Raw genomic sequence first — 57,475 nt, forward strand, 5'->3', positions numbered from 1 at the left:
GCCGGCCCTGTTCCGCTTTGCCGACGTGGCCGTGTCCAAGGCGGGGCAGACCATCGAATCGACCTTCCTGTTCTACCGCGAAGACATGAATCGCCGGGCCAAGGAACATTTGCGCCTGGAAAGCGAAATGCGTTTGGCGCTGGGCGACAAGGAACTGGAATTGCATTACCAGCCGAAAGTGAGCCTGGCCAGCGGGCGCATCGTGGGCGCGGAAGCCTTGCTGCGCTGGAAGCATCCGATGCGCGGCATGGTCTCGCCCGGCGTCTTCATCCCCGTTGCCGAGGAGACCAGCCTGATTCTGGAACTGGGCACCTGGGTGCTGGACGAGGCCTGCCGCCAGATCCGCAGCTGGGAAGACCGGGGCCTGCACATGCCGGCTATCGCCGTCAACCTGTCGGCGCGCCAGTTCGATGAGCAGTTGCCGGCGCGCATAGCGGCCGTGCTCGAGCGCTACGGCGTGCGGCCCGACCAGATCATGCTGGAGATCACGGAAAGCCTGTTGATGCGCGGCGCCGACAAGGTCATCGGCATCATGAACCAGCTGGTGGCCATGGGCCTGGCGCTGGCGCTGGACGACTTCGGCACAGGCTATTCCAGCCTCGCCTACCTGAAGAAATTCCCCATCAGTACCTTGAAGATCGACCGCTCGTTTGTCATCGGCTTGCCCTTCGAGGAAAACGATTGCGCCATCGCCCGCGCCATCGTCACCATGGCGCAGCAGTTGCGCCAGGAAATCGTCGCCGAAGGGGTGGAAACGGCCGAGCAGATGCGCTTCCTGCGGGAACTCGGCTGCGACCAGCTGCAAGGCTATCTGTTCAGCCCGGCCGTGCCGGCGGCCGAATTCGAGCTGATGCTCGATGAAGGCCGGCAGCTGCGCCTGGAAGAGGCAGTCTGACGCAACAGCCGTCAGACGCGCAGCAAGCCACGGAAACCCCGGCTCGCATAATACGATTCGGCGCTATTGTGATAGACGAAGACCTGCTCATAGCGGCGGTCGCAAAACAGTGCGCCGCCCAGCGCACGGATGCTGTCCGGCGTCGCGATCCAGCTCGAGGTTTTGCGATCGAACGGTTCCAGCTCCTGCAACTGGCGATATTGCGTTTCCGTCAACAAGGCGATACCCATCGTTTGCGCCATGGCCATGGCGCTGCCGGCCGGCTTGTTGGCCTTGCGCGCGGCCAGCGCCGCGGCATCGAAACACAGGCTGCGCCGGCCGAGCGGGCTTTCTGCTGAGCAATCGCAAAACGTGACGGCGCCCGTGTCGTCAGCGTGCCCGATGACGTCCGGTTCGCCGCCCGTCTGTTCCATTTTCTGCAATATCGCCAGGCTGGCGGGAGCGGCGTTCAACCGCGCCAGCACCTTGTCCCACGTCCACCCCTGATGGCGGTGCCCGTGCTGGCTGAAGCGGGTTTGCAAGGTGTGGATCAATTCATCATGCATGGCGCGGCTCCGTGGAGTTTCAACGAGACAGCCGATTATAAGACGCCATGCGTGCTCACCCCAGTTTGACCTTTTCCAGCAGGTAATCGAGCATCACGCGTACCCTGGCCGGCACTTGCAGGCCCGGTCCCACGAAGACGGCGTGCACGAGTTCCCTGTCGCCGGGATTGTAATCCTGCAGCACGGGTATCAAATCACCTCGTTCGATATCGCGCAGCACGTGCTGGCGCGAAAAGCGTCCCAGTCCCATGCCAGCGAGCACCAGCTGGCGCATGCTTTCGCCATCGCTGACGCAGGTATTGCCCTGCGGCGCCACCTGCAACGTTCCGCCCGCGCCATCGAGGAAAGGCCAGGTTTCGTTCTGGCAGCGGAAATTGAAGGCCAGCAGATTATGTGAGGACAATTCCTGCGGCGTGCGCGGCAAGCCGTGCCGCGCCGCGTAGCCGGGCGACGCAACGACGACCATCGCGTCTTCGCCCAGTTTGCGCGCCACCAGGTTCGATTCCTTCAGCTTGCCCGTGCGGATGGCGATGTCGGTGCGGTCTTCCAGCAAGTCGATGATGGCGTCGCTGACGACGACGTCGAGCACGATGTCGGGATAGCGCTGCGCGAACTCGGGCAGGATGGGCAGCAGATGGCGCACGCCGAACGGCACGAAACAGTTGATGCGCAAGCGCCCGCGCGGCGCCGCCCCCTGCGCCGCTTCGCGCTCGGCGCCATCGATATCGTCGAGGATGCGCTTGCACTGCACGAAGAAGGCGTCGCCCTCCGGCGTCGTGTGCAACTGGCGCGTGCTGCGCTGAAGCAAACGTGCGCCCAGTCGCGTTTCCAGGCGGTTGACGAGCTTGCTGACGGCCGATGGCGTCAGAGCCAGGCGGCGCGCGGCGGCCGAAAAGGCGCCCGTTTCCACCACGGCCACAAACACGGCCATCTCGAACGCGCGGTTGATGTCTTGCCTGGCCATTATTGAATCCATTTCACAGGTGTTTCCATTATTAGAGTCTATATCAAAAGCATCTGTATCGATACACTGGCCAGCTTGAACTCAGACGGAGAATGTCATGCACACCGCAAGCCCTGTTTCCCCTCAATCCAGCAAGATGCCGCCCGGCGTGCCGGCGTTGGCCGTCGGCGCCTTTGCCATCGGCGTGACCGAATTCATCGTCGTCGGCATCCTGCCCACCATTGCGAAAGATTTGCGGATATCCATTGAATCGGCCGGCTCGCTGGTCAGCCTGTATGCGCTGGCGCTGGCCATCGGCACGCCGCTGCTGGTGCTGCTGATGTCGCGCCTGCCGCGCAAGGCGGCCCTGCTGGGGCTGATGAGCGTGTTCCTGGCAGGTAACCTGCTGGCCGCCTTTTCCCGTACGTTTGAATTGTTGCTGCTGGGGCGGGTCATCACGGCCGTGGCGCACGGCACCTTCTTTGCCATCGGCGCCACCGTGGCGGCCAGCCTGGTGGACAAGGCGCAGGCGGGCAGGGCGATTTCCGTCATGTTTGCGGGCTTGACCCTGGCCATGGTGATCGGCGTGCCGTTCGGCAGCTTCCTCGGCAACCTGATGGGCTGGCGCTTGCCCTTCTTTGCCGTCGTCGTGCTGGCCGCGCTGGGCCTGGCGGCGATGGCGCGCTGGCTGCCGGCCGGTTTAGCGCAAGGCAAGGGCGGCAAGGCCATGACGCAACTGGCGGCCTTGGGCAGCGGTCCCATTATCACCATGATGGCCGTGACCACATTCGGTTTCGGCAGCAGCTTTGCCGCGTTCACGTTTATTACGCCCATCCTGACGGACGTGACGGGTTTTTCCGCCACCATGGCCAGCGCCTTGCTGATCGTGTTCGGCGTCGCCACCTTTGCCGGCAACCTGGCGGGCGGCTACCTGACCAGCCACCTGGGCTGGCAAAAGGCGTTGCGTGTGATGCTGCTGTTGCTGGCTGTCACGCAAGCGGGCGTGGCGCTCAGCATCAGCTCGCAGTGGATGATGACGGTGATGCTGTTCGTCTGGGGCGTATTCGCCTTCGGCCTGTCGCCCGCCCTGCAGGCCGGCATGCTGGCCACGGCCGAGCGCTATACGCCGCAAGCCGTCGATTTCGCTTCGGGCCTGAACATTTCCGCGTTTAACCTGGGCATTTCATTCGGTTCCATGCTCGGTGCGCTGATGGTCTCGCGCCACATGATGGCCTTGTCGCCATGGGCCGGCGTGGCGGCTGCATTGCTCGCCTTGCTGCCGCTGGCCTGGCTGGCGCGCAAGAGCGTGGCGAAATCAGGCGCGGTAGCGCAGCGCCTCCACGAAGGCTGAAAACGCGGGCGTGGCCTGGCGTCGGTTGGGGTAGTACAGGTGGTAGCCCTGGAAGGTGGGGCACCAGTCGGCGAGGATTTCGACCAGGCGGCCATCGGCCAGATAGGGCGCCAGCAGCGGCTCGGGCACGTAGGCCAGGCCGATGCCGTCGAGCGCCGCATTGAGCACGTGCATGATGCTGTTGAATACCAGCTGGCCTTCGGCCTTGACGGCAAAGGCTTGCCCATCCTTTTCGAATTCCCAGGCATAGATGGCGCCAGCGGGCCGGTGGCGGATATTCACGCAGGCGAATTCTGTCAGCGCATGCGGCGTCGCGGGCGCCCCATGGCGCGCGAAATACGCGGGCGAGCCCACCACTGCCAGGCGCCAGTCGGGGCCGATGCGCACGGCGATCATGTCCTTGCTGATCGCTTCACCCAGGCGGATGCCCGCGTCGAAGCGCTGCTCGACCACATTCGTAAAGCCGTAGTCGACCACCAGTTCCAGGGTGATGTCGGGATAGTCGCGCAGGAAGCCGGCCAGCATGGGACGCAGCAGCAATTCGATATGGTCGTCCGTGCAGGTGACGCGGATGGTGCCCCTGGGCTTGTCGCGCAGCGCGCCCAGCGCCTCGACCTCGGCGGCGATCTGCTCGAACAGGGGCGCGATGGCCAGCATGAGCTTTTCGCCCGCGTCGGTGGGCGCCACGTTGCGCGTGGTGCGCGCCAGCAGGCGCACGCCCAGCCGTTCTTCCAGGGTGCGGATGGTATGGCTGAGCGCGGACGCGGTGATGCCCAGCCTGGCGGCCGCTTTGGTAAAGCTGCGTTCCCGCGCCACGGCGAGGAAGGCTTGCAGATCGTTGATTTTGGTCTGGCTCATTACTGAATTTTTCTCATAACTACATCAAGATTGTACCCGCTAATCAAAAGAGCTTGCCTGCGTCAAGATGGTGCCCTGACTTTGAAAGGAGCACCAATATGACGCTAGAAACAGGCATGCCGATACAGGTGCAGGTGCGGCAGGCTGGCGCACAGCCCGCGTTATGGGGCGGCATTTTTGCCATGACCCTGTGCGTGTTCACCCTGATCGCTTCCGAATTCATGCCCGTCAGCCTGCTCACGCCCATGGCGGCGGACTTGCGCGTCAGCGAAGGCCTGGCCGGCTATGGCATCGCCATCTCGGGCGCCTTTGCCGTGCTGGCCAGCCTGTCCATCGCTACCCTGGCGGCGGCGATGAACCGCAAGACCTTGCTGCTGCTGTTGACGGGCCTGATGTGCGTGTCCGCGCTGGTGGTGGGACTGGCTACCAGCTATGCGATGTACATGGCGGGACGCGCGCTGATCGGTGTGGTGGTGGTGGGATTCTGGTCGATGTCGGTTGCCGTGGCGATGCGCCTCGTACCCAGCCACAGCGTGCCCAGGGCGCTGGCCATCTTCAACGGCGGCAACGCGCTGGCGACCGTGGTGGCCGCGCCGCTGGGCAGCTATCTGGGCGCCAGTATCGGCTGGCGCGGCGCCTTCCTGTGCCTGGCGCCCGTCGCGCTGCTGGCGCTGGCCTGGCAGTGGCGCAGCCTGCCATCGATGCCGGCGGCGCCGCGTTCGGCCCGCTTCGGCCAGCTCCTGCGCCTGCTCAAACGCCGCCAGGTGGCGCTGGGCATGCTGGCCGTCGGCGCGTTCTTCATGGGGCAGTTCGTGCTGTTTACCTATGTGCGGCCGTTCCTGGAAAACGTCACGCGCGTCGGCGTGCCCACCTTGTCGATGCTGTTGCTGGCGATCGGTGTGGCAGGTTTCATCGGCACGGCGCTGATCGGCGTCGTGCTGCGGCGTGGCCTGTACCGTACGCTCGTCGCCATTCCCTTGCTGATGGCCGTCATCGCGCTGGCCCTGCTGGCGTTCGGCGCCGAGCTGACGCCCGTCTTCGTGCTGCTGGGCTTGTGGGGATTGCTGTCGACGGCCGCGCCCACGGGCTGGTGGTCGTGGCTGGCGCAGACCTTGCCAGGTGACGCCGAAGCCGGTGGCGGCCTGATGGTGGCCGTCGTCCAGCTGTGCATAGGCTTTGGTTCCACCGTGGGCGGCATCCTGCTCGATGGCCACGGCTTTCGCGCCACCTTCACGGCCAGCGCCGCGCTGCTCGTGCTGGCCGCGCTGCTGGCCTGGCGCACCGCGCGGCTGAGGTGAGCTTATTCCAGCAGCGCGGCAATGGCCAGCGGCGTGGCGCTGGTGAGGACTTGCCCCGCGTCCGGATGCGCGCCGAAACGGTAGGCGAAGACGCGGAAACCGGCCACGGCGTCACCGGGAAACGCGGGGCCTTCCTGCGCCGCCAGCGGGACCGGCGCGCCATCGCCGCCCTGGTAGCGCACTTGCGCCGCCTCCGTCCTCGCATACGAAAACTGCACGCCGGCGCAGCGCTTGCCGTTCGCCCCCCCCGTCGAGCGCAGGTAGGCGAGCAGCTGTTCGCAGGCGGCGCGCAAGTCGGCCGCCGCATACACGCCATCGGGCCGCGTGACGATGGAGACCCAGGCGATTGACGTGATCTGGCCCGGCTTGCGGTTCCAGGCCAGCTCCGCGTTGTCGTCATATGCGGCCCTGGAAAACGGGAAGACGGCGCGGCCCAGCGCATCGAGCGGCAGCGCCAGCTGCGCGCCCTTGCCATGCAAGGTCAGGCGCAAGCCATCGGTGGACACGCCGGCGTCGCGCGGCCGCAGGCGCAGATGGTTTTGCAGGAATTGCTTGGGCTTGCCGTATTTTTCGAACCAGATCATGTGGCGGTAGGCGTCGCGGTAGGCGATCCAGTCGCCCGCTTCCTGCGCGCAGGCGAACGCGGGCAGCAGTGCCAGGGCGAGAAGCAGGGATCTGAGCATGGCGCTTAAAACCGGTAACCGAGGCCGCTGGACCAGGTGATGACGTTACGGCGTTCGATGAAGGGACTGTGGGCCGGCCCGTTGCCCAGCCGCGTGCCCGTCACGGCGCTATTGAGCAGCCACTTGCTGCTCAGGGCCCAGTTCCAGTTGACGCCCATATCGACGGACGCGACACCGCCGGCCGGACGGTAGTCGCGCGCGCCGCCGGCCGCCGCGCTGACGGCGTACAGCTCTTCCATCACGGCGCCGCTGGCCAGGGACACGCCGGCCGACAAGGTCACCGTGTGATGGGCCGCCAGCGAGGGCAGGGTCTTTTGCAGGCCGAGCTGGCCGCGCCAGCCGTGCGCGCTCGTGTCGTACATCAGGTTAGCCGTGACGCGTGCCTGGTCGCTCAGGTAATAGCCGTAGAAGCCGCCCACGTCGGGCGAGCCCTTGATCCGCCGCGTGCCGCGCAGGCGCCGGCTGTCTTCCGGAGCGCGCGCATTGCTGGCGGCCAGCAGCGGGCCGTATTCCACGCCCGGCGTGGCCGACAGGTGCATGCCCGCCACGCCGCTGGCCGAAACGAACAGGCCGTTGCTCCACTGGACTTGCAGCAGCGGGCGCAGCACGGCGCCGCGCGGCGCGCCATCGTCCGTCGCCGAGCTGCCGGTGACAGCCGCCCCCACGTACATATCCCTGCTCCCGTCGGGCATCATCAGCGCGCTGGCGCTGGTGCTGGCTTCCTCGGCCAGCGCCGGGGAGCAGGCAGCCAGCAGCAACAGCAGGGAAGAAAAACAGGGGAAAAAACGGGGAGCGAACTTGTTCATGCCATCCTTTTAAAAGCCGAAGCGCACGCCGAGCGCCAGGCGGTTCATCGTGCTATTGAGTCCTTCGTATCTGACTTTCGGGGCGTGCTCCCATTCGAGTTGCAGCGCCACGTCCTTGCCGATCTGGTAGGCGGCTCCCACGCTCAGGTACAAGCCGGTCTTGTTGGCCGACTCGCCCGGCGGCGCGTTCTTGCCGGCGATGGAGAATTCGGCATGGCTGCGCGCCACGCCAGCCTTGCCGAACAGCGACCAGTCGTCGTTCAGCCGCCACGTGCCGCGCGCCGCCACATAGGCGGCACTATTGCGTACCTTGAGCTGGTAGCCGGGATCGAGGTCGAAGCTGGTCGCGCCGCCGCTGGCGCGATAGCCGCCTTCGATCGCCCAGGCCGGCGTCAGTTCGTAGCCGGCAAAGACGCCGAAGGGCACCGCCTTGCTGCTGGGGCCGCGCCGCGCCGTCGCGCCACCCTCGGCACGCTCGATCTTGCCATCGCTGGACGGGCTGATGCTGGCGCCCACGTACAGGCCTTCAGCATGGACCATCGACGTGGCGGCGATGGCAAACAGGGTGCTGCAGACAATTTTTTTCATGTTCGGATTCCGGTTGAGGTAAGAGCTATCCATGTTAGGCAAACCTCGTGCCGGAATCCGCCCAGGTTTGTCCTTGAATTGTCCTTAATTTGTAGGCCCCGTTTGTATAGAAAGTGTACAAATGTGTACCTGATTGTCGAATATGCCACTTGCGCGCCGCGCTCCACTACAATACGCGACAAAATGGCGGCGCGGAGGGGCGATGCAACGTGTAATGCTGGTGGAGGACGATGCGCGGCTTGCCGCGCTGGTCAAGGAATACCTCGATGAATACGACTATGCGGTCGACGTGGTCACGCGTGGCGACCAGGCCGTGGCGCGCTTTCGCGACCTCCAGCCCGACCTGGTCATACTTGACTTGACCTTGCCCGGCGTCGATGGCCTGGTGGTGTGTCGCCAGCTGCGCCAGCTTAGTGCCGTGCCCATCCTGATACTCACCGCGCGCGAAGACACCTTCGACGAAGTATCGGGCCTGGAGCAGGGCGCCGACGATTACGTGAACAAGCCGGTCCAGCCCCGCGTGCTGCTGGCCCGCCTGCGCGCGCTGCAGCGGCGCGGCAGCGCGGCGGGCGGCAGCGACATCGTCATCGGCCAGTTGCGCGTGTCGCGCGAAAACCGCGCCGTGCACTGGCGCGGGCAGGAGATCGCCATGAACAGCGCCGAATTCAAGCTGTTCGCCATCCTGGCCGACGCCGCTGGCAAGGTCATGTCGCGCAACGACATCCTCGTGCGCATGCGCGGCATCGAATTCGATGGCCTCGACCGCAGCATCGACAACTGCATCTCGCGCTTGCGCCGCAAGTTCGACGACGGCGGCGCGGAACGCATCAAGACGGTGTGGGGCGAAGGCTATCTGCTCACGCCCTCCGCCTGGGAATGAACCGTCTTTTCTGGCGTTTCGCGCTGCTGGTGGTGCTGGCCATCGCGCTGGCCAGCTGCGTCATCTACTTCACCTTCAGCCGCCTGTTTGGCGATCCGCTCGAGCACATCGCGCGCGACCAGGCCGCCGGCCAGATCTTCCTGCTGGAGCAGTACATCGACCAGGCGCCCGCCGATGAATGGCTGCCGCGCCTGAACAAGGTGCGCGAAGTGTCGGACGTCGCGCTGGAATTGCAGCCCCTGTCCACCGTGCTGCCGGCGCTGCCGACCGAGGCGCGCGCGCAGCTGCTGCGGGGCGCCGTCGTGATGGACGTGGGCGGCAAGGCTTTCTATCGCCGCGTGGACGCCACGGGCGCGCGCTATGCCGGCAGCGAGGACGATGTGCTCCACGCGCAAAACCTGCCCATCGACGTCGGCCAGGCCCTGCGCATGGAGGCGATCCGCTTTGCCGTCATCGCGCTATGCCTGCTGCTGCCGCTGGGCTGGTGGACGCGCGCGCACGGGCGCAGCCTGGCCGCGCTGTCGCGCATGGCCGACGATTTCGGACAGGGCGACCTGGCGGCGCGGGCGCAGGTCAAGCCCGCGTCGAGCATCGCGCCGCTGGCTGGCCGCATCAACGAGATGGCCGAGCGCATCGGCTCCCTGCTGGAAGCGCGCCGGCATTTGCTGCTGTCGGTGTCGCACGAATTGCGCACGCCGATCGCGCGGCTGGAATTCGGCCTGGCGCTGCTGGACGAACGGCATGCGGGACTTGACCCGGCCCTGCGACGACGCATCGACGCCATGGGCGCCGATGTCGAGGAATTGAAAACGCTGGTCAACGAATTGCTTGGCCTGATGCAGCTCGATCACGCGCAAGCCTTGCCGCGCCAGCCGTTTGCCGTGGCGCCCTTGCTGCGCGACTGCATGGCGGCCCTCCTGCCGCGGCAAGTGGACGCGGGCATCGCCGATGACCTGGGCGAATTGCGCGGCGATCCCCGCCTGCTGGCGCGCGCCATTGGCAACCTGCTCGGCAACGCGGCCAAATATGCCGTCGCGCGCATCGCGCTGTCGGCCGTGCGCGAAGGCGATGCGCTGCGCATCGTGATCGAGGATGATGGCCCCGGCATTCCCGCCGGCCAGCGCGAACAGGTATTCGCCCCGTTCTATCGGCTGGCCCGCGAGCAGGACCATGCGACCGCCGGCCACGGCCTGGGACTGGCGATTGCCGCCAGGGCCGTCGCGCTGCACGGCGGCGCCATCGCCATCGACGACTCGCCGCTGGGCGGCGCCCGCTTCACGATTTATATTCGGGCCTGAGCGCCGGCGCAGCGCGTCTTTGGCGCTGCGCCATGTACGAACTGCCCATCGACGCGGCCATGATCATGGCAATCGCCAGCCATTGTCCGGCGCCCAGGCGCTCGTCGAGCAGGATGTACGCGAGCATGGCGGCCACGGCCGGTTCCATGCTGCTCATGATGCCGAACGCTTGCGGCGTCAGCCGCTTCAGGGCCACCATTTCCAGCGAAATCGGGATGGCGCTGGAAATGAGGGCCACGCCCAGGCCCACGCCCAGCACGACGGGCGAGAGCAGGGCGGCGCCGCTGTGCATCACGCCGACGGGCACGACCACCAGCGCGGCCATGGCCAGGCCCAGCGACACGGAGTGGCCCGCATGCAGATGGCTGGCGCGCTTGCCGAAGACGATGTACGAAGCCCAGCACGCGGCGGCGCTCAGGGCGAACAGCACGCCCGTGGGATCGAGCTTGCTGACGTCGTGGCCGAGCGGCAGCAGCAGCGCCAGTCCCGCCACGGCCAGCGCCACCCAGACGAAGTCGAGCGCACGTCGCGAGGCCAGCAGCGCCACGGCCAGCGGGCCGGAAAACTCGATGGCCACGGCGATGCCGAAGGGAATCGTGCGCAGCGCCATATAGAAGCACAGGTTCGTCAAGCCCAGCGCCCCGCCGTACAGGACCACGGTGCGCAGGTCGGCACGGCTCAGCTGCCAGCGCCACGGGCGCCAGAACAGCAACAACAGCAAGGCGGAAAAACCCACGCGCACGGCCGTCGTGCCTTGTGCGCCCACCAGCGGAAACAGGCTGTGCTTGGCCCATGAAGTGCCCAGTCCCAGGCAGGTGACGGAGCCGAGGATGGCCAGCAGGGGAATCAGCGAGGAATAGCGGCGTAATGGCATGGAGATAAAAGGCTTGATATCGGAATAGCGAAAGTTTATTGTGTCTGCTCCGAGTTTTGCACTGCATTTTGACCCTCATGACGCAACTTTCGCTCACACCCTCCGTCACGCTCGACGCCTTCGACCTGGCCATCCTCGACATCTTGCAGCGCGATAACACCACCTCGCAACGCGAAATCGCCCAGGCCGTGCATTTGTCGGCGCCGGCCGTGCAGCGGCGCATCCGGCGCCTGCGCGAGAGCGGTGTGATCCGCCATGAAGTGGCCGTGCTCGACGCGAGCCGCCTGGGCCGTCCCTTGACGCTGACGGTGGAAGTGCATCTGCACGACGAACACCCGCAGCGCACGGCCGGCATGCGCGCGCGCATCATGGCCGAGCCTGCCATCCAGCAGTGCTACGGGATTACTGGCGAGGCCGATTACCTGCTGATCATTACCGCCAGCAGCATGGCCGAATACGAGGCGCTGACGGAGCGCCTGTTCGGCGGCGACGACAATATCCGCCGCTACCGCACGTCGGTGGCATTGACTTGCCTGAAGATGGGCTTGCACGTGCCGCTGGGGTAGGGCTTACTGCTCGTCGCGCTCGGCGTCGCGTTCGCGGCAGCTCAATGACGCGTAATGGCCTTTCGGCAGCCGGGCCTTGATGGCAACCTCGCTCAGCGCATGTTGCACATCGACGGGGTCGGTCAGGGTGCAGCGCTGGGCGCTGGCGAACGCTTGCAGCTTCTGCGTGCTGCCGCGCACCTTCACCGTCACGCCGGCCCCGGGGCTGACGCAGCAGCCTATGTATTGCGTGATGTATTCCTCTTCGATGAGCACCAGTCCATGTCCCATGAAGCTGGCCGGCTTCTTCAGCAGGTAGTAATCGGTGTAGTCAAAGCGCTGGTCGGGGCGTTTGCCGATATAGCCTTCGTGTACGTAAGCCTGGATCGCCTTGCCGGAAGTGCCGGCTCGTTCCGTCGTGCCCTTTTTCAGGTGCAGCGCGTGGATCAGGTCGCTTTCAAGTCCGGGATCGGCAGCGGCGCTGGCACAGCAGGTCGCCAGCAGAAGAGCGCCCAGCAGGCGGCGGGTGCGGCATTCAGGCATGGGGTGGATTGCTTGCATATATTTGACGCGAATTTGACGAGAAGGGGAGGTGGGGCGCAGTGTAGCCCACGCCGGCCTGTGTGCGTGGCACAATGCGTGATCCGCACGCCACGTGCCACTGACCCCAGGACTTTCATGACCCGCGCCATCCTTGACCAAGCCCAGATTCATCCCGCCGCCCGCCCCCTGATCGGCAGCAAGCACAAGGACATCGTGCGCGAGGTGCAGGCGGCCATCGCCGCGCACCAGGTGGTGGTGGTCGGCATGGCGCTCAATCCGTTTCCGCGCAAGGCGCGCAAGATCCTCGACGTGCTGGGCACGCCTTACCAGTACCTGCAATACGGCAGCTATTTGAGCCAGTGGCACCGCCGCAATGCCCTGAAAATGTGGACGGGCTGGCCGACGTTTCCCATGGTCTTTGTCAACGGCGTGCTCATTGGCGGCGCCAGCGAGCTGCAAAAGCTCGTGGAAAATGGCGAGCTCAGCGCCATGCTGGCAAAGAAAGTGCGTGAGTTCTGAGCATCGCAGGGCCAGTCTCTAGCGTGCCTTGATCTGGCCAAAACTGATGAGGGCGCCGATGCCGAGTGCGATACCGGCCAGTAGCAGCGCGACATGCATGCCGGCCAGCAGGTGTGCCGCGCCGCCAGCGACCAGCGAGCCGAATACTCCGACGCCGATCACCCCGCCCGTCTGGCGCGCGGCGTTCAGCGCGCCAGAGGCGATCCCCGTGCGTTGCTTGTCGGCAGTGGCGAGTACGGCCGTCGTCATGGCGGGAACCGTCAGCGCGACACCGACCCCGGCCGCCAGCAGCGGGCCGACGATGACGCCATACGGCGTGGACGCGCCAATGCCGGCCAGCGCCAGATAGCCGCAGGCGGCCAGCGCTTGCCCCATCACCATGGGCAGCCGGGGGCCGTAGCGCGCCGTCAGCCGGCCAGACAGCAGATTGGCGAGCGTGACCAGCGCCGTCATCGGCAGGAAAGCCAGCCCGGTCATCAATGGCGTATACCCCTTCGTCGTCTGGAAAAACAGGCTGAACACGAACATCAGGCCGTAGTAGGCGAAGTTGGTGAGCAGTCCGACGGCGCAGGAAGCGCTCATCACTGGCGAGCGGAACAAGGCAAGCGGCAGCATCGGGTCGGCGCCCCGCGCTTCGACCAGGATGAACAGGGCGCCCGCCACGACGAAGCAGGCAAAACCGGACAGCACCAGCGGGTGCGTCCAGCCCAGTGCGCCGCTTTCGATAAAACCGAGGGTGAGCCCGCCCAGCGCGAGAATCGCCAGCACTTGCCCGCCCAGGTCCAGGCCCCGTCCGGATGACTTTGAACCCGATGGCGCGTAGGCCAGGGTCAGGCAGATGCCCACGAGCCCCAGTGGCAGGTTGAGCAGGAAAATGCTGGGCCAGTCGAAACGGTCGACCATGATGCCGCCAACCACGGGCCCGGCCGCCAGCGCCAGGCCGCCCACGCCCGCCCAGATGCTCACGGCGCGCGCACGCGCGGCCGCTTCCGGAAAGCTGGCGCTCAGCAAGGCCAGCGAGGCCGGCACGCACAGCGCCGCCCCCACTCCCTGGGCGACCCGGCCGGCAATCAGGGCGCCGATGGTGTCTGCCATGCCGCAGGCCAGCGATGCCACGGTAAACAGGGCAAAGCCCATGACGAAGATGCGTCTGGCGCCGTAACGGTCGCCGATGGCGCCGGCCGTCAGCAGCAGGCTGGCAAAGACCAGGGTGTAGGCATTGATGATCCATTGCAAGCCGGTCACGTCGGTGCCCAGCGAAGCCTGGATGCGTTCCAGCGCCACGTTGACGACTGTGACATCGAGGATGACGAGCACGAAGCCCAGGCTGGTGGCGAACAGGGTCAGGCGTGGAGATACGGCGTGCCGCGGTGTCAGGGTAGGCATGAGAAGGAAGTCCCGAAGAGGGTGTTCTGATTGATGGGAGTCGTCGCGAAAAACGCCGACTGGTTCCGCTCTCATTGTATTGCCTTGAAAAATTAGATAAACTGGCTTTTTATTGTTTGACTACCTAGAAAATATTGGCAATGGATATCTTCAAGGCGATGACCATCTTCATCCGTGTCGTCGATACGGGCAGCTTGACGGCCGCGGCGGCGCAATGCGACCTGTCGCCCACGATGGTGGGCAATCATCTGCAGGCGCTGGAGGAGCATCTCGGCACGCGCCTCATCAACCGCACCACGCGGCGCCAGCACCTGACGGAATTCGGTAAGGCGTATTACGAACGCTGCATGGAGATCCTCGGCCTCGTCGGCGATGCCGAGGCGCTGGCGCTGGAAACGCAAAGCAGCCCGAAGGGGCGGCTGCGCGTGACCGCCTCCGCGACATTCGGCACGGAACGGCTGATCCCAGCGCTTGCCGACTATACGGCGCGCTATCCCAAGGTGGATATCGACGTGGTCGTCACGGACACCGTGGTGGACCTGGCCGAGGATGGCTTCGAGGCGGCGATCCGCCTCGGCAACCTTGGCGACCAGCACGGGGCCGACCTGGTGGCCCGCCCGCTGGCGCCGTATCATTTGATGCTGTGCGCCGCACCGGCGTATCTGGCGCAGCACGGTGAGCCGCGGCGGCCCGAGGATCTGGCGCAGCACAATTGCCTGGCCTATGTCTATTCCTCGCGCTCCGAGTGGCGTTCGGCACAGCCATCCTGGCGCATGACGGGGCCGGAGGGCGACATCAGCGTGCCGATTGCGGGCCGGATGCGGGTCGACAGCGCGCAAGGCTTGCGACGGGCGGCGCTGGCCGGCATGGGAATCGTCATGTTGCCCGAGATTATGCTGTCACAGGATATCGCTGACGGGCATCTGGTACGCCTGCTGCACGGCTACACGCCGCCCAGCCGGCCCTTGCATCTCATCTATCTGCGCGACCGGCGCATGTCGTCCAAGCTGCGCAGCTTCGTTGATTTCGTGGTGGAGCGGTTTGGCGCGGCCTTATGAACGCGGCCGGTTTTGATGCGTGCGCAGCGGGTCGAGCAGGCTGCGCAGATCGTTGTGATCGAGCTCGTACATCAGCGCGATTAAACTGCCCAGTTCGCCCGAGGGGAAGCCCTCGCGCGCGAACCAGCCCAGGTAGTGGCCCGGCAAGTCGGCCAGCAAGCGTCCCTGATATTTCCCGTATGGCATTTCGCGCGTGAGCAGCAGCGCCAGTTTTTCTGAATTCATGGTGGTGACCCCGTGTTGATGGGGCCAGTGTAGCAGACCATCAAATTGTTGAGTTGAGCGCAAGTATCTTCTGCCCGATGAAGTATTTTTCGGAATAAAGAAAACCCCGATACTGCATGCCAACATCATTGATCGGAGTTTGCCATGCCCATTGCCTTGCTCGCGCTGACCCTCAGCGCATTTGCCATCGGAACCACCGAGTTTGTCATCGTGGGGCTGTTGCCCACCATCGCCGCCGACCTGGGCGTCAACCTGCCGTCGGCCGGCTTGCTGGTCAGCCTGTACGCGCTGGGCGTCGCCGTCGGCGCACCCGTGCTGACGGCCCTGACGGGCAAGATCCCCCGCAAGACCCTGCTGTTGTCGCTGATGGTCCTGTTCACCCTGGGTAACTTGCTGGCGTGGAAGTCGCCGGGCTACGAAACCCTCGTCGTCGCCCGCATCCTGACGGGGCTGGCGCATGGCGTGTTCTTTTCCATCGGCTCGACCATCGCCACGTCCCTGGTGCCAAAAGACAAGGCGGCTAGCGCCATTGCCATCATGTTTACGGGCCTGACCGTGGCCCTGGTGACGGGCGTGCCGTTGGGTACCTTCATCGGTCAGCATTTCGGCTGGCGCGAAACCTTCCTCGCCGTCTCGGCCCTCGGCCTGGTGGCGTTCATCGGCAGCCTGCTGTACGTGCCATCGACCATCGCCCACAGCAAGCCCGCCTCGCTGTTGCAGCAAGTGCGGGTGCTGGGCCAGCCCCGCCTGCTGCTGGTGTATGCGATGACGGCCGTCGGCTACGGCGGCTCCTTCATCGCCTTTACCTATCTGGCGCCGATCCTGCAGCAAGTGTCGGGCTTCAGTGCCGGCGCCGTGGGCGTGGTGATGCTCGTATATGGTATCTCTGTGGCGTTCGGCAATATCTGGGGCGGCAAGCTGGCCGACAAGAAAGGTCCCGTCAGCGCCTTGAAACTGATCTTCCTGCTGCTGGCGTTTGTTTTGCTGCTGTTGACCTTTACGGCGCCGCATCCCGTGCTCGTCGTCATCACCGTGCTGCTGTGGGGCGCCGTGGCCTTCGGTAACGTGGCCGGTTTGCAAGTGTATGTCGTGCAGCAGGCGGAGCACTTCACGCCCCGCGCCGTCGACGTGGCGTCGGGCCTGAACATCGCCGCTTTTAATCTGGGCATCGCCGGCGGCGCCTGGGGTGGCGGCCTGATCGTGGAACACCTGGGTCTCGTGCATACGGGCTGGATCGGCGCGCTGGTCGTGCTGGGCGCATTCGGTTTGACGGCCTTGAGCGGCCGGATGGATCGCTTGAATCCCATCCCCGTGCGCACTGGCGGCGAAAAGTCGATCCATGCGGTGGGGCACTAAGCTAGCCTGATCTGCCAGTAAGTTTCTGGCAGAAAACACCAAAACGGGCGAGAATAGGGCTTACCTCTCTCTTCCATACTCCCATGTCCGATACAGCAATGTCACCGCTGCGCCTGCGCGCCGCCATCAATCCGAAGCCGCTGGGCGTCGCCCTGTTGCTCATCGTGCTCGGCGCCTGGTATTTGGCGCAAACCGTCGGCATCAACCAGGCTGCGCTGTACGTAGTGGGCGCCTTGCTCGGCATCACGCTGTATCACGCGGCCTTCGGTTTTACGTCCGCCTGGCGCGTCTTCATTGCAGATGGCCGCGGCGACGGCTTGCGCGCGCAAATGCTGATGCTGGCCGTGGGCGTGGCGCTGTTCTTCCCCGCGCTGTCGGCCGGCACCCTGTTCGGCACGCCCGTCGCGGGCCTCGTGTCTCCCGCCGGTACTTCTGTCATCTTCGGCGCCTTCATTTTCGGCATCGGCATGCAGCTGGGCGGAGGTTGCGCGTCCGGCACCCTGTACACGGTGGGCGGGGGCAGCACGCGCATGCTCATCACCCTGGCCGCTTTTATTATCGGTTCCGTGATCGGCACGGCGCACATGCCGTTCTGGACGGCGCTGCCGCAACTCCAGCCCATTTCCCTCGTGACGACCCTGGGCCTGGTGCCCGCACTGGCGCTGAACTGGATCGTTTTCGCGCTGATCGCCGGCATCACGGTATTCGTTGAAAAGCGCCGCCACGGCAAGCTCGTCGCCACGCCCCTGCGCCCGTCGCAGGCCTCGCCCTGGCTGCACGGCCCATGGCCGCTGGTGGCGGGCGCCATCGCGCTTGTCGTGCTCAATTTCATTACCCTGGCGCTGTCGGGCAAGCCATGGGGCGTGACCTCCGCGTTTGCGCTGTGGGGCGCGAAAGCGGCGTCCATGATCGGCATCGACACGGCCAGCTGGGCTTACTGGTCCACCAAGGCGAATGCGGCCGCGCTGGCCGCGCCGCTGACGCAAGACAAGACGTCCGTGATGGACATCGGCATCGTGCTGGGCGCCATGCTGGCGGCGGCGCTGGCCGGCCGCTACGCGCCCGTGTGGCGCATCCCGCGCCGCTCGGTGATCGCCGCCATCGTCGGCGGCTTGCTGCTCGGCTATGGCGCGCGCCTGGCCTACGGCTGCAATATCGGCGCCTACTTCAGCGGCATCGTCTCGGGCAGCCTGCACGGCTGGCTGTGGCTGGTCTGCGCTTTCCTGGGCAACGTCATTGGCACGCGCCTGCGCCCGTGGTTCGGCCTGGAAGTGGAGAAGGTCAAACCGACCGGCTGCTGATGCCGGCGTAAGCAGGGGCTTTGCTGTATATTCTTGCCCCTGTTCACCTTGCCGCCAGCGTATCGCCCATGTCCCCCATCATCCTGTTTGCCGTCGTCCTTGCGTATTTCCTGATCCTGCTGGGCGTGGCATGGCGCACCTCGCGCCATGCCACCAATGACAGTTTTTTCATCGGCAACAAGGACAGCAACTGGATGCTGGTGGCCTTCGGCATGGTCGGCACCACGCTCACGGGCGTGACCTTCATCAGCGTGCCCGGCGCCGTGGGCAGCAACGGTTTCGGTTATGTCCAGCTGATGATCGGCTATGTGCTGGGCTACCTGGCCATCACGTTTATTTTGCTGCCGCTGTACTACCGGCTGCAGCTCACCTCGATTTACCGCTACCTGGAACTGCGCCTGGGCCGGCGCTCCTACCAGAGCGGGGCGGCCTTTTTCATCGTGTCGCGCCTGCTGGGCGCCACGGCGCGGCTGTATCTGGTGGTCAATATCCTGCAAGCGACCATCCTCGACAGCCTGGGCGTGCCGTTCTGGCTGACGGCCTGCGCCGTTCTGCTGCTGATCCTGCTGTACACCTATGAAGGCGGCGTGAAGACCATCGTCTGGACCGATACCCTGCAAACGGCGTGCATGCTGGCCGGTCTCGTCATTTGCAGCGTGTTCTTGCTGCGCGAGATGGACCTGTCCGTCGTCGACAGCCTCGAGCGCATGCGCGCACACGGCCTCACGCGCATCTTCACCGTCGACCCGGACAGTCCCGCCTATGTGTGGAAGCATATTCTCGCCGGCATGTTCATCACCATCGCCATGACGGGCATGGACCAGGAAATGATGCAAAAGAATATTTCCGTGCGCACCTTGCGCGACTCGCAAAAGAACATGCTCAGCCTCACCGTGGTGCTGACGGGCGTGCTGCTGCTGTTCCTGTTCCTCGGCGGCCTGCTGCACCTGTATGCGCCGCTGGTGGGCGTGACGGCCACGGGCGACAAGCTGTTCCCGGCCGTCGTGCTCGGGCATTTCCCTGCCGTCGTGCAGCTGATCTTTTTCATTGCCCTCATTTCCGCCCTGTTTCCCAGCGTGGACGGGGCGCTGACGGCGCTCACATCCACCTTCTGCATCGATATCCTGGGCCTGCAGCGCAGGCAGGACTTGAGTGCAAGTGCGCAGGTGCGCTGGCGCCGCCGTGTCCACCTGGGGTTTGCCGCCCTGTTCCTGATCCTGATCATGGCCTTCAAGTGGCTGGACGATCCCAGCATGATCGGCGTGATCCTGAAGCTGGCCAGCTATACCTATGGTCCGCTGCTGGGCCTGTTCGCCTTCGGCTTGCTGAGCCGGCGCGGCGTGCGCGACCGCTGGGTACCGCTGGTCGCCATCGCGGGGCCGCTGCTGTGCGCGCTGGTGGAACAGGAGCAGGCGCTGCTGTTTGAGCATTACCGCATCGGTCTGGAATTGCTGATCCTGAATGGCGCCTTGGTGCTCGGTGGCCTGTTTCTCATTTCCACGCCGGCAGGGCCGGGCGGCCAGGGCACGCAATACTTGTCAAAATAAGACGAATCCCAGGGCGATGGCGGCCATTTTCAGCTATATTGATTTCCTTTAGGTACACAACCTCACGGAGCATCAATGTCACTCAACCCCTTCCCGCCGCTGCGCCGCGGTTTCGGCGCATTCTGGCGCGCGCTGGACGCCACCCGCCGCGCGGTCATCAATCTGATTTTCCTGCTGATCGTCATCGCCATCCTGATCGCCATTTTCGGCGGCGGCGCCAAGCCCCTGGCGGAAAAGACCACCCTGGTGCTGGACTTGCAAGGCCCGCTGGTCGAGGAAACCCCGGGTGGCGTGCGCGAAGCCGTGCTGGCCAATGTCAGCGGCGAAGTCAAGAAGACGGTGCAGCTGCGCGATGTGCTGGCGGTGCTCGACACGGCGTCCAAGGACAAGGACATCGGCTCCATGGTGATACTGCTCGACGAATTGCAGGGCGGCGGCCTCGCTTCGCTGCGCGAAGTGGCGGCTGGCGTGGAACGATTCCGCGCCACGGGCAAGAAAGTGACGGCCTGGGGTTCGAGCTACAACCAGCGCCAGTACCTGGTGGCCGCAAAGGCCGACGAGGTATTCCTGCACCCGATGGGCGGCGTCATGCTGGAAGGCTTTGGCCGCTACCGCAATTACTACCGCGACGCGCTCGACAAAGTGGGCGTGACGGTCAACCTGCTGAAAGTGGGCACGTATAAAAGCGCGGCCGAGCCTTTCATCGCCAACGGCCCGTCCGAAGCGGCGGCCGAAGCGGACCGCTACCTGAATAACGGCCTGTGGACCACCTACACGACGGACGTGGAAAAATCGCGCAAGCTGCCGGCCGGCGCCATCATGCAGGCTATCGATGCGCTGCCCGCGCTGATGACGGCGGCCGGCGGCGACCTGGGCAAGCTGTCGCTGGACGCCAAGCTGGTCGACGGCCTGAAAACGCGCGATGAACTGCGCCAGTTCATGATGGCGCGCGGCGCGAAGAACACGGAAGGCACGAACTTCCGCCAGGTGAACTACACCGATTACCTGGCGCGCCTGCGCCCCGTGCACGTCGGCGACGCCGTCGGCGTGGTCATCGCTTCGGGCGAAATCGGCGACGGCATCGCGCCACCGGGCGCCATCGGCGGCTTGTCCACCTCGCGCCTGATCCGCCAGGCACGCGAAGACAAATCGATCAAGGCCATCGTGCTGCGCGTCGATTCGCCGGGTGGCAGCGCCTTCGGCTCGGAACTGATACGCCGCGAACTGGAACTGACGCGCGCCGCCGGCAAGCCGGTGGTCGTCTCGATGGGCAACGTGGCCGCTTCGGGCGGCTACTGGATCAGCACCTCGGCCGATGAAGTAATCGCCGACGCGGCCACCATCACCGGTTCCATCGGCGTGTTCGCGATTTTGCCGACGGCCGACAAGGTGGTGGAAAAACTGGGCATCCACACGGCCGGCTCGCCGACCACGTGGCTGGCCGACGCGGGCAACCCATTGCGTCCGCTCGATCCCCGCTTCGCGCAAGTGATCCAGGGCTCGATCAACCACGTGTATGGCGACTTCCTGAGCCTGGCCGCCAAGGCGCGCAAGACGACGCCCGAGAAAATCAATGAGGTGGCGCAGGGCCGCGTCTGGACGGGCTTGCAGGCGAAAGAGCGCAACCTGGTCGACCGCATCGGCAGCTATGGCGATGCGCTGGCCTCGGCGGCCAAGCGCGCCAAGCTGGGCACCGATTACCGCGTGACCTACCTGGAACAGGAAACGTCGAACGTGGACCGTTTGATTGGCATGTTCGGCTCCAAGGCCATGGCCTCGCTGGGCCTGGGCGAACACGTGAAGCTGGGCCTGGCCACGACCGGCTTGCCGGCCGATGCGGCGCTGGGCATGGCGCAGGAACTCTCCTGGCTGTCGGGCATCACGCGCGAACATAAACCGTTCATGGCCCTCACGCACTGCCTGTGCGAGGTGCCACTGGGCAGTAAGTAATCGCAGCAATACCATGACCCTCAAGCCGGCTTCGCCCGGCTTGTTTTCCTTGAGGAGCGCAATATGCCAAGCGACATGAGTGCAGACACCGACAACGCGATCACCATCCGCCCTTGCGCCAAGGGCGATGAACAGGCGCTGGCGCTGGTGGGGCAGGCCACCTTCCTGGAAGCGTTCGCCGGCATCCTCGACGGCGCCGACGTCATCGCCCATTGCCAGCGCCAGCACGACGTGCAGCTGTACCGCGACTGGCTGGCGCTGCCGGCCATGCGGCTGTGGCTGGCCGAGGCCACGCCGGGCGGCGCGCCCGTCGGCTACCTGGTGCTCAGCCCCGCCGGCTTGCCGGTGGCGGACCCGCGCCCGAATGACCTGGAAATCAAGCGCATCTACCTGCTGCACCGCTTCCAGGGCCAGCGCGTGGGACAGCGCCTGATGCAGGCGGCCCTGGAGCAGGCGCGCGCCAGCGGGGCAGGGCGCGTGCTGCTGGGCGTATATGCGGAAAACCACGATGCGCTGGCGTTCTACACGCGCTGCGGCTTTGCGCAGCTGGGCCGGCGCACTTTCCGCGTGGGCCGCACCGACTACCAGGATGTCATCCTCGGCATGACCTTGTAGTAACAGCCAGCCTGGCCCCAGGTCAAGCCGGCTGGCGGGAGATTTGTAGCGAGTTTGTATCTGCATGCGAGTCGCCCGCAAGCCGCTGGCGCCGGTGCGCGACGCCCCGCAGGCCTGATTTTTCCACCGTTCCCCCGCAGTGGCGGCCTGCCTGCCGGTCCGCCTGATCCTCCCATGCCTGCCTGGCTGTGTGTAATTGTTTCAAGCAGAAATGAAACAGTTACATGACTATGCTAGAGTCGTTTCACGCTAGGGAGCGATGTTTTTTCAGCTGACTTTCAGCTCTTGACTCCCCGGCTTTGTACCGAAACAACCCCGAAAAACGGTCGCCCGGCCTGAGTGTGTCCCACCTCGGCCGGCGCCACAGACTCGCCGTGCCAGCGGCCACTACAAGGATAAGCGATGGATTCGCAGACAACACCCAAAACCCCGCGGCGCAGCCGCCGTTCGAAAATCGTCGGCACGGTCATCGCGCTGGCCGTGATGGCTGCGCTGGGGGGCGGTGCCTGGTATTTGACCCATTCCGGCACCAGCGCCCAGGGGGGGGGCGGCATGGGTGGCCCTGGCGGTGCTGGCGGGCCCGGTGGCCCCGGCGGGCGTCGCGGCGGCCCTTCGACCACCGTGGGCGTGGCCACGGCCGTCAAGTCCGACCTGCCCGTGGTGCTCGATGCGCTGGGCACGGTGACTGCCGCGTCCACCGTGACGGTGCGCCCGCAAGTGTCGGGCATCTTGAAGGAATTGAAATTCAAGGAAGGCGGCATGGTCAAGGCGGGCCAGGTAGTGGCGCAGATCGACCCGGCCCAGTTCGAGATGGCGCTGATGCAGGCCACGGGCCAGCGCCAGCGCGACGAAGCGCAGCTGGAAAACGCGCGCCTGACCCTGAAACGCTATCAGACTTTGCTGGGCCAGGATTCCATCGCGCGCCAGGACGTCGACACGCAGGCCGCCCTGGTGAAACAGCTGGAAGGCACGGTGATGACGGACCGCGCGTCCGAAGGCACGGCCAGGCTGAACCTCGGCTATACCAAGGTGGTCTCGCCGATCAGCGGACGCGCGGGCCTGAAGGTGGTCGATATCGGCAACCTGGTCAGCACCAGCGACACGGGCGGCGTGGTGGTGGTGACGCAGCTGTCGCCCATCGACGTGGAGTTCTCCGTGCCGCAGGATAAAGTGCAGACCATCCAGGAGCGCCTGAATGGAGGTTCGGCGCTGGCGGCGCTGGCGCTGGACCGCACGCGCACGCATACCCTGGACAAGGGCAGCTTGACGGCGCTGGACAACCAGGTCGACGTGCAGACGGGCACCGTGCGCGCCAAGGCCCGCTACGCGAATGACAAGATGGCGCTGTTCCCCAGCCAGTTCGTCAATGTGCGCCTGGAACTGGGCAACATCACGGGTGCAGTGCTGGTGCCCGTGACGGCGCTGCGCCACAGCAATAACGGCGATTTCGTCTATGTGCTGAAAGCGGATAAAACCGTCACCGTGCGCATGGTCACGCGGGGCCAGGCTACCACCGACATGGTGGAAATCCGCGCCGGCCTGGACGCGGGCGAGCAAGTCATCACGGAAGGCGCCGACCGCCTGAAGGAAGGCGCGAAAGTCACCTTGGCGGGCGACAAGCCGGCCATGGGCGGCGCCGGTGGCGCGGGAGCAGGCAACGGCGAACGCCGCCACCGCCGCCAGCACGCTGAAGGCGCGGCCAGCGCACCGGCCGCATCGGCTGCCGCATCGGCACCTGCATCCGCGCCGGCAAAGGGCGCGGCGCAATGAGTCCATCGACGCCATTCATCAAGCGCCCCGTCGCCACGGCGCTGCTGATGCTGGCCATCGTGCTGGCGGGGCTGGTCGGCTTCAAGTTCCTGCCGCTGGCCGCCTTGCCGCAGGTGGACTTCCCCACCATCCAGGTGCAGACCCTGTACCCAGGCGCCAGCCCGGAAGTGATGGGGCAGACCGTGACGGCGCCGCTGGAGCGCCAGTTCGGGCAGATGTCGGGCTTGCAGCGCATGAGTTCCACCAGCGCGGCCGGCGTATCCATCATCACCCTGCAATTCACCTTGGGCCAGACCCTGGACGTGGCCGAGCAGGAAGTGCAGGCGGCCATCAATGCGGGCGGCTCCCTGCTGCCGACGGACTTGCCGGCGCCGCCCGTGTACGCGAAGATCAACCCGGCCGACGCGCCCGTGCTGACCCTGGCCATCACGTCGGACACGATGCCGCTGACGCAGGTGCAGAACATCGTCAACACGCGTCTGGCGCTCAAGATCAGCCAGGTCAATGGCGTGGGCCTCGTGTCGCTGTCGGGCGGCCAGCGTCCCGCCGTGCGCATCCAGGGCGACACGAAATTGCTGGCGTCGTACGGTCTGGGCCTCGACAGCCTGCGCACGGCCATCGCGGCGGCCAACGTCAACAGCGCCAAGGGCAGTTTCGACGGCCCCACGCGTTCATTCACCATCAACGCCAACGATCAACTGGTCACGGCGGAAGACTACAAGCGCCTGATCATCACCTACAAAAACGGCGCGCCTGTGCGCCTGTCCGACGTGGCGAACGTCGTCGACAGTGCGGAAAACACGCGCCTGGGCGCATGGTCCGGCAAGCAGCCGGCCATTATTTTGAACGTGCAGCGCCAGCCCGGCGCCAACGTCATCAAGACGGTCGACGCCATCAAGGCCTTGCTGCCGGACCTGCAGGCCAGCCTGCCGGCGGCCATGAAGCTCGACGTGCTGAGCGACCGCACGACGGGCATCCGCGCCTCGGTCGAGCACGTGGAAATGGAACTGCTGTTGTCCGTGCTGCTGGTGGTGCTGGTGATCTTCGCCTTTTTGCACAGCATGCGCGCCACGGTGATCGCCAGCCTGTCCGTGCCGATCTCGCTGATCGGCGCCTGCGGCGTCATGTATCTGCTCGGCTACAGCCTGAACAACCTCTCCTTGATGGCGTTGACGATCGCCACGGGCTTTGTCGTCGATGACGCCATCGTCATGATCGAGAATATCGCCCGCTACATCGAAGAGGGCGAAACGCCGATGGCCGCCGCCCTGAAGGGCGCGTCGCAGATCGGCTTTACCATCATCTCGCTGACGGTCTCCCTGATCGCCGTGCTGATTCCCCTGCTGTTCATGGGCGACGTCGTGGGCCGGCTGTTCCGCGAGTTTGCCATGACCCTGGCCATCACGATCCTGATTTCCGCCGTGGTCTCGCTGACCTTGGTGCCGATGATGTCGGCGCGCTGGCTGAAAAGCCACGCCGATGAAAAGATCAGCGCCACGGGCCAGCGCATCCAGGCTTTCCTCGACCGTGTGATCGTGCAGTACGACCATGCGCTCGTGTGGGTGCTGAAACGCCAGGGACTGACCTTGCTGGTGGCCCTGGCCACCCTGGTGTTGACCGTTATCCTGTATATCACCATCCCGAAAGGCCTGTTCCCCACGCAGGACACGGGGCAGCTGCAGGCGCGCATCGAAACCTCGCAAGCCGTGTCGTACGAACGCATGGCGACCTTGCAGCAGGCCGCCGCCAGCGCGCTGCTGGAAGACCCCGCTGTCGACACCCTGAGTTCCCTCGTCGGCGTCGACGCGGCCAACAACACCATGCTGCACACGGGCAGCATGCTGATCAACCTGAAGCGTCCGCGCAGCGGCAGCCAGGACGAGATCATGGAGCGCCTGCGCGACCGCGTGGCCAAGGTGGCCGGCGTGACCCTGTATCTGCAGCCGACGCAGGATCTGACCATCGATGCGGAATCGGGCCCGACGCAGTACCGCGTCTCGCTCGAAGGGGCCGACACGGCCACCGTCACCGAGTGGGCCGGCAAGCTGGCCGCGCGCATGCGCGAGAAATCGCAGCTGCGCAACGTCGTCACGGACGCGGGCGCCACGGGCGCCGCTGTCACCGTGGCGATCGACCGCGACAGCGCCGCGCGCATGTCCGTGACCACGGCTACCGTCGACGACGCGCTGTACAACGCCTTCGGCCAGCGCATCATCTCGACGATTTTCACGGAAACCAACCAGTACCGCGTGATCCTCGAAGCGCAACCGGGCATTGTCACGACGCCGTCCGACCTGTCGGACCTGCAGGTGCGTACGGGGTCCGGCAAGTCGACGCCGCTGTCCGCCTTTGCCAGCGTCAGCGAAAAACAGGCGCCGCTGCAAATCACGCACGTGGCGCAATACCCGGCCACGACCCTCGGCTTCGACACGACGCAGGGCGTGGCGCTGGGCAGCGCCGTCGACGCCATCCGTCAGGCGGCGAAGGACATCGCCTTGCCGCCGTCGGTGACCTTGACGTTCCTCGGCGCGGCCGGCGCGTATGAAAACTCGCTGTCGAACCAGCTGTGGCTCATTCTTGCCGCCGTCGTCTGCGTGTACATCGTGCTGGGCGTGCTGTATGAAAGCTACATCCACCCGCTGACGATCCTGTCGACCCTGCCGTCGGCCGGCGTGGGTGCCTTGCTGGCGCTAATGATTTCCGGGCAGGACCTGGGCGTGATCGGCATCATCGGCATCATCCTCCTGATCGGCATCGTGAAGAAGAACGCCATCATGATGATCGACTTCGCCATCGAAGCCGAACGCGATGAAGGGAAAAGCCCGCAGGAAGCCATCCACCAGGCGGCCTTGCTGCGCTTCCGCCCGATCCTGATGACGACCCTGGCGGCCCTGTTCGCAGCCGTGCCGCTGATGCTGGGCTGGGGCGAGGGCGCCGAGTTGCGCCGTCCGCTGGGCCTGGCCATCTTCGGCGGCCTGATCGTCAGCCAGGTGCTGACCCTGTTTACCACGCCCGTCATCTACCTGGGCTTCGACCGCCTGGGCCAGCGCTTCGCGCGCAAGACACCCGGGGTGAACCTGGACAAGCCGGCCGATAACGCGGGGAGCGCCGCGTGAACCTGTCCGAACCGTTCGTCAAGCGACCTATCGCCACCGTGCTGCTGACCATCGGCATCGCGCTGGCGGGGATCGGCGCCTTCTTCGTGCTGCCCGTCTCGCCGCTGCCGCAGGTCGATTATCCGACCATTTCCGTCAGCGCCAGCCTGCCCGGCGCCAGCCCCGCGACCATGGCCACGTCGGTGGCCACGCCGCTGGAACGGCGCCTGGGCGTCATCTCGGGCGTGAACGAGATGACATCGTCGTCGGGCACGGGCTCGGCGCGCATCAACCTGCAGTTCGACTTGAACCGCAAGATCGATTCGGCAGCGCGCGAAGTGCAGGCCGCGATTGCCGCCGCGCGCGTGGACTTGCCGGCCACCTTGCGCAGCAACCCGACCTACCGCAAGGCCAATCCATCCGATGCGCCTGTAATCATCCTCGCGCTGACGTCGAAGACGCGCACGCCAGGCCAGATCTACGACGCCGTGTCGAACCTGGTGCAGCAGAAGGTGGCGCAGGTGAAAGGCGTGGGCGACGTGGAACTGGGCGGCGGTTCGCTGCCGGCCGTGCGCGTGGAACTGCTGCCATACCAGCTCAATCACTACAGCGTGTCGATGGAAGACGTGCGCGCGGCCATCCAGGCCAGCAACGCCAACCGCCCCAAGGGCGCCATTTCCGGCGACGAGCGCAGCCTGCAGATCTATTCGGGCGCGGCGACGGCGTCGGGCGGGCGCAGCGCGGCCGACTACCGCAGCCTGGTCGTGGCCTGGCGCGACGGCGCCGCCATCCGCCTCGACGATGTGGCCGAAGTGGTCGACGGCGTGGAGAACAACAATACCCTGGGCCTGTTCAATGGCGACCCGGCCGTCATCGTGCTGATCACGCGCCAGCCGGGCGCCAACGTCATCGCCACGGTGGACGGCGTGCGCGCGCTGCTGCCGCAACTGCAGGCGCAGCTGCCCGGCGACATCAAGCTGCAGGTGGCGTCCGACAGCACCAATTCCATCCGCTCGTCCCTGCACGAGATCGAGTTCACCCTGATCCTGTCCATCGTGCTCGTCGTGCTGGTGGTCAGCGCTTTCCTGCGCAGCGTGCGCGCCACCATCATCCCGGCTGTCGCCACCGTCGTTTCGCTCTTGGGCACCTTCGGCGTGATGTACATGCTGGGTTTTAGCCTGAACAACCTGTCGCTGATGGCGCTGACGGTGGCCACGGGCTTTGTCGTCGACGACGCCATCGTGGTGCTGGAAAACACGCAGCGCCACATCGAGGCGGGCATGGACCGCTTCAAGGCGGCCCTGCTGGGGGCGCGCGAAGTGGGCTTTACGGTGCTGTCGATCAGCCTGTCGCTGGTGGCCGTCTTCATCCCGCTGCTGTTCATGGGCGGGCAGGTGGGGCGATTGTTCCGCGAATTTGCCGTGACCTTGTCGGCCGCCGTGATGATTTCGCTGGTCATTTCGCTGACAACCACGCCGATGATGTGCGCCTGGCTGCTGAAAAGCGGGCAGCAGCACAAGCCGCCAGGCAGAGTCGCGCGCTGGTTCGAGCGGGGTTTCGAGCGCATGCTGACAGTCTACGAGCATTGCCTGGACTGGGCGCTGTCCAGCGCGGCCCTCGTGATGACCATCCTCGTGTTCGTCGTTGGCCTGAACGTGTACCTGTTCGCGGCCGCGCCCAAGGGCTTCTTCCCGCAACAGGATACGGGTCAGATCAATGGCGGCATGCGTGCCGACCAGAGCATCTCGTTCCAGGCCATGCAAAGTAAGTTGCGCCAGCTGGTCGACATCATCAAGGACGATCCGGCCGTCGCCACCGTCGTCGGATTCACGGGCGGCGGGCGGGCGGGGGGCGGTTTCATGTTCATCGACCTGAAACCGGCGTCGCAGCGCACGGACAAGGGCCAGGCCGTGATCGCCCGCTTGCGCCCGCAGCTGGCCAAGGTGACGGGCATCTCGCTGTTCCTCAATCCCGTGCAGGATTTGCGCATGGGCGGGCGTTCCAGCAATTCCACGTACCAGTACACCCTGATCAGCGACAACCAGGCGGATCTGAAAAAATGGGCGGCGAAACTGGCCGACCAGATGAAGCTGCAGCCGGCCCTGATCGACGTCGACACGGACCAGGCGGAAAACGGCGTGGAAACCTTTGTCAGCATCGACAAGGACCGTGCCACGCAGCTGGGCGTGCAAGTCAAGGATATCGACAATGCGCTGTACAACAGCTTCGGCCAGCGCCAGGTGGCGACCATCTACGATGAGCTGAACCAGTACCACGTGATCATGGAAGTGGCGCCACGCTATGCGCAAAGCCCGGAAGCGCTGCGCTCCGTGTACGTGCCGGCGTCGAATGCGGCCGCCGTTGCCGCCACCGGCACGACAGCCACAGCCACCACCAGTACCACCACCAGCGCGGCGCCGTCGAACACGACTGCCGCGCGCGACCCGTCCAGCGGCTCGGCCCTGTCCACGACCCTGGCGCACATGGTGCCGCTGTCCTCGTTCAGCAGCTTTGCCGAAAGCTCGACGGCGACTTCCATCAACCACCAGGGCGGCGAACTGGCGACCACCGTGTCGTTCAACCTGGCGGACGGCTATCCGCTCAGCGACGGCCAGGCCGCCGTGGCCCAGGCGGAGTCGGAAATCGGCATGCCCGTCAACGTGCGCGGCAGCTTCCAGGGTTCGGCCAAGAGCGCGCAGGACAGCAACAAGGAGCAGCCGCTGTTGATCCTGGCGGCCATCGTGGTGATCTACATCGTGCTGGGCATCCTGTACGAAAGCCTGATCCACCCGGTCACCGTGCTGTCGACTTTGCCGTCGGCAGGGGTGGGCGCCGTGCTGGCATTGCTGCTGTTCCGCATGGAGTTTTCCATCATTGCCCTGATCGGCGTGTTCCTGTTGATCGGTATCGTCAAGAAAAATGCTATATTGATCATCGACTTCGCGCTGGAGGCCGAGCGTTCGCGCGGCTTGAGTGCGGTGGAGGCGGTGCGCGAGGCATGTTTGCTGCGTTTCCGCCCCATTCTGATGACCACCCTCGCGGCGGCGCTTGGCGCCTTGCCGCTGGCGATCGGTTTCGGCGAGGGGTCGGAGCTACGCCAGCCCTTGGGGGTCGCCATCATCGGCGGCCTGATTGCCAGCCAGTTACTCACATTGCTGACCACCCCGGTGGTCTACATCCTGCTCGACAAGTTGCGCACGCGCAGCGCCGACGAGCAGCAATTGAGCCGCATTCCTGGGCCAGATAACCCGAGCACACAATCATGAAGCAAGTAAAACCTATTCCATCCGCCGTCCCCGCACGCCACTTGCTGGCGCTGGCGGCTGCTGTCCTGCTGGCCGGCTGCGCCGTCAGCCCCGCGTATGAAACGCCGACGGCCGCCGCGCCGCAAACGTTCAAGGAGGCGGCCGGCTGGCAGCCTGCCGTACCGGCCGATACCCTCGAGCGGGGTCCCTGGTGGACCCTGTTCGGCGACGCGCAGCTGAACCAGCTGGCCGAGGGCATCGACATCTCGAACCAGAACGTGGCCGCCGCCATTGCCTCCTACGAGCAGGCGCGCGCGCTGGTGCGCGAACAGCGCGCCTCGCTGTTCCCCACCGTGAACCTGACGGGCAGCGGCGCCCGCTCCGGCGGCGGGGGCGAGCAGCAGACGAACAACAGCTTCAAGGCGGCCATCGGCGCGTCTTGGGAACCGGACGTGTGGGGCAAGCTGCGCGCCGGCGTGACGGGCGCGGATGCGAGTGCGGCCGCCAGCGCGGCGGATCTGGCCGCGGCGCGCCTGTCGGCGCAGGGCGAACTGGCCACCAATTATTTTTCGCTGCGTCAGAGCGATGCGCAGATCGCGCTGCTCAATGCCACGATCGACGGCTACAAGCGCGTGCTCGAGATCACCAGCAACCGCTTCAACTCGGGCATCGCCGCCAAGTCTGACCTGCTGCAGGCGCAGACGCAGCTGGCCAATGCGCAGATCGATTTGTCCAGCCAGACGCGTGCGCGCGCCCAGCTGGAACATGCGATCGCCATTCTGCTGGGAAAGGCGCCGTCCGACTTCAGCCTGGCCGTGGCGCCGTGGACCCTGACCGTGCCCGAGGTGCCGCTGGGCGTGCCGTCGACCCTGCTGCAGCGTCGTCCCGACATCGCCGCCGCCGAGCGCCGGGTGGCCGTGGCCAACGAGCAGATCGGCATCGCCCGGTCGGCCTATTATCCGAGCCTGAACCTGACGGGTTCCTACGGTTCCGGCGCCAGCAAGGTGGGCGACCTGTTCAATGCATCGTCGAGCCTGTGGTCCCTGGGCGTGTCGGCCGCGCAGACCCTGTTCAACGCGGGCGCCACGACGGCCAGCGTGGACGCGGCCAGGGCGGGGCATGAGGCAGCCGTGGCGCGCTACCGCCAGACGGTATTGAGTGCCTTTGGCGCCGTGGAAGACCAGTTGTCGGCCACGCGCGCGCTGGCCGAGCAGCTGGCCCTGCGCCAGCAGGCGTCGTCCGCCGCCGACCAGGTCGAACAGCAGATGCTGAACCGCTACAACGCGGGCCAGGTCGGCTACACGGACGTGGTGACGGCGCAAGTGACGGCCCTGTCGGCGCGCCGTTCGCTGGTGCAGGCGCAGGCGGACCGCCAGACGACGGCCGTGGCCCTGATCCAGTCGCTGGGCGGCGGTTGGCATGTGCCGCAGGCGCAGTAAGGGGGCGGCATGGGGCAGCATGGGGTAGCATAAAACCCCTGCGCCAAATTCGCGTTTTGTCGTGCATCTTGAGTGCTAGAATGCAAGATTATTATCAATTCCCAGCCTGACGCTTTGGCCGTGGCTGCATTCTTGCCGACGATGACACGCAGTAAACACAGCAATGCTTCCGTTCCCGAAGTGGCCGCCATCGTTTTCCCGGTGGTGGCCATCGGCGCTTCCGCCGGCGGGCTCGATCCCATCGTCGCTTTCCTGGCCAACGTGCCGCAGGAAAGCGGGATTGCCTATGTGGTGATCCAGCACCTCGATCCCACGCAAAAGGCCATGCTGCCGGAATTGTTGCAGCGCGCCACCAGCATTCCCGTCACGGAAATCACGCACCAGGCGGAGTTGCGGCCCAATCATATCTATGTGATTCCGTCGAATGCCGACCTGGGCCTGGCCAAGGGGCGTTTCGTGCTCAGCGAGCCGGTGCAGCTGCGCGGCCACCGCTTGCCCATCAATACCTTTTTCGAAAGCCTCGCAAGCGAGCTGGGCGAACTGGCCGTCGGCGTGATTTTTTCCGGCATGGGCAGCGACGGCACGCGCGGCCTGCAAGCGCTCAAGCAGGCGGGCGGCCTGACCCTGGCCCAGTATCCCGATACGGCCAAGTTCGACATGATGCCGCAAAGCGCGATTGCCGCCGAGGTGGTGGACCTGGTCGATTTCCCCGACAAGATGCCGGACAAGATCATCACCTATCTGTTCCGCAGCAGTTTTCTCAGCTTGCCCGGGCATGAACCGAACGGGCGCAATTCCCTGCAGGAAATCGTCGCCTTGTTGTCCGAGCAAACGGGCAACAGCTTTACCGATTACAAGATCAATACGGTGCTGCGGCGCATTGAACGGCGCATGAGCTTGTATCAAATGACGTCGATGGAAGAATACGTGCCGTACTTGCGTGCCAATCCCGCCGAAACCGATTTATTGTTCAAGGAATTGCTGATCGGCGTGACGAGCTTTTTCCGCGACCCGAAAGTGTGGGAATACCTGAAGATGGTGGTCGTGCCGCAAATGCTGGCGGCCCACCCGGACGGACGCGCCTTCAAGGCCTGGGTGCCCGCCTGTTCCACGGGCGAGGAAGCCTATTCGCTGGCCATGGTGTTCCATGAAGTGGTGGCCAGCATCAATCCACCGTCGAAATACAGCTTGCAGATTTTTGCCACCGACCTGTCGGCCGACGCCATCGACCGCGCCCGCCAGGGCCGCTTTCCACATAGCATCGTCAGCGATGTGTCGGCCGAGCGCCTCCAGCGTTTCTTCCTGCGCGACAAGAGCGGGTACCATGTGAAGAAAGAGATCCGGAACACGATTATCTTTGCCCAGCAAAACATCATCTCGGACCCGCCATTTACCAAGCTCGACATCCTGTGCTGCCGCAATCTGCTGATTTACCTCAATGCCAAGTTGCAGCAGCGTTTGATACCCTTGTTTCATTACGCCCTGAACCGTGATGGAATCTTGCTGCTGGGCAGTGCCGACACGCCCGGCCATTTTTCCGACCTGTTTTCGCCCCTGACCACGTCGACCCGGCTATATCGCCGCCTCGACAACCTGGCGCGCCAGCGTTTGCCCACGTATTTCCCCACCAAGGTATCGTTGGCATCCCCCCCTACACCTAGCGACACGAGAGAAGTGAGCATGACTGGAAAGATTCAATCCCATGTCGAGCAATTATTGCTCCAGAAATATTCGCCTGCCGCCGCGCTGCTGAACCAGGATGGCGACATCCTGTACATCAACGGCCGCACGGGCGCTTTCCTCGAACCGGCGGCCGGCAAGGCCAACTGGAATATCCACGCCATGGCGCGCGAAGGCTTGCGCTATGAACTGGCCGGCCTGATCAAGCAAGCCCTGCAAAGCGAGAGCGTGGTGCGTCTGAAGGGCCTGGTCGTCAAGGACCACCTGGGGCAGTCGCTGGGCGTGGACCTGAGCGCCGAAGCCCTGAGCCAGCCAGAATCCCTGCGCGGCATGGTGTTTGTCACGTTTGCCAGCATGCCACTGGTGGCCGAAGCACGGCGCGGCCGCTCGCCGAATCCGAAGGTGCTGGAGCTGGAGCAGCAGCTGGCGCAGGCGCGCAATGAAATCCAGGCCGTGCGCGACGAGATGCAGACGTCGCGCGAGGAACTCAAATCGGCCAACGAGGAATTGCAGTCGACCAATGAAGAGCTGCAATCGACGAACGAGGAGCTGACCACCTCGAAGGAAGAGATGCAGTCGCTCAACGAGGAGCTGTACACGGTCAATGCCGAGCTGCAATCGAAGGTCGACGATCTGTCGCTGGTCAACAGCGACATGAAAAACCTGCTCAACAGTACCGATATCGCCACCATTTTCCTCGACAGCGACCTGCGCATCCGCCGCTTCACGGCGCCGGCCACGCAAATTTACAAACTGATCCAGACGGATTTGCGCCGCCCGCTCAGCGACATCGTCAACGACCTCGACTATCCGGGCCTGGAACACGATGCGCTGGAGGTCATCCGCAGCCTCGTGTTTTGCGAGCGGCAAGTGGAAACCAAGACGGGGCGCTGGTACAACGTGCGCATCATGCCGTACCGCACGATCGAAAATGTGATCGATGGCGTAGTGGTGACCTTCATCAACATCACGGAATCGAAACTGCTGGAAGCCCAGCTGCGCCAGATTCAGTCCGGCGCCGCGGCGGCCGGCAATAGCGGCGAGAACGTGTCATGAGCGAACCATTCGACGAGGGCAACGTGCCGGCCAGATTGCGAGAGCAGGCCGAGCAACTGGCGGCGCAGCAGCGCCAGCCCGTGCCGCAGTCGAATGAAGATGTGATACGCCAGCTGCATGAGTTGCAGGTCAGCCAGATCGAGCTGGAAATGCAGAACGCGGCCCTGGCCGAACTGGAACAGCTGAAGAATGAATATGAAAGCAGCCGCGACCGTTATGCGCAGCTGTATGAACAGGCGCCCGTCAGCTACTTTTCGCTGGCGCGCGAGGGCGTCGTCACGCGTGTCAACGTGGCGGCTTGCGGCTTGCTGCAGCGCGACAAGAATCAGCTGCTGGGGCGGCGTTTCGAGCAATTCATCGCGCCCCAGGCACAAGGCAGCTTCCGCCGCTTCCTCGACGCCGTCTTTACCAGCGGTGCGCGCCAGGTGCTCGAAGCGCAGCTGTTCGGCGGCTCGGCCGGCGGCATGGTCCGCATCGAAGCCAATTTCGACACCGCCAGCGACACGGCGCGCATGCTGGTGACGGACCTGGGCGACGAGCACGCGCGCGAATCGGCCTTGCGGCGCGCCTTCGTCATCCTCGACAGTATCCGTGAAGGCGTGCTGGTGACGGACAGCGGCAACCGCATCATTTCCGTCAACCCCGCCTTCACCACCATCACCGGCTACCAGGCCGAGGAGGCCATCGGGCGCGATCCGTCCTTCCTCGGCGGCGGCACGCATTTGCCGCATTTCTATGAAACCATGTGGCGCAGCCTGCACCAGGATGGCAGCTGGTATGGCGAAATGGTGAACCGGCGCAAGAATGGCGAGCGCTTCGTCGAATCGCTGTCGATCACGCCCATGCGCACGGCGGACGGCAGCATCAGCCATTTTGTCGGAGTGTTTTCCGATATCACCGAGCGCAAGCTGGCCGAAGCGGACTTGCGAGAACTGCACCGCGAGCTGGACCAGCGGGTCATCGACCGCACGGCCGAATTGCTGCACGCCAACCAGCATCTGCAGCAGGAAGTACAGCAGCGCGAACTGGCGCAGGAAGCCTTGCGCGATGCCGAGCGTTTCTTTCACGCCACCATCGATTCGCTGACAGACCGGGTGCTGGTGCTGGACCAGACGGGCAGCGTCTTGCATGCCAACCAGGCGTGCGTGGATTTTGTAGGGCAGATGGGAAAACCGCTGCATTACCTGGAGTTTTGCGAGACGGACGCGCGCTGGCAGCGCAGCGCCGGGCGCGAGCTGGCCGCTGGCATCCGCTCCGTGATTGCCGGCCGCGCCGATGCGTTTGCGCTCGAGTATGAATTTGCCACGCGCTCAGGCGCCCGCTGGTCGCAGGCCAGGGTCAGCCGTTTTCTCGGCGAAGGGCCGCTGCGCGTCGTGGTGGCGCACACGGACATCACCGAACGCAAGTTGATGGATGGCGCCCTGCGCCAGTCGCACGCGCAGCTGCGCCAGCTGGCCTTGCACCTGGAAACGGCCAAGGAAGACGAGCGCAAGCGCATTTCGCGCGATATCCACGATGAACTGGGACAAAACCTGCTGGCGCTGCGCATCGATATTTCCATGCTCAGCGCCCGCACCGAGGGTTCCCATCCGCGCCTGCACCGCCGGGTCGGCGCCGTGCTCAGCAATGTCGACACGACCATCAAGAGCGTGCGCGGCATTATCAACGAGCTGCGCCCGATGGCGCTGGACCTGGGCTTGCAGGCGGCCATCGAATGGCAGGCGGGCGACTTCCGCAAGCGCAGCGGCGTCGCTTGCCGCCTGCTGATACGCGACGAGGCACTGTTTGCCGCCATCGGCAGCCAGGCCGAGATCGTGCTGTTCCGCATCGTGCAGGAAGCGCTCAGCAACGTCATGCGGCACGCCCAGGCCAGCCAGGTCGAGATCGAGCTCAGTTCCGATGCCTGCGCCGTGTACGTGGCCATCAGCGACAACGGCATCGGCATCACGCCTCAGCAGCAGCGCAAGAAACAGTGTTTTGGCCTGATCGGCATCGCCGAGCGGGTGACGGCGCTGGGTGGCCACTTCGAGGTGGGCTTGCCGGCCTCGGGCGCCGGCTGCCGCCTGGCCCTGCAGATTCCCTTGCAGGGAGCGGGGCGGCCGGCCGCCTGATACGGAGTGCAATGGGTTAATTTTTGCCGACTCATGCCCCCGGGACAGGCTATACTTTCGCCTGCTATTTATGGAGGGGCATATCTTGTTCAAAACAATCGTTTTACCAGTCGCCTTGTTGGGCGCGTTCGCCGGCGCACACGCCGACGAAGGGCAGTGGCAACCACACCAATTGCCACAGCTGAAAGCCGAACTGAAACGGGTCGGCATCGAAATTCCTGCAGAAAAACTGGCCGACCTGAGCAAGCACCCGATGAGCGCCATCGTGTCGCTCGGCGGCTGCTCGGCCGCTTTCGTCTCCGACGCCGGCCTGGTGGTGACGAACCACCACTGCGCGTATGGCGCCGTGCAGCGCAATTCCACGCCGGAACACAATTACATCACCAACGGCTTCCTGGCCAAGACGCGCGCCGCAGAGCTGCCGGGCGGTCCGAACAGCCTCGTGTATGTGACGGACAAGGTGGAGAATGTCAGCGACCGCGTGCTGAAAGGCTTGACGGCCGACATGAGCGGCCGCGCACGCCACGAAGCCGTGGAAAAGCGCGTCAAGGACCTGATCGCCGAATGCGAAACGGACAAGATGTACCGTTGCTCCGTGCCCGCCTTCCACCGCGGCCTCGAGTACTACCGCATCCGCCAGATGATGATACGCGACGTGCGCCTGGTCTACGCGCCATCGGACAAGATCGGTAACTTCGGCGGCGACATCGACAACTACGAATGGCCGCGCCACACGGGCGATTACTCGTTCCTGCGCGCCTACGTGGGCAAGGATGGCCGTCCGGCCGATCCGTCGCCCGACAACGTGCCGTACAAATCGAAGGATTTCCTGGTGGTCTCGGCCGAAGGCTTGAAGGCCGGCGACGGCATCTTGCTGGCGGGTTATCCCGGCCGCACCAGCCGCTACAAGCTGCCGGCGGAAATCCGTTTTGCACGCGATACGGCTTTCCCCCTGAAAGTATCCGAACTGCAGGCCGACCTGGCCGTGATGGCCGACGCCACCAATGGCGACGCGGCAGCCGCCGTGCGCTATGCCAGCGTGGTGAAAAGCATCAACAACGTGCTGAAGAAAACCCAGGGCTTGCTCGACGGTTTTGCGCGCAAGGATATCGCCGCCATCAAGGACGTGCAGGATGCCGAGTTCCGCGCCTGGTACGCGAAACAGCCGAATGTGTCGCCGACCCTGCTGGCGGAACTGGACGCGGCGATCGCCAGCGACATGGCCTTGAGCGAAGAAGAGTTCGCCTGGAGCGTGGCCACCAACAGCGACTTGCTGAAAAGCGCGCGCACCATCTACCGCCTGTCACTGGAGCGCCAGAAAGTGGACGCCGAACGCGAATCGGGCTTCCAGCAGCGTGACCTGGCCTTCATCAAGGCCCGTCTGGCCCGACTGGAGCAGTCGTACGTCAACAAGGTCGACCAGGCGCGTTTTGAAGCAGGCCTGAAGCGTTACGCGCAACTGGCGGCGAAGAGCCATCCGCAAGGCCTGGACGCGCTGCTGCCGGCGCCAGGCGCCGTAGCAGCCCTGTACCAGCAGACGCAACTGGCTGACACGGCCAAGCGCCTGGCCTGGCTGGAAAAGGACCAGGCTGCCGTTACCCAGTCCGACGACGCCTTCATGCAACTGGCTGTCAAGCTGCATCCGGTGGACGTGGCGCTGGAAGAGCGCCGCAAGGAAATCGACGGCAACCTGGAACGCGTGATTCCGCAATATATGCAAGCCGTCATCGCGTGGAAGAAGTCGCAAGGCAAGCCTGTCTACCCTGACGCCAACTCGACCTTGCGCGTGACGTATGGCACCGTCTCGCCATACTCGCCGCGCGATGGCTTGACCAAGGGACCGTTCACGACCGTGGAAGGCATCGTCGAGAAAGTCACTGGCAAGGCCCCGTTCGAAGCGCCGCAAGGACTGATCGACGCCGTCAAGGAAAAACGCTACGGCCAGTTCCGCGACCCGGTACTGGGCACGGTTCCCGTCAACTTCCTCACCAGCGCCGACACCACGGGCGGCAATTCCGGCTCGGCCGTGATGAACAAGCGCGGCGAGTTGATCGGCCTGAACTTCGATTCGACGTATGAATCGATCACCAAGGACTGGTACTTCGATACGGCCATCACGCGCGCCATCCACCTCGACATCCGCTACATGCTGTGGGTGATGAAGGAAGTGGACCACGCGGATAACCTGCTGCAGGAAATGACCATCAAGTATCCGAAGGCTGCCAAGAAATAATCTTTCTTGATTGAAATAAAAGCCGCATCCGCCGCAGGGCCGATGCGGCTTTTTTGCGTATGGGCAACTAGTTTGAGTTCCATCAATATGCCAGCGGTCACCATGGTTAGCATGGGTTAGGGGAACTATCCGACGGAGGAAAAATGGATGATGGCGAGCTGGCAGCCGATCTGGCGCGCCTTTTCGGAGGGAGCATGCGAGTCCAGGACAGCCGCTTGCTGCGCATGGCTTTTCCGCGCGAGGACGGCCCGCCCGATACTGCGCTGCTGGTCAACAGCTTACGGGCGCACGAGGAAATGTCGCGCGACTTCCGTTTCGACGTCGAATTGCTGTCCGATAATCTCCACGTTCCCCTGACAGCGATGATGGGGCGCATGGTCACGATTTCCATGGTGCGCGATGACGGCAGCTTGCGCCATTTTAATGGTTATGTCGGCGAATTCCGCATGTTGCGCAGCGATGGCGGTTTCGCGTTCTACCAGATGGTGCTGCAGCCCTGGCTGGCGTTTGCCAGGCTGCGCATGGACAATGTCTCGTTCCACGAGCGCACGGTCATCGACATCAGCGAAACGACCTTCGATCACTATTTGCAGCGCGACTGGCAAAACCGGCTGCATGAGGAAAAAGCCATATTAAGCTGCGCCAACCAGCATAATGAAACCGATTACAACCATCTGCACCGGCGCTGGGAAGAGCAGGGACTCCATTATTGGTATGAACACCGCGCCGACGGGCATACCCTGTGTCTGGGCGACAATACCTGGCTGACCGACAGCATCGATCCCGGCGACGGCCATGCCAGCGACGCCGGCGAGATGGCGTTTCGCAGCGGCGCCGGTTCGCTGGAGTGCGACGGCATCAGCGATTGGCAGGCAGTACGCAAGATCGCTTCAGGCTCGCTCACGCTGGCCAGCTTCAATTACAAGCATCCGTATGCCAGCCGCGCCGGCGGCTATGCGCTCAATGAACAGGGCGACGTGTTTGCCCATGAACTGTATCAAAACAGCGGCTATGGCTATGCCGGCATGGACGAGGGCGAAGCGCTGGCGCAACGCCGCCTGGAGGAGCATTACTGCCAGGCGCAATATTTCGACGCTGGCGGCAATCACCGCTGTGCCCAGGCCGGGCGCAGTTTCACGCTGGGTGGCCACTTCAGCGCGCAGCAAGCGATGCCGGCCCGAGGTGAAGCGGCGCGCCCGGACGTCGGCGCGCGCGAATACCTGATCCTGTCGGTCGATCATGTTGCCAGCAACAATTATCAGGCAGGAACGGGCGCGAAGTCGCACTATGAAAACCGCTTCAGCTGCATCCGCAAGAGCATCCGCTGGTCTCCGGGGCGGCGCTTCAACAGCGCGCCTTGTGCGCCACCCGGCGTGCAGACGGCGATTGTTACCGGGCCGGCAGGCGAAACCATCCATACCGACGGGCTGGGCCGGGTGAAGGTGCAATTTCACTGGGATCGCCTGGGCAAGTTCGACGCCGGCAGTTCGCCATGGATCCGCGTCATGACGCCATGGGCAGGCCAGGCGTTCGGCCAGATCGCGTTGCCGCGCATCGGCCAGGAAGTGCTGATCCAGTTTCTCGACGGTAATATCGACCATCCCGTCATTGTCGGCGCCGTGTACAACGGCAACCATGCGCCGCCGTGGAATTTGCCGGGGCAACGCATGCTGGGCGGCTGGCGCAGCGCCGAGCTGATGCCTGGCGGCGGCCACGGCGTGCGCGGCAACCAGCTGGTGCTTGACGACACGCACCAGCGCATCCAGGCGCAGCTGAAAAGCGACCATCAGCATAGCCAGTTGTCGCTTGGCTGCATCAGCCGCATCGAGGACGCCAGCGGGCGCAAGGATGCGCGCGGCGAGGGCTGGGAGCTGGCGTCGGACGCCTGGGGCGTGGCGCGCGCGGGCCGCGGCATGCTGCTGACCACCGAAGCGCGCCCTGGCGCCGCCTCGCACATTAAAAGCATGGATGAAACCGTGCAGCGGCTGGCCGAGGCGGCTGAACGGCACAAGGCGCTTGCCGCCCTGGCGCAGCAGCATGGCGCGCAAGAAAGCGTTGCCCAGCAAGGCGCCGCTGCCGATGGGCTGAAAGCCCAGCATGCCGGCATCAAGGGCGTTGCCGGCAGTGGCGAAAACGCCTTTCCCGAATTATCCAGGCCGCATCTGGTGCTCGCCAGCGCTGCCGGCATCGCCACGACGAGCGCGCAATCGACGCATATCGCCAGCGCCGACGATACCGGATTGACGGCCGGGCGCAATCTGTCGCTGGCAGCCGGCGGCGGCCTGTTCGCCAGCCTCGGCGCGGCGTTCCGCCTGTTCGTCCACAAGGCTGGCATGAAACTGATCGCCGCGGCCGGTCCGGTGCAGATCGCGGCGCAAACCGATACGGTCGAGATCGTCGCCAACAAGGTGCTGGAGTTGATCAGCCAGGCCGACTGGGTGCATATTCGCGGCCGCAAAGGCGTGCGCCTGCACGGCGCCGATTGCATGCTTGAAATTAGCGACAAGGTGCAGTTTTTCACGGCCTCGCCGACGCTGTTTCATGGCAACCTGGAGACGCTGGCGCCGAAGAACCGGCCGCAAGCGGAGATGGAACCGTCCATCGCGCCGGTCGCGGGGCAATTGCAGCATACCATCCAGGCCCATGCGGACGGCGGTCAATACGCGAACGTGCCGTACACGCTGTACCAGGGGGAAGCCGAAGTCGAGCAAGGCCTGACCGACGAAGCTGGCCGCATCCTGATCGCGCACCAGGACGGCACCTCGCGCTACCGTGTCGTCCTGGGCAATGGCGAGGAGTTTGACTTGCAGGCCAGCGCGAGCTTCGACGCCAGCGCGGCGCCGGACGGCGAACAGCGCCTGTCGAACCGCGGCCTGCGCGCGCTGGACGATACCGGCGACGGCCGCTCGTGGCGCTGACCGCGTACTGACTGGAGAGACCATGCCCGATTCGACCAAGCGCACCGAAACCACCCATATCGACGAAGTCGGCCGCACTGCGACCAGTTCGCTCCAGTGGCTGCTGGAAAACCGCAACCTGAAGGGCAAGGCCAGCCACCCGATTACGCACAACAACAAGCTCACGCTGTTCATTTGCGGACAGGAGGGGTTCGCCGACATCGCCGGCGAGATCGCCAAGGCTAAACATTCGATCGACCTGTGCTGCTGGGGTTTCGACCCGGGCATGGAGCTGGTGCGCGGCAACAGCGCCACCTGGCCGCGTGGCGACACGTTTGGCGACGTGCTGATCGCCGCCGCACGGCGTCACGTCAGGGTGCGCCTGCTGATCTGGCATGACCGGATCGGCTCGCCCATGGTGCGCAATATGCCGGGCTATACACACGGCACCTCGCCATGGAAAACCGGTGGACAGCACTCCGACGACATCAGCGCCAAAGCCAGCCTGGCGATGTTGCACGATGCGGTTGCCACGAAAGCGAGGGTTAGCGGCGGTTACAGGGGCGATAGGATTGCTCCCGAGGATATCCCGATGCTGGCGCGTGAAGAATACTGCCACAGCTGGTATGCGGCCGCGTTCCATGGCTTGTTGGAGGGCCTGGAGATCCGCTTGCGGCACGGCGACAGCACCGCGATCGGCAAGAGTGTCGCGACCGAAATCAACCAGCCGCACGGCTTGACGATGGGAGAAATCGAAAAGCCCGGCATGCAATACCTGGGCACGCACCACCAGAAGCCGGTCCTGATCGATTTCGCCTACGAAGAGGGAGCCAAGGCCGTCGGTTACGTGATGGGCTTGAACTCGGTGACCGATTATTGGGATACGACGGCTCATCTGCTCGACGATACGCGCCGCGAACAGGGCGGCGTCAACGAGCGGCGCGAGTGTGTGCAGGGAATGGCCGCTGACGGCGGCTTTGCCACGCTGAAGCCCTATCAGGACTATGCCTGCCGCATCGACGGCGGCCGTGCGCTCATCGCGCTCTACAATAATTTCGTGAAGGCATGGGACCGCGCGATCGATGACCGCACGCGTTCGGCTTCCACCGACTGTGTTAGCCGGGAGTTGCCATGTGGCAGCCCACCGGCGCGGCTGTTGGATAAGGCCGAACCAAGCGACTCCACCGTGCAGATCGTCCTGACGCAGCCCGAGGAGCAGGACAAGACGATCAAGGAAACCTACTTTCGTGCGGTGACCCAGGCCAGCCTGGCGGCCGGCTACCTCTACGTGGAAAACCAGTATTTCCAGTATGAGGAATGGGCCCGGCACTTGTTGAGCGAGCGCAAGAAGGTGGTTGCCGCCTGGAAGGCCGGAAGCCTGAAGGCGGGCAAGACCATGCGTGACATGCCGATCATGCACGTATTCATTGTCATACCCGTGCCGGAGCGTGCGCAGATGGTGCCGCGCACCCACGACACGCTGGCAGCGCTGGGGCAGCACGACGGCATGACAGGGCAAAATACCATGATCGACGATTACAACAAGCTGCCGAAAACCCGGCGTGTCAGGGCCGGATTCGGCATTTCCGCCGAGGCGGAAGTCAAGTTGCCCGACGTGGTGCAGCATTCCAACGGCATCAATAAACCCGGCGCGATGACGCTTGAAAGCGAATTCGGGCTGAAGGTATCGGTGGCCATGCTCAATGTCAGCGCGTTTGACAAGGACCGCTGGCGCTACCGTGAAATCTACATTCATTCCAAATTGATGCTGGTGGACGACGTGTTCATGACGCTGGGCAGCGCCAACCTGAACCAGCGCAGCATGGCCGTGGACAGCGAAATCAATATCGCCACCGTCGACCGCCGCGTGGCCCGCGATTTGCGCAAGCGGGTGTGGCGCATGCTTAGCGGCGGGCTGGTTGATGGCGGGGAGGGAAGAAGGGGGAGATTGTGGATGCTTATCGGAAGTGGGTGGAGCTGATGGGAGAAAACCGTGGCAGGAAAAAATCTGATTCTGCAAGTGCGGACCACAAGAAAATGACCGGCTTCTTGCTCCCCTTGGAAGATAGACGCAGTTCCACGATACGTTTGGGATGAGCATGAAAAAGTATAAAAATTTCCCTGTTCCCCTGCCTTTTTTTATCTTGGCAGTTTTCCTGATTTTCACTTTAGGTGCCTGCAAAATGTCAAACGACAAAGTCCTGCCACGCAACCAAACCCTGCCACTTTTCAATCCCCATGTAGCGGATTTTGTCTGTGAAACCGAGGCGAGCAAAGTGCCGCCCATCGATGCGCAAGCCGAGGACTGGTTTCTCGAAGCGCGCGCCTTGGAAGATCCCGAAATTTTCATGGAAGACCGCGATTACAAAAAAATCGTCGCTCTGACGCATCAGGCGGCAGAGCGATTGCACTGGAAGGCGATGCTCAATCTGGCCAGTCTGTATGTGGAAGGGCGCGATCCCTTGCATAGTGAGGAAGAAGCGGTGCAACTGGTGGAAAAGGCGATGCGACTGGGCATACCGGCGGCCTATGACCGGATGGGAACGTATTATGCGAATGGCACGGGTGTCAACGGCGACATCACTCGCGCTTATGCCTTTTGGCAAAAAGCGGCGCAAATGGGTAATCCCCAAGCGATGGATTTTTTGTCAGATAAACTAAATGTAGGTCTGGCAAATGAAGGCGCAGGGTATTGGGCTAATATTCCTGTTGCAATAAAAATGATGGAATGTGCATTTTCCCAAGGGTACGGACCAGTTGCATATAATTTATCTTACATGTATGCCTCCCCGAGAATGGCCACAGGGAGAGTTAGCGGACCGCGTACGCCAGAAACTAAAGCACTTGCTCTTAAAGTTCTACATGAGGGCGTTGCATTCGGCTGCGAAAAGTGCGCAAACAAACTCACGATTGAATTCGGCGATCCGTTTGATCTTGCCGATATGCTGGTACCCTACGTGGACAAGGCTCGCGGCGAGCGTTATGCGGTACTTGGTAATGAGCTGGGATTCAATCCCAACGCGCGCTTTCCAAATCTGGACAAGGTATTGCCGCTCCCTCCCGCCGATCTGCCGCCCTGGAATGGCGACAGGGATACCTTGCTGCATGCGGCCAAAGGTGTGCGCCCGCCGCCAGCCGTCCCGCAGCCAAGCGCCGCCGCGCTATTGCAACCACCATATTTCCTGGTCGCCGACTATGCGCTGCGCCCTGCCGGCTGGCACAGCGATGCGCCGGCTGCGCCATTTGCCGCGTATTGGCAGCCCGTTCAAGGGCAGGGCGTGACGGCGGAAGCCCAATTATTCCAGCAAGACGAACCCTTCCGCCATTTCAGCGTGCTGGATGCCGATGGCGATAGCCGATATGGCGGCGTGAGCTGGGAGCAGTGCCTGACGATACGCCATGACCATGGCGCCGTGCAGCCGCGCGTGGCGCACGGCTTGCTGCGCGAGGTGGCGCGGCCCCAGCCTTGGTTGAGCTGTGCTTGCGGACAAGCCTGTCCCGTCAGCGGCGTCTGGCAACCGTGGGTGTCGCCCGACCATCCGCTGCAGGCCATCGTCAACCAATACTGGCGCCAGTCCTGGCTGACCCAGGGCGCGCCGTTCCCGCGACCGCGCCGCGACTGGCTGCTCGATTTGCGAGATGACGACGTGACGTGGCATTTGATGGATGCGTCCCTTCCTGATCTTGGATAACGCAATGCCGCAGCGATGGAGGACGCAATGGATAGCAATCAATCCAGCATGGCTGGCACGAGAGGACGCCTCGCGTCGCTTGTCACGGCATGGCTCGCACTGTTCCCGCGCCAGCGCCTGCCGAGTGGCGGTACCACGTATAATTCCTCGCACTATCCACCGCTATTCTTTTTCGACAGCTCCCCATGTCCCTGACTCCCGACACGCCGGCCGATTGGCAAACGTTTGAAGCGGCATACGCTGTCGAAGAAACCTGGTTCAAGCTGACCAGCGCGTCGCTGGCAGTGCTTGGCGCCTCCGCTTTCAAGGATCAGGCATTTTCAGCCTTTGCCTTCAACGCCGTATCGCTCCCATCCCTTTCGCTGAGCTTTGACACCGATCCCGACAACAGAAGGCGTGGTGATTACCCGCCGGACTGGTCGAACGAGTGCATGGAAGTCGATGTGCCGGAGATCGGCCAGCTGTGGGAGGAAGGCCGTGCAAGGATCGAAGGCGCGCTGAGCGAGCTGATTGACGCTGCCGATGACGAGCTGCTCTGCGCCATCGAGGAAGGCTATCTGCACAGCCTCAGGAAAACCATGGTGCGGCTGGAAATGCACCATGCTTTCGACCAGATCAAGACGTGCGCGCCGTTCTGGACTGTGGTCACGCAAATCGATGCCGATACGGATGAAGAGGAGCGCCTGCTCGAACAGGTGCGCCAAGGCCTTCTGGCGTGAGCGCTATATCAGGGCTTGCCAGGCCCTGACTTCTTCGTCCGTGAGCGTCGGCCCCCAGCCGCCGCGCAGCGCCGCATCGTGCTGCACGTAGTGTTCCAGCTGCGGCACGGCCACATCATGCCGGACGCAGATGTCAAAGACGGCTTCCAGCTGGCGCCGACTTGCAGCAAGGTCATCGCCATGCCAGGTACAGGCGCTCGTTTCCAGCACATGCTGCACCAGTTCTTCCAGCGTGCCGGGCAGGTGCCCGGGCATGGCCATGCGGACCTCGTCCGGCCAGGGATCTCCCATGCCCGTCACAGCCAGGGACGCAAAGCCCCGTTCCCAGGCAGCAAAATCCCCAGGCGCGACCTGCGCCAGTTTCCACACATGAGCGGCGAACGCGGACAGGGCGGGATGATCAATATCAAAGCGTCGGCAAAAGCGTTGCAGGCACGTGACAGCAGTGCATTGCCTGGCGATCACGGAGAGCGTGTCTATCGATATGTTGTGCATGAGTCAAAAGCTCCTGAAGGTGGCGTCTGCCGGTAACTAAGTCAATTTGACGGTATGACGCTTGTCCCGCCTGGCGAGGCAGCCTGCCGCAGCGCCTGCACCGGCAACTGAAAAAAGCGCGGCACCATGGCCGGTGACAGCTCATCGCCGCCGTACGTCATGGCCAGGCGGCCGCTCAGCAGCAGCATCACGTAGCCGTGGCCCAGCGACCAGCCGGCGCTGGCGGCGGCCTTGTCCCAGCGCGGGTCGAGGCCCGCTTCGCGCACGGCCGCGCCGGCCGTCTGCAGCACGTACTGGAAGCACGCTTGCGCCGCTTCCAGCAGGGCGGGGAACTGGCGCACGTCCTGGTGCTCGAACATCAGCCGGTAGTGGGCCGGTGCGGCCAGGGCGAATTCGATGTATTGCTGGCCCAGCAGCTGAAACCGCTGTTCGGAGGGCAGGCTGCCCTGCGGCGGCAATTCCGCTTCCCATTTTGCGATCAGGCTGGCGAAACCGGCCGCTGCCACCTCGGCCAGCAGCGCTTCCTTGCTGGGAAAGTGGCGGTACACGGCGGCGATTGATACGCCCACCGTGCGCGCCAGCTCGCGCAGCGAGAGGGTGGCGTCGTGCTGCTGCGCCAGTTGCGCGATGGTGGCGGCGACCAGGGTGTCGCGCAGGTTGCCGTGATGATAGGTAGTCGTTATCGTCATTCTATGTTATCGCTGTTCACATTGTCGTGTATGATGCTCATGTTATCACTGAACACATGGAGAGCACATGCAAGAGATGAACAACGTGGTACGTGCCGTGGCCATGCCGCCCGGCGCCAGCATCGCCCCGCTGTATCCCGGCAGCAACCTGGCCGACGCGTACGCCGTCGATTTGCCCACTGCGCCGGCGCGCCAGATGGACATGCAGAGCCTGGCGCGCCAGCTGTTGGGCAAGCAGCCGGGCTGGGCGCGCAAGCTGATGGTGATGCGCGATGCCATCGTGGCGCGCTTCGGTATCCGCACGGCAAAGCAGATGGAAGCGCGGCCCGGCAAGCGCATCGGCATCTTCCGCATCTATGCCGTCAGCGACGACGAGATCATCCTGGGCGAGGATGACAGCCACCTCGATTTCCGCCTCTCGGTGCTGCGCAACCGCGACGCAGGCCGCCATGGCAGCGTGACCGTGAGCAGCGTCGTGCATTGCCACAACCGGGTGGGGCGCGCCTACATTATGCTGATACGGCCTTTCCACAAGCTGATCGTGCGCAGTAGTCTGCGCCGTCTCCAACTGGCGATGGCAGACGGCGTGAGTACTCCTATTTAAGCAAGCCTGATCACGGCTGGATGCAGCGCGGTGAATTTGGCGGACATTTCCATTGCCATCTGACATTAGCTGTCTGGCTCAGCTTGACGGTAAACGCGATAGCAGGCGAGGCGATGGAAATGGTCATGACATTCGCCTCCTGGCTGCCGCTGCGTGGCGTGCCGTTGCCCGGATTGACGTCGACGTTCAAGCCGCGACCAAACTGTATATCAATCTGGCTATTACCCAACAAATACGGCAGGTTATTACCAATGTATTCACCGATGTCGAACTGCCTGCCGTCCGGCAAGGTCAATCCCGTCGGAGTCGGTACAAGGCGGCGCAGGCCAATTCCCCATGCCGGATCAGGAAGATACAGTAGTTTGTCCTTTACTTCGCCCATAGCTTCGCGAATGCCAGCTTCAAGCCGGTTATCGAGGATGCCGCTGGCTTTATTGACCAGCAGGTCACCCACGACAGGCAAGATCCAGCTGAGGTTGGAGTCGCAGTCGGTGGATGAATTCACGCTGGAATTCAGGCCTACACTGGGCTGCAATACGCCATCGTTCGCGCCATATTGGCCCGTAACCGAGATGTTATTGGCATCAAAGGTATTGACGCAATTGACATTGATGACACCGAATTTTTTTCCGGAAAAATGCGTAATCGCCCTGTAATTTATTCCATCCAAACTCATCAGAAGGGTATTCGGAGCGCTGGGTTGCATGCGAGCATGCAGGTTGCCGCTGATAGTGCCGTTTCTGAAGCTCGCGCCTGATTGTTTTCCCACCTCGGTAGCAATGACATGATTAAGCGTATTTTCAAATTTACGATGAATCATGCTCATGTCATTTGTAAATTGATACAGTTTGCCATTGGCGGCATTGGCACTCTCTTGATAGGACACAGAACTGCCGCCATAGCTGACGGTTACTACATTGCTGTAGCCCGAGATGATAGGGTACCAGGCGGCTTGTGCCGCACCACTGCTTAATGTCGCTAAAATCAATGCAATACGTCGCATGTTCACCTTTCGTAGTTAATATTGACAAGACAATGCTGTTGATGTCGGGGTGTTTGCATTGTTCTTACTTTGCATGCGTAAAGTAAGAACTTCTCAATGTTGCCATAAAAGGATGAAAATAACTTAATTTCTTTCCATTAATTTTCGTTTTATCAGCTGCCATGAATACGTCTCTACGCTTGGGGGCAGTCATCTTGCTTATTCATGTCCGGTATTGCATACTGCACCACCAGCCTCATCACGATTCCCATGAACGATACGCTTCTCCTGCTGGGTTTTGCCACCACGCCGCTTGAACTGATTTCCTTTGTCCTGGCACTGACAACCGTTGCGCTGAACATCCGCCAGAATCACTGGGCGTGGCTGTTCGCCATCATTTCCTCGGCCGCCTACGGTTTCGTGTTTTTCGAGTCGCGCCTGTATGGCGACATGGCCTTGCAACTGCTGTTCATCAGCGTCTCATTCTGGGGCTGGTACCAGTGGCTGCATCCGGCCAGCGGCGGCAAGACCTTGCCCGTCACACGTCTGAATGGACGCGGCTGGCTGGCCTGCGCCGCCGGCTGGCTGGTCGGCTTCCTGCTCATAGCCTGGCTGCTGACGACGACGGACACGGACGTGCCCCACGCGGACGGTTTCCTTACGGCAGGCAGCCTGGTGGGGCAATTCCTGCTGTCGCGCAAGAAGCTGGAAAACTGGATCGCCTGGATCGTCGTCGACGTGCTGTATGTGTGGCTGTATGTGCACAAGGGCCTGACCCTGACCGCCGTGCTGTATGCGTTCTTCGTCGTGATGGCCATCATTGGCTTGCTGGCGTGGAGAAAGTCGGCGCCGGCCGCGCCTGATGCGATGGTCCTCAAGTGATGGGACACTGCGTGCGCGTGGCCATCCTGGGCGCGGAGTCGTCGGGCAAGTCGACTCTGGCGGCCGCCCTGGCCGAACGCTACGGTACCGTCTGGGTGCCCGAGTATTTACGTGAATTTGTCGAGATGCAGGGCAGGGTGCCCGTCGCGGCCGATCAGTATGGCATTGCGCGCACGCAAGTCGAACGCGAGGCGATAGCTACCGCGCAAGCGCGCAACTTCCTGTTTTGCGACACGACGCCGTTGATGACGGTCGTCTACAGCCGCCATTATTTCAATGGCGCCGATGCGCAGCTGGCGGCGCTGGCCGATGCCACGCAGTACGATCTGACCCTGGTGACGGCACCCGACAGCCCGTGGGTAGCCGACGGCTTGCAGCGCGAATCGGAAGCCGTGCGCCAGCTGATCTACCGCTACCTGCTCGATGAGCTCGACGCGCGCGGCATTGTGTACCACGTGCTGCACGACAGCCTGGAGGCGCGCCTGGAGCAGGCGGCGCCTTTGTTACAGCAGGCGCTAGCTGCAGCGCCTGCCATTTCCCTCAATTAAAAGTCGAACTGCGCTGAGACTTTAAAGGTGCGGCTGGCGCCCGGATACATATAACCGTCCGATTCCGGCGTCACGTCGCGCCAGTAGAACTTGTCGGCCACGTTGTTGACGCTGGCGCGCAGCACGGCGCGCGTGCCGGCGATGCGTGTGGCCCAGGCGGCGCCCAGGTTGAACACGTTATACGACGGCACGAAGGTCGTGTTGTTGTACTCAAACGCTTTCTTGCCCGCAAATTCCCAGCTGCCATTCACGCTCAAGCCTGCCACCTGCTGCACGGCGTAGTCCGCATGCACGGCTGCCTTGAAGGCCGGCACGTTGGGCACGCGCTTGCCATCGAGGTCGGCATTGCCCGTGCCTGACTGCTGGCTGTTCAGGGCCGTCACGGAGGCGCCCAGGCTCAGGTTGGACGATGCCTTGCCCTGGGCCGACAATTCCAGGCCACGGTGCTGGGCCTGGCCTTCGCGCACGAAGTAGCCTGCGGCATTCTGGAATTCCAGGCCCTTGCGGATCTGGAACAGGCTGGCCGCCACCATGAAGTCCGGCGTCACATCCATTTTGACGCCGAGTTCTATCTGCTTCGAACGGCTGGGCGTGAGTTCCTCGTTGGCATTCATCGCCTTGCGGTCGGCCGTGCCGCCATGTTCCATGCCCTGCGAATAGGCCGTGTACACGGAGATATTGTCGAGCGGGGTGTAGACGAGCGACACGTTGGGCAACAGGAAATCGTGCTTGGCGCGCACTTCCTTGTCGGCCTTCAGCACATACTGGTAGCCGTCGACGTCGATATGGCGCAAGCCGCCATGCAGCTTCCAGTTTTGGGCCAGGCTGACGATATCCTGCACGAAGACGGAGTTTTCCGTATCCTTGCGCACCAGGCGCACGGGGCCTTGCACACCCGTCGACATGTCGACGATCTGCGGGTGGTAGATGTTGCTCACGCCAGCCCAGTCGTACACGTACAGGCCCGCGCGGTCCTTGCGGCGGAAGGTCGAGACGCCGGCCGTGAATTCATGGCGCAGGGAACCGGTGGCGAACTTGCCCTGGATCATAGCTTGCGCGCTCAGCGGCTTTTTCGTTTCGCCCAGGCTGCGGTAGTCATACACGTCGTAGTCGCCATTGCCGCAGAAGCCAGGGTACAGGTCTTGCGCGCTGCAGCCGTACGGGAAGGCCGTGTAGTCGTCGCGCTTGAACGAGTGCTGGTTGGCCGACAGGGTGGCGCGCCAGTCGTCATTGAAGGCGTACTGGAAGCGCAGGCCGAGATTGCTGGTGACGGTTTCCACGGGACGCGTCCACGGCTGCAGGTTGAGCATGGCGTCGGCGCTGATGCCGGTCGGCAAAGTTTTATTGTTCAGCAGCTGGAAGCCGGGCGCCGTCGCCTGCGCCTTGTCCTGGTAGTCGGCATCGATCTGCAGCAGGGCTTGCGGCGAGATTTGCCAGTCGAAGGCACCGGAAATGAACTTGCGGTTGCCGTCCGCGCCCTTGATGTAGGAACGCAGACGCTCGGCGGCCACGTTGACCCGGTAGCCGAAGCGCGTGTCTTCCAGGCGGCCGCCCAAGTCGACGGCACCATACAAGGTGCCCCGTTCGCGCGTTTCCACGGTGACGGTGCGCAGCGGTGCGGCGGTGGGGCGCTTGACGATGAAGTCGATCACGCCGCCCGGCGCGGCCACGCCTGCCTGCAAGCCGGCCAGGCCTTTCAGTACTTCGATGCGTTCCTTGTTTTCCAGCGGAATTTGCGTGTCGCCAGGAATGGCCACGCCATCCTTGCGGTAGCTGGAATTGTTGTCGAGCTTGAAGCCGCGGATGGAAAACTGTTCCGCATAGCCGACGGCGTTGTAGGCGTCGTTGATGCTGGTGTCGAGCTTGACGGCATCGCTGAGATTGCGGATCTGCAAGTCTTGCATGTCTTTTTGCGAAATGACGGTGACGGACGCCGGCGTCTGCAGCAGCGGCGCGTCGGAAAAGCCGCCCACGGAGGCGCGTTTGGCAGCCGGCGCCTTGCTGGCCGTGACGACGACTTCTGCCATGCTCTGGGCCTGCGGGTCGGCGGCTTCGGCGGCGTCGTTCGCGGCAATGGCTGGTGCGGCAAACGCGTGCAGGATCGCCAGGGTCAAAACAGAAACGGATAAATTCGGTGTGGACATAGATTGCTCGTGGTTCAAGCCGTCTCTTGAAGAAGAGCACGGCAGGCTGCTTGTTCGGCTGGCGCCAACGCAGGAGCTATCAAAGGAGGGAGGTACTTTGCGCTTTCCTTCGCTGGCATTATCCAGATCAGGTACGAAGGGTATCTCTCACCCGGATGACTGCTCCAGGACCCCTAGCGAAATGACAGCTTAGCATGAAGCACGGCCAGCTGTCCCGCTGGCTGACCGTTTTACAACAGTGTCGGTTGAAACTACAAACTCAGTTCCAGCACCTTGCGGCTGACGGCGGGCGTCACTTCGCGCTGTTCGCCCAGCGCCGTCATGCCGTGCGCTTCCAGGGCGGACACGACGGCGTCCACGCTCGCATGGTTCAGGCCATAATCGGCCAGGCGCGTCTTGACGCCCATGTGGCGGAAGAAGAATTCCGTGCGCGCGATGGCTGCCTCGATGCGGCCATCCTCGTCGCCGCCATCCAGGCCCCAGACGCGGGCCGCGTATTGCAGCAGCTTGGCGCGCTTGGCCTGCTTGCGCACGCGCAGCATGCTGGGCAGGATGATGGCCAGGGTCTGCGCGTGGTCGAGCTCGTACAAGGCCGTCAATTCATGGCCGATGGCGTGCGTGGACCAGTCCTGCGGCACGCCCACGCCGATCAGGCCGTTCAAGGCCAGGGTGGCGCTCCACATCACGTTGGCGCGCACGTCGTAGTCATCCGGGTGCGACAGCGCTTTCGGGCCTTCCTCGATCAGGGTCAGCAGGATGCCTTCGGCAAAGCGGTCCTGCACGGAGGCGTTTACAGGGTAGGTCAGGTATTGCTCCATCACATGCGCAAACGCGTCGACGACGCCATTGCCGACCTGGCGCAGCGGCAAGGTGAACGTTTTCGACGGGTCCAGCACGGAGAATTTCGGATACACCTTGCGGCTCATGAACGAGCGCTTTTCCTGCGTGGCCTTGCGCGTGATCACGGCCGAGCCATTCATTTCGGACCCCGTGGCCGGCAAGGTCAATACGGTGCCGAAGGGCAGGGCGGCCTCGACGATCTTGCCGCCCTTGGCCAGGATGTCCCACGCCTCGCCCTCATGCAGGGCGGCCGCGGCGATGAACTTGGTGCCATCGACCACGGAGCCGCCGCCGACGGCCAGCAGGAAATCGATGCGCTCGCTTTTCACGAGGGCCACGGCCTGCATCAGGGTTTCATAGCTGGGATTGGGTTCGATGCCGGCAAACTCGATCATCGTATGCCCGGCCAGCGCCGCCCTGACTTCATCGTAGACGCCGTTCTGCTTGATGCTGCCGCCGCCATACGTCATGAGCACTCTGGCTTGCGGCGGGATCAGCGCCGTGATGGCGGCGATCTGGCCCTGGCCGAAGAGGATTTGCGTCGGATTGTAAAAGTCGAAATTGAACATGGGGCTCCTGCCGCTGAGGTTTAGGCTATTGCTGAGCCATGATTATGGCCGAACGGGTGGAAACGTGTCGTGGACGCTTGAGCTTTTCGCCCGCGCGGTGGAGAATGCAGCCGATGTCACCACCACGCGAAAAGGAATGCGCATGACCACCGTCCCACTGGAAGAATCCGGCTTGCCGGCCACCGCGCTCGACATGCACCGCGCCATCGGCGCCACCATCGCCGCGCTGCAGGCGCTGGACTTGAACAGCCAGCGCTTCGAAGCGTGCACGGACCCGGAACTGCGCCGCGTGCTCGCGCATGCGGGCGACACGAGCCGCAAGGAAGCGGCCATGCTGCTCGAATGGATGCGCCGCCGCGACGCGCGCCTGGACACGGCCATGAAGGAGGCGCTGTTCAAGGCGGGGCCGATTGTTGCTCAGTATCACTATGACGAGAAAATATTGTAACTATTGGTTTGTTGTTGTGGCGTACCATGCGCCATTTAACCTTTGCTTCGCGTAGACTGTGCCCCGAACACGATTTTGGGGGAGTCTGCAGAAATGAAATCATTACCATACCGAGAAGGCAGCTGGTTTGCCGTGCCCCTGCCGGGCGGCGGTTATGCCGTCGGCGTGGTGGCGCGCAGGGCGCCTGCCGGGCGCATCATGCTGGCGTATATGTTCGGGCCGAAGCGCGACAGCTTGCCTACGCTGGAAGAGCTGGAAGGCTTGCGGCCGGAACAGGCCGTGCGCCGCCTGCGTACGGGCGACATGGCCCTGCTCAACGAGCGCTGGCCCCTGCTGGGCGACAGCCGCCACTGGGAGCGCGACGCCTGGCCCATGCCGGCCTTTATCCGACGCAATGAATCGCTGCAGCGCGCCTGGCGCGCCAGCTATGCGGACGCCGACCCTGCCAAGCTGAACCGCGAGGAATCGATCCCCTTCGATACGCCCGGCATGGAAAGCGATTCCCTGTACGGCTACGGGGCGACGGAATTGCTGATGAATAAATTGCTGGCGCCGGAGCAGGCATCAACGGCGTAGGTCGGATTAGGCCGGCAGGCCGTAATCCGACAACATTGTTGGCTATTCTTGTCGGATTACGCGGTTCCCGCTAATCCGACCTACGCCGCCGGCAAACTGATCTGAAACGCCAGGCCGCCGCCTTCGCGGTTGCGCACTTGCAATTCGGCGCCATGGCGCAGCAGCACGCGGTCGACGATGGCCAGGCCCAGGCCGGCGCCGTTGGCTTGGCCGCGCGCCGTGTCGAGGCGGGTGAACGGCTTCATCAGCTGCTCGATCTTTTCTGCCGGCACGCCCGTGCCGTGGTCCTGCACTTCGATGATCACCTTTTTCGCGCCGTGGCTGGTGCGCACCTGGCAGGCGATGTCGATTTCCGTCACGTCGCTGCCCGGCGTCTTGCCATAGCGGCGCGCATTCTCGATCAGGTTGTTCAGCACGCGGCGCAGGTCGGTGGGGTTGCCCATTGCATGCGCGCCGTCGGCGATGGTGGCGTTGATCTTCACGTCCGGCAGGCGCATCGCTTCGCGCGTCATGTCGTTGAGCAAGCCACTGAGGTCGACGTCCGTAAAGCTCGACGCTTCCGTCGGCTTGGCATAGTCGAGGAACTGGCCGATGATGGCGTCCATTTGCCCGATATCGGACTGGATGCCTTCGCGCGCCTCGTCCGACAGGTTGGCCATTTCCACTTCCAGTTGCATGCGCGCCAGCGGCGTGCGCAAGTCGTGCGAAATGCCGGCCAAGATCACGGCGCGGTCCGATTCCACCTGTTTCAGATCATCGACCATCTGATTGAAGCTGCGGTTCGCCTCGATGATTTCGATCGGGCCCTTTTCCGGCAGCGGCGCCGGCTGCTTGCCCTTGGCGATGTCGCGCGCGGCCGCCGTCAGACGCGACAGCGGCAGATTGATCAGGCTGGAAATGATGGCCGCGCCCAGCAGCGACAGCAGGGACACCAGGCTGGCCCAGCCCAGCCACTGGAAGCCCGTCAAGCCGCGCAGACGTTCGCGGTCCAGCATCAGCCAGTACTCGTCGTCGTCGATCTTGAAGCTGACCCAGAAGCCGGCCACGCCATTGACGCGCGCGGAAAAGCGCGTGTCCTTGCCCAGCTTGGCCTTCACCAGCGCCTCGATCTCGGGCATCAGGTAATTGTCGGGCGGCGGCTCGATGCGGTCGTCCTCTTCCAGAGAGAAGATGCGGATGCCTTCATTGCTGACGAGGTCGAACAGCAGCTCGCGCCGCAGCTCGGGAGCCGAGTGCGTCAATGCCGCATGCGTGATGGTGACGACGGAAATGATCTGGGCGGAAATCTGCTGCGCCTGCGGCTCGCGCTGGATGACGGAAATCATGCCGATCCAGGTGATCATGCTGACGGTGGTCAAAGTACCCAGCAGCAAAAAGGTACGCCAGAACAGGCCGCTTTTCAGCCGCGCCAGGCTGATATCGGGAACAAGCTTCATCATGCCTCGCCTGCGATCAGCGCGGCTGTCCGTCCGGGATGAAGACGTAGCCGAGGCCCCACACTGTCTGGATGAACAGCGGGCTCGACGGGTCGGGTTCGATCAGCTTGCGCAGGCGCGAAATCTGCACGTCCAGGCTGCGGTCGAACACTTCGTATTCGCGGCCGCGCGCCAGTTCCATCAGTTTCTCGCGCGACAGCGGCTGGCGCGCATGGCGGGCAAACACTTTCAGCACGGAAAACTCGCCGGTCGTCAGCGGCACCGTTTCGCCATTCTTTTTCAGCGTGCGCGTGCCCAGGTCCAGCACGAAGTCGCCGAATTCGAAGGTTTGCGGTGTTTCCGACGGGGCGCCCGGGATTTCATCGGGACCCTTGCGGCGCAGTACGGCGCCAATGCGGGCCACCAGTTCGCGCGGATTGAACGGTTTCGGCAGGTAGTCGTCGGCACCCATCTCCAGGCCCACGATGCGGTCCACGTCCTCGCCCTTGGCCGTCAGCATGATGATCGGCGTCTGATCGCCCGCGCCGCGCAGGCGGCGGCAGATCGACAGGCCGTCTTCACCGGGCAGCATCAGGTCGAGCACGAGCAGGTCGTAGCGTTCGCGCAGCCACAGCTTGTTCATGGCCGTCGCGCTCTCTGCCGTGAAGACATTGAAGCCTTGTTCGGTCAGGTAGCGCCGCAGCAGGTCGCGCAGGCGCACATCGTCATCGACCACCATGATTTTTGCCTGGTGGCCGTGGATCGATTGCGTTGTTGTATTGCTGCCGGAAGTGGAGGTTGTGGTCATTTAGGGTGTCGTGTTATCTTATATTAGTTGCTATAGTAACGCCTCGCGCGGCGTCGGCAAGGGGCTGTGGCGACCCATTACAAAGTGTTACAAACTTTACCCAATTACTCTTACTGCACCGTGTAAAGCATCATACACTGGGGCCACAGTGGAAATCAGCTTTAGTTTATACGGCATCGCGGAAGAGGAACTCAATGAATATCTTTACTAAAAAAATTCACGCCGCTCCCAGCGCAGCTTTTGCCGCACGTACGACCGTGCTGTCCGCCTTTGCCATTTGTTCCGTGTTTGCCGCCAGCCTGGCGTCAGCGCAAAACCAGCCGCCGCCACGCCGTGACGACCAGCAGCAAATGCAGGCCCAGCGGTATGAACAGGTTCAGCGCAGCAACAGCAATGATACGCGCTTGCGCGAACAGCGTGACGCACGCAGTTTTGACACGCGCGCCGAAGAGCAGCGCCGCGCCAACGAAGGTG

General features: G+C 63.7%; 47 protein-coding genes and 1 riboswitch (2 of these 48 only partly in view). Of the genes, 30 read left to right on the top strand and 17 right to left on the bottom strand.

Features of this window, described 5'->3' with window-relative positions:
* Positions 1–895 carry the 3' end of a putative bifunctional diguanylate cyclase/phosphodiesterase gene (locus GYK42_RS13795; RefSeq protein ID WP_166447967.1) on the top strand. It extends 1,262 nt beyond the left edge of the window, so only the last 895 of its 2,157 coding nucleotides appear in the window; its start codon lies off the left edge, out of view; the stop codon is at positions 893–895.
* A gap of 11 nt (positions 896–906) precedes the next feature.
* Here GYK42_RS13795 and GYK42_RS13800 read toward each other — a convergent pair whose 3' ends face one another.
* Both GYK42_RS13800 and GYK42_RS13805 read right to left on the bottom strand, forming a co-directional pair.
* Positions 907–1,440, bottom strand: a complete 534-nt coding sequence (locus tag GYK42_RS13800) for a DUF4256 domain-containing protein (protein WP_166447968.1) — start codon at positions 1,438–1,440, stop codon at positions 907–909.
* 55 nt (positions 1,441–1,495) lie between these two features.
* Entirely contained in the window at positions 1,496–2,404 is a 909-nt protein-coding gene (locus GYK42_RS13805) for a LysR family transcriptional regulator (protein WP_166447969.1), read from the bottom strand.
* A 97-nt stretch (positions 2,405–2,501) separates the two neighbouring features.
* Between GYK42_RS13805 and GYK42_RS13810 the strand changes: the two genes are divergently transcribed.
* Positions 2,502–3,734, top strand: coding sequence for an MFS transporter (locus tag GYK42_RS13810; RefSeq protein WP_205711396.1), 1,233 nt, complete (start codon positions 2,502–2,504; stop codon positions 3,732–3,734).
* On the opposite strand, the gene GYK42_RS13815 is transcribed toward GYK42_RS13810, so the two are convergent.
* The gene (locus GYK42_RS13815; RefSeq protein ID WP_166447970.1) at positions 3,699–4,592 is read right to left on the bottom strand and encodes a LysR family transcriptional regulator; all 894 of its coding nucleotides are present in this window, start codon (positions 4,590–4,592) and stop codon (positions 3,699–3,701) included. The two genes, GYK42_RS13810 and GYK42_RS13815, sit on opposite strands and share 36 nt — an antisense overlap.
* Before the next feature lie 182 nt (positions 4,593–4,774).
* On the opposite strand from GYK42_RS13815, the gene GYK42_RS13820 reads away from it, so the two are divergent.
* Positions 4,775–5,890 carry an MFS transporter gene (locus GYK42_RS13820; protein ID WP_166448109.1) on the top strand — a complete coding sequence of 372 codons (1,116 nt, stop codon included), beginning with the start codon at positions 4,775–4,777 and terminating at the stop codon, positions 5,888–5,890.
* A 2-nt stretch (positions 5,891–5,892) separates the two neighbouring features.
* Here GYK42_RS13820 and GYK42_RS13825 read toward each other — a convergent pair whose 3' ends face one another.
* Genes GYK42_RS13825 through GYK42_RS13835 form a run of 3 tightly spaced genes read right to left on the bottom strand, consistent with a single transcriptional unit; the run spans position 5,893 to position 7,967 of the window.
* Complete coding sequence (locus GYK42_RS13825) at positions 5,893–6,573, bottom strand: hypothetical protein (RefSeq protein ID WP_166447971.1); 681 nt, start codon at positions 6,571–6,573, stop codon at positions 5,893–5,895.
* Between the two features lie 5 nt (positions 6,574–6,578).
* A complete protein-coding gene (locus tag GYK42_RS13830) occupies positions 6,579–7,379 on the bottom strand; it encodes a MipA/OmpV family protein (RefSeq protein WP_166447972.1) in 801 nt (266 codons plus the stop codon).
* 9 nt (positions 7,380–7,388) lie between these two features.
* Positions 7,389–7,967: a porin family protein gene (locus tag GYK42_RS13835; RefSeq protein ID WP_166447973.1), complete on the bottom strand. Its 579-nt coding sequence runs from the start codon at positions 7,965–7,967 to the stop codon at positions 7,389–7,391.
* A gap of 202 nt (positions 7,968–8,169) precedes the next feature.
* On the opposite strand from GYK42_RS13835, the gene GYK42_RS13840 reads away from it, so the two are divergent.
* Positions 8,170–8,847: a response regulator transcription factor gene (locus GYK42_RS13840; protein ID WP_166447974.1), complete on the top strand. Its 678-nt coding sequence runs from the start codon at positions 8,170–8,172 to the stop codon at positions 8,845–8,847.
* Positions 8,844–10,145 (top strand): ATP-binding protein, encoded by a 1,302-nt coding sequence (locus GYK42_RS13845; protein ID WP_166447975.1) that lies wholly within the window; start codon positions 8,844–8,846, stop codon positions 10,143–10,145. The genes GYK42_RS13840 and GYK42_RS13845 overlap by 4 nt, the downstream gene beginning before the upstream one ends.
* Here the strand turns inward: GYK42_RS13845 and GYK42_RS13850 are convergent.
* Positions 10,123–11,019, bottom strand: coding sequence for an EamA family transporter (locus GYK42_RS13850; protein WP_166447976.1), 897 nt, complete (start codon positions 11,017–11,019; stop codon positions 10,123–10,125). The two genes, GYK42_RS13845 and GYK42_RS13850, sit on opposite strands and share 23 nt — an antisense overlap.
* A 77-nt stretch (positions 11,020–11,096) precedes the next feature.
* On the opposite strand from GYK42_RS13850, the gene GYK42_RS13855 reads away from it, so the two are divergent.
* Positions 11,097–11,585, top strand: coding sequence for an Lrp/AsnC family transcriptional regulator (locus GYK42_RS13855; protein WP_166447977.1), 489 nt, complete (start codon positions 11,097–11,099; stop codon positions 11,583–11,585).
* 3 nt (positions 11,586–11,588) lie between these two features.
* Here the strand turns inward: GYK42_RS13855 and GYK42_RS13860 are convergent, their stop codons facing one another.
* Complete coding sequence (locus GYK42_RS13860) at positions 11,589–12,107, bottom strand: hypothetical protein (protein WP_166447978.1); 519 nt, start codon at positions 12,105–12,107, stop codon at positions 11,589–11,591.
* Positions 12,108–12,242: 135 nt separating this feature from the next.
* Between GYK42_RS13860 and GYK42_RS13865 the strand changes: the two genes are divergently transcribed.
* Positions 12,243–12,626, top strand: coding sequence for a glutaredoxin domain-containing protein (locus tag GYK42_RS13865; protein ID WP_166447979.1), 384 nt, complete (start codon positions 12,243–12,245; stop codon positions 12,624–12,626).
* A gap of 18 nt (positions 12,627–12,644) precedes the next feature.
* Here the strand turns inward: GYK42_RS13865 and GYK42_RS13870 are convergent, their stop codons facing one another.
* Positions 12,645–14,012 (bottom strand): MFS transporter, encoded by a 1,368-nt coding sequence (locus GYK42_RS13870; protein ID WP_166447980.1) that lies wholly within the window; start codon positions 14,010–14,012, stop codon positions 12,645–12,647.
* A gap of 140 nt (positions 14,013–14,152) precedes the next feature.
* Here GYK42_RS13870 and GYK42_RS13875 point away from each other — a divergent pair, with 140 nt between their 5' ends.
* Positions 14,153–15,070, top strand: coding sequence for a LysR family transcriptional regulator (locus GYK42_RS13875; protein WP_166448110.1), 918 nt, complete (start codon positions 14,153–14,155; stop codon positions 15,068–15,070).
* Here the strand turns inward: GYK42_RS13875 and GYK42_RS13880 are convergent.
* Positions 15,065–15,295: a DUF3820 family protein gene (locus tag GYK42_RS13880; RefSeq protein ID WP_166447981.1), complete on the bottom strand. Its 231-nt coding sequence runs from the start codon at positions 15,293–15,295 to the stop codon at positions 15,065–15,067. The genes GYK42_RS13875 and GYK42_RS13880 overlap by 6 nt on opposite strands.
* A gap of 144 nt (positions 15,296–15,439) precedes the next feature.
* Here GYK42_RS13880 and GYK42_RS13885 point away from each other — a divergent pair, with 144 nt between their 5' ends.
* From GYK42_RS13885 to GYK42_RS13960, 16 genes are all read left to right on the top strand, one after another.
* Complete coding sequence (locus tag GYK42_RS13885) at positions 15,440–16,651, top strand: MFS transporter (RefSeq protein ID WP_166447982.1); 1,212 nt, start codon at positions 15,440–15,442, stop codon at positions 16,649–16,651.
* Positions 16,652–16,734: 83 nt separating this feature from the next.
* Positions 16,735–17,952: a YeeE/YedE family protein gene (locus tag GYK42_RS13890; RefSeq protein WP_166447983.1), complete on the top strand. Its 1,218-nt coding sequence runs from the start codon at positions 16,735–16,737 to the stop codon at positions 17,950–17,952.
* Between the two features lie 68 nt (positions 17,953–18,020).
* Positions 18,021–19,499 (top strand): sodium:solute symporter, encoded by a 1,479-nt coding sequence (locus GYK42_RS13895; RefSeq protein ID WP_166447984.1) that lies wholly within the window; start codon positions 18,021–18,023, stop codon positions 19,497–19,499.
* A 75-nt stretch (positions 19,500–19,574) separates the two neighbouring features.
* Entirely contained in the window at positions 19,575–21,449 is a 1,875-nt protein-coding gene (sppA, locus tag GYK42_RS13900) for a signal peptide peptidase SppA (protein WP_166447985.1), read from the top strand.
* A 75-nt stretch (positions 21,450–21,524) separates the two neighbouring features.
* The gene (locus GYK42_RS13905; RefSeq protein WP_166447986.1) at positions 21,525–22,064 is read left to right on the top strand and encodes a GNAT family N-acetyltransferase; all 540 of its coding nucleotides are present in this window, start codon (positions 21,525–21,527) and stop codon (positions 22,062–22,064) included.
* A 402-nt stretch (positions 22,065–22,466) separates the two neighbouring features.
* The gene (locus tag GYK42_RS13910) at positions 22,467–23,834 is read left to right on the top strand and encodes an efflux RND transporter periplasmic adaptor subunit (RefSeq protein WP_166447987.1); all 1,368 of its coding nucleotides are present in this window, start codon (positions 22,467–22,469) and stop codon (positions 23,832–23,834) included.
* On the top strand, positions 23,831–26,950 hold the full coding sequence (locus tag GYK42_RS13915; RefSeq protein WP_166447988.1) for an efflux RND transporter permease subunit: 3,120 nt from the start codon (positions 23,831–23,833) through the stop codon (positions 26,948–26,950). The genes GYK42_RS13910 and GYK42_RS13915 overlap by 4 nt, the downstream gene beginning before the upstream one ends.
* Complete coding sequence (locus tag GYK42_RS13920) at positions 26,947–30,195, top strand: efflux RND transporter permease subunit (protein WP_166447989.1); 3,249 nt, start codon at positions 26,947–26,949, stop codon at positions 30,193–30,195. Before GYK42_RS13915 ends, GYK42_RS13920 begins: the two co-directional genes overlap by 4 nt.
* Positions 30,192–31,613 carry an efflux transporter outer membrane subunit gene (locus GYK42_RS13925; RefSeq protein ID WP_166447990.1) on the top strand — a complete coding sequence of 474 codons (1,422 nt, stop codon included), beginning with the start codon at positions 30,192–30,194 and terminating at the stop codon, positions 31,611–31,613. Before GYK42_RS13920 ends, GYK42_RS13925 begins: the two co-directional genes overlap by 4 nt.
* 141 nt (positions 31,614–31,754) lie before the next feature.
* Entirely contained in the window at positions 31,755–34,349 is a 2,595-nt protein-coding gene (locus tag GYK42_RS13930; RefSeq protein WP_166447991.1) for a chemotaxis protein CheB, read from the top strand.
* Complete coding sequence (locus GYK42_RS13935) at positions 34,346–36,460, top strand: PAS domain S-box protein (protein WP_205711397.1); 2,115 nt, start codon at positions 34,346–34,348, stop codon at positions 36,458–36,460. Before GYK42_RS13930 ends, GYK42_RS13935 begins: the two co-directional genes overlap by 4 nt.
* Before the next feature lie 85 nt (positions 36,461–36,545).
* The gene (locus tag GYK42_RS13940) at positions 36,546–38,693 is read left to right on the top strand and encodes a S46 family peptidase (protein WP_431190172.1); all 2,148 of its coding nucleotides are present in this window, start codon (positions 36,546–36,548) and stop codon (positions 38,691–38,693) included.
* Positions 38,694–38,887: 194 nt separating this feature from the next.
* Positions 38,888–41,611: a type VI secretion system Vgr family protein gene (locus GYK42_RS13945; RefSeq protein ID WP_240943591.1), complete on the top strand. Its 2,724-nt coding sequence runs from the start codon at positions 38,888–38,890 to the stop codon at positions 41,609–41,611.
* Positions 41,612–41,633: 22 nt separating this feature from the next.
* A complete protein-coding gene (locus GYK42_RS13950) occupies positions 41,634–43,571 on the top strand; it encodes a phospholipase D-like domain-containing protein (protein WP_240943592.1) in 1,938 nt (645 codons plus the stop codon).
* 118 nt (positions 43,572–43,689) lie between these two features.
* Positions 43,690–45,282 (top strand): tetratricopeptide repeat protein, encoded by a 1,593-nt coding sequence (locus tag GYK42_RS13955; RefSeq protein ID WP_166447994.1) that lies wholly within the window; start codon positions 43,690–43,692, stop codon positions 45,280–45,282.
* Positions 45,283–45,467: 185 nt separating this feature from the next.
* Positions 45,468–46,001, top strand: a complete 534-nt coding sequence (locus tag GYK42_RS13960; protein ID WP_166447995.1) for a DUF4303 domain-containing protein — start codon at positions 45,468–45,470, stop codon at positions 45,999–46,001.
* 3 nt (positions 46,002–46,004) lie between these two features.
* Here the strand turns inward: GYK42_RS13960 and GYK42_RS13965 are convergent, their stop codons facing one another.
* Positions 46,005–46,496 carry a hypothetical protein gene (locus GYK42_RS13965; RefSeq protein ID WP_166447996.1) on the bottom strand — a complete coding sequence of 164 codons (492 nt, stop codon included), beginning with the start codon at positions 46,494–46,496 and terminating at the stop codon, positions 46,005–46,007.
* 41 nt (positions 46,497–46,537) lie between these two features.
* The gene (locus GYK42_RS13970; protein ID WP_166447997.1) at positions 46,538–47,185 is read right to left on the bottom strand and encodes a TetR/AcrR family transcriptional regulator; all 648 of its coding nucleotides are present in this window, start codon (positions 47,183–47,185) and stop codon (positions 46,538–46,540) included.
* A gap of 67 nt (positions 47,186–47,252) precedes the next feature.
* Between GYK42_RS13970 and GYK42_RS13975 the strand changes: the two genes are divergently transcribed.
* On the top strand, positions 47,253–47,789 hold the full coding sequence (locus GYK42_RS13975; protein ID WP_166447998.1) for a DUF2867 domain-containing protein: 537 nt from the start codon (positions 47,253–47,255) through the stop codon (positions 47,787–47,789).
* 10 nt (positions 47,790–47,799) lie between these two features.
* Here the strand turns inward: GYK42_RS13975 and GYK42_RS13980 are convergent, their stop codons facing one another.
* Positions 47,800–48,792, bottom strand: a complete 993-nt coding sequence (locus GYK42_RS13980) for a hypothetical protein (protein ID WP_166447999.1) — start codon at positions 48,790–48,792, stop codon at positions 47,800–47,802.
* Positions 48,793–49,041: 249 nt separating this feature from the next.
* Between GYK42_RS13980 and pnuC the strand changes: the two genes are divergently transcribed.
* Together pnuC and GYK42_RS13990 are read left to right on the top strand one after the other, a co-directional pair.
* A complete protein-coding gene (gene pnuC, locus GYK42_RS13985; protein WP_166448000.1) occupies positions 49,042–49,653 on the top strand; it encodes a nicotinamide riboside transporter PnuC in 612 nt (203 codons plus the stop codon).
* Entirely contained in the window at positions 49,653–50,201 is a 549-nt protein-coding gene (locus GYK42_RS13990) for an AAA family ATPase (protein ID WP_166448112.1), read from the top strand. The genes pnuC and GYK42_RS13990 overlap by 1 nt, the downstream gene beginning before the upstream one ends.
* On the opposite strand, the gene GYK42_RS13995 is transcribed toward GYK42_RS13990, so the two are convergent.
* Both GYK42_RS13995 and GYK42_RS14000 read right to left on the bottom strand, forming a co-directional pair.
* Positions 50,198–52,345 carry a TonB-dependent siderophore receptor gene (locus GYK42_RS13995; protein WP_166448001.1) on the bottom strand — a complete coding sequence of 716 codons (2,148 nt, stop codon included), beginning with the start codon at positions 52,343–52,345 and terminating at the stop codon, positions 50,198–50,200. The two genes, GYK42_RS13990 and GYK42_RS13995, sit on opposite strands and share 4 nt — an antisense overlap.
* Positions 52,346–52,432: 87 nt before the next feature.
* Positions 52,433–52,530: riboswitch (TPP riboswitch) on the bottom strand.
* A gap of 66 nt (positions 52,531–52,596) precedes the next feature.
* Positions 52,597–53,754 (bottom strand): iron-containing alcohol dehydrogenase, encoded by a 1,158-nt coding sequence (locus tag GYK42_RS14000; RefSeq protein ID WP_166448002.1) that lies wholly within the window; start codon positions 53,752–53,754, stop codon positions 52,597–52,599.
* A 142-nt stretch (positions 53,755–53,896) separates the two neighbouring features.
* Here GYK42_RS14000 and GYK42_RS14005 point away from each other — a divergent pair, with 142 nt between their 5' ends.
* A complete protein-coding gene (locus GYK42_RS14005) occupies positions 53,897–54,202 on the top strand; it encodes a hypothetical protein (protein WP_034750230.1) in 306 nt (101 codons plus the stop codon).
* Positions 54,203–54,295: 93 nt separating this feature from the next.
* Positions 54,296–54,778 carry an Imm26 family immunity protein gene (locus GYK42_RS14010; RefSeq protein WP_166448003.1) on the top strand — a complete coding sequence of 161 codons (483 nt, stop codon included), beginning with the start codon at positions 54,296–54,298 and terminating at the stop codon, positions 54,776–54,778.
* Between the two features lie 80 nt (positions 54,779–54,858).
* Here the strand turns inward: GYK42_RS14010 and GYK42_RS14015 are convergent, their stop codons facing one another.
* Both GYK42_RS14015 and ompR read right to left on the bottom strand, forming a co-directional pair.
* Positions 54,859–56,217 carry a sensor histidine kinase gene (locus GYK42_RS14015; RefSeq protein WP_166448004.1) on the bottom strand — a complete coding sequence of 453 codons (1,359 nt, stop codon included), beginning with the start codon at positions 56,215–56,217 and terminating at the stop codon, positions 54,859–54,861.
* Between the two features lie 13 nt (positions 56,218–56,230).
* A complete protein-coding gene (gene ompR, locus GYK42_RS14020; RefSeq protein WP_223278807.1) occupies positions 56,231–56,932 on the bottom strand; it encodes an osmolarity response regulator transcription factor OmpR in 702 nt (233 codons plus the stop codon).
* A 263-nt stretch (positions 56,933–57,195) separates the two neighbouring features.
* Between ompR and GYK42_RS14025 the strand changes: the two genes are divergently transcribed.
* Positions 57,196–57,475 carry the 5' portion of a hypothetical protein gene (locus GYK42_RS14025; RefSeq protein WP_166448005.1) on the top strand. 110 nt of this gene lie beyond the right edge of the window, so the window shows 280 of its 390 coding nt (coding positions 1–280); its start codon is at positions 57,196–57,198; its stop codon lies beyond the right edge, outside the window.

It is taken from the genome of Janthinobacterium lividum (assembly GCF_011601275.1).
Lineage (GTDB): Bacteria > Pseudomonadota > Gammaproteobacteria > Burkholderiales > Burkholderiaceae_D > Janthinobacterium > Janthinobacterium lividum_E.

What these genes read in the sequence shown, in the direction of transcription:
- GYK42_RS13925 (WP_166447990.1), top strand. Translation starts at nt 30,192, where the DNA reads ATGAAGCAAGTAAAACCTATTCCATCCGCCGTCCCCGCACGCCACTTG.
- GYK42_RS13950 (WP_240943592.1), top strand. Translation starts at nt 41,634, where the DNA reads ATGCCCGATTCGACCAAGCGCACCGAAACCACCCATATCGACGAAGTC.
- GYK42_RS13875 (WP_166448110.1), top strand. Translation starts at nt 14,153, where the DNA reads ATGGATATCTTCAAGGCGATGACCATCTTCATCCGTGTCGTCGATACG.
- GYK42_RS13895 (WP_166447984.1), top strand. Translation starts at nt 18,021, where the DNA reads ATGTCCCCCATCATCCTGTTTGCCGTCGTCCTTGCGTATTTCCTGATC.
- GYK42_RS13835 (WP_166447973.1), bottom strand. Translation starts at nt 7,967, where the DNA reads ATGAAAAAAATTGTCTGCAGCACCCTGTTTGCCATCGCCGCCACGTCG.
- GYK42_RS13850 (WP_166447976.1), bottom strand. Translation starts at nt 11,019, where the DNA reads ATGCCATTACGCCGCTATTCCTCGCTGATTCCCCTGCTGGCCATCCTC.
- GYK42_RS13930 (WP_166447991.1), top strand. Translation starts at nt 31,755, where the DNA reads ATGACACGCAGTAAACACAGCAATGCTTCCGTTCCCGAAGTGGCCGCC.
- GYK42_RS13820 (WP_166448109.1), top strand. Translation starts at nt 4,775, where the DNA reads ATGACCCTGTGCGTGTTCACCCTGATCGCTTCCGAATTCATGCCCGTC.
- GYK42_RS13830 (WP_166447972.1), bottom strand. Translation starts at nt 7,379, where the DNA reads ATGAACAAGTTCGCTCCCCGTTTTTTCCCCTGTTTTTCTTCCCTGCTG.
- GYK42_RS13860 (WP_166447978.1), bottom strand. Translation starts at nt 12,107, where the DNA reads ATGCCTGAATGCCGCACCCGCCGCCTGCTGGGCGCTCTTCTGCTGGCG.
- GYK42_RS13880 (WP_166447981.1), bottom strand. Translation starts at nt 15,295, where the DNA reads ATGAATTCAGAAAAACTGGCGCTGCTGCTCACGCGCGAAATGCCATAC.
- GYK42_RS14010 (WP_166448003.1), top strand. Translation starts at nt 54,296, where the DNA reads ATGAAATCATTACCATACCGAGAAGGCAGCTGGTTTGCCGTGCCCCTG.
- GYK42_RS13805 (WP_166447969.1), bottom strand. Translation starts at nt 2,404, where the DNA reads ATGGCCAGGCAAGACATCAACCGCGCGTTCGAGATGGCCGTGTTTGTG.
- GYK42_RS13960 (WP_166447995.1), top strand. Translation starts at nt 45,468, where the DNA reads ATGTCCCTGACTCCCGACACGCCGGCCGATTGGCAAACGTTTGAAGCG.
- GYK42_RS13975 (WP_166447998.1), top strand. Translation starts at nt 47,253, where the DNA reads ATGCAAGAGATGAACAACGTGGTACGTGCCGTGGCCATGCCGCCCGGC.
- GYK42_RS13990 (WP_166448112.1), top strand. Translation starts at nt 49,653, where the DNA reads ATGGGACACTGCGTGCGCGTGGCCATCCTGGGCGCGGAGTCGTCGGGC.
- GYK42_RS13910 (WP_166447987.1), top strand. Translation starts at nt 22,467, where the DNA reads ATGGATTCGCAGACAACACCCAAAACCCCGCGGCGCAGCCGCCGTTCG.
- GYK42_RS13885 (WP_166447982.1), top strand. Translation starts at nt 15,440, where the DNA reads ATGCCCATTGCCTTGCTCGCGCTGACCCTCAGCGCATTTGCCATCGGA.
- GYK42_RS13935 (WP_205711397.1), top strand. Translation starts at nt 34,346, where the DNA reads ATGAGCGAACCATTCGACGAGGGCAACGTGCCGGCCAGATTGCGAGAG.
- GYK42_RS13890 (WP_166447983.1), top strand. Translation starts at nt 16,735, where the DNA reads ATGTCCGATACAGCAATGTCACCGCTGCGCCTGCGCGCCGCCATCAAT.
- GYK42_RS14015 (WP_166448004.1), bottom strand. Translation starts at nt 56,217, where the DNA reads ATGATGAAGCTTGTTCCCGATATCAGCCTGGCGCGGCTGAAAAGCGGC.
- GYK42_RS13800 (WP_166447968.1), bottom strand. Translation starts at nt 1,440, where the DNA reads ATGCATGATGAATTGATCCACACCTTGCAAACCCGCTTCAGCCAGCAC.
- sppA (WP_166447985.1), top strand. Translation starts at nt 19,575, where the DNA reads ATGTCACTCAACCCCTTCCCGCCGCTGCGCCGCGGTTTCGGCGCATTC.
- GYK42_RS13840 (WP_166447974.1), top strand. Translation starts at nt 8,170, where the DNA reads ATGCAACGTGTAATGCTGGTGGAGGACGATGCGCGGCTTGCCGCGCTG.
- GYK42_RS13845 (WP_166447975.1), top strand. Translation starts at nt 8,844, where the DNA reads ATGAACCGTCTTTTCTGGCGTTTCGCGCTGCTGGTGGTGCTGGCCATC.
- GYK42_RS13970 (WP_166447997.1), bottom strand. Translation starts at nt 47,185, where the DNA reads ATGACGATAACGACTACCTATCATCACGGCAACCTGCGCGACACCCTG.
- GYK42_RS13955 (WP_166447994.1), top strand. Translation starts at nt 43,690, where the DNA reads ATGAAAAAGTATAAAAATTTCCCTGTTCCCCTGCCTTTTTTTATCTTG.
- GYK42_RS14005 (WP_034750230.1), top strand. Translation starts at nt 53,897, where the DNA reads ATGACCACCGTCCCACTGGAAGAATCCGGCTTGCCGGCCACCGCGCTC.
- ompR (WP_223278807.1), bottom strand. Translation starts at nt 56,932, where the DNA reads ATGGTGGTCGATGACGATGTGCGCCTGCGCGACCTGCTGCGGCGCTAC.
- GYK42_RS13810 (WP_205711396.1), top strand. Translation starts at nt 2,502, where the DNA reads ATGCACACCGCAAGCCCTGTTTCCCCTCAATCCAGCAAGATGCCGCCC.
- GYK42_RS13965 (WP_166447996.1), bottom strand. Translation starts at nt 46,496, where the DNA reads ATGCACAACATATCGATAGACACGCTCTCCGTGATCGCCAGGCAATGC.
- GYK42_RS13865 (WP_166447979.1), top strand. Translation starts at nt 12,243, where the DNA reads ATGACCCGCGCCATCCTTGACCAAGCCCAGATTCATCCCGCCGCCCGC.
- GYK42_RS13870 (WP_166447980.1), bottom strand. Translation starts at nt 14,012, where the DNA reads ATGCCTACCCTGACACCGCGGCACGCCGTATCTCCACGCCTGACCCTG.
- GYK42_RS13905 (WP_166447986.1), top strand. Translation starts at nt 21,525, where the DNA reads ATGAGTGCAGACACCGACAACGCGATCACCATCCGCCCTTGCGCCAAG.
- GYK42_RS13915 (WP_166447988.1), top strand. Translation starts at nt 23,831, where the DNA reads ATGAGTCCATCGACGCCATTCATCAAGCGCCCCGTCGCCACGGCGCTG.
- GYK42_RS14000 (WP_166448002.1), bottom strand. Translation starts at nt 53,754, where the DNA reads ATGTTCAATTTCGACTTTTACAATCCGACGCAAATCCTCTTCGGCCAG.
- GYK42_RS13945 (WP_240943591.1), top strand. Translation starts at nt 38,888, where the DNA reads ATGCGAGTCCAGGACAGCCGCTTGCTGCGCATGGCTTTTCCGCGCGAG.
- GYK42_RS13980 (WP_166447999.1), bottom strand. Translation starts at nt 48,792, where the DNA reads ATGCGACGTATTGCATTGATTTTAGCGACATTAAGCAGTGGTGCGGCA.
- GYK42_RS13815 (WP_166447970.1), bottom strand. Translation starts at nt 4,592, where the DNA reads ATGAGCCAGACCAAAATCAACGATCTGCAAGCCTTCCTCGCCGTGGCG.
- pnuC (WP_166448000.1), top strand. Translation starts at nt 49,042, where the DNA reads ATGAACGATACGCTTCTCCTGCTGGGTTTTGCCACCACGCCGCTTGAA.
- GYK42_RS13995 (WP_166448001.1), bottom strand. Translation starts at nt 52,345, where the DNA reads ATGTCCACACCGAATTTATCCGTTTCTGTTTTGACCCTGGCGATCCTG.
- GYK42_RS13855 (WP_166447977.1), top strand. Translation starts at nt 11,097, where the DNA reads ATGACGCAACTTTCGCTCACACCCTCCGTCACGCTCGACGCCTTCGAC.
- GYK42_RS13825 (WP_166447971.1), bottom strand. Translation starts at nt 6,573, where the DNA reads ATGCTCAGATCCCTGCTTCTCGCCCTGGCACTGCTGCCCGCGTTCGCC.